Genomic DNA, 57671 nt, shown 5'->3' on the forward strand with positions numbered 1-57671 from the left:
CGCGTCTCGATAACCCGAGACGCGGCGCCACCGATACCTGACATCAAGGACATTTCCCATGACAACCGTCGACCCCGAATTCGCAGATACAGAGGCACGAGAGGCCCGCCGGGCCCGTCTCTTCACCCGGATCAACGCCGCAGACAAATGGTTTCAGGTGCTTGGCCTTAGCTGGATGACCCCGGTTCTCAAGGCTGCCGCCGGTGACAACCCAAAAGCCCAGGTCAAGGAAATCTGGCGCCTGCTGGCCGTTCCGCTGCTGGCGATCTGTGCCTTCCTGCTGCTTTGGGGCACCTTGGCGCCCAAGGTGCAAACATCGCTCGGGGCCGTGCCCGGACCAGCACAGGTTTGGGAAGAGGCCGTCAACTTGCACGAAGATGCCCAGGCCAAGGCGGAAAAACGCGCCGCGTTCCAGGCCAAGGTCGACCAGCTCAACGAACGGCTGATCGCCAGCGGCCGCGAACCCAAGGAACGCGCCTACACCGGCGCGCCCAGCTATTATCAGCAGATCTGGACCTCGATCCAGACGGTGTTCTTCGGCTTCCTCTTGGCTACGGTCGTGGCCGTCCCCCTGGGTATTCTGGCCGGTCTCTCGCCGACGGCGAATGCGGGTCTCAATCCGCTGATCCAGATTTTCAAACCGGTTTCGCCTTTGGCGTGGTTGCCCATCGTGACGATGATCGTCTCCGCGCTGGCCGCGACCGAGGGCGGGCTTTTCGCCAAAAGCTTCATCATCTCGGCCGTCACCGTGACCCTCTGTTCGCTCTGGCCCACGCTGATCAATACGGCGCTTGGCGTGGCGAGCATCGACAAGGACCTGGTGAACGTCTCCAAAGTTCTGAAAATGAACACCTGGACCAAGATCACCAAGCTGGTTCTGCCGTCGGCCCTGCCGCTGATCTTTACCGGGCTGCGCCTGTCGCTTGGCGTGGGCTGGATGGTGCTGATCGCCGCGGAAATGCTGGCCCAGAACCCCGGCCTCGGCAAGTTCGTCTGGGATGAATTCCAGAACGGATCAAGCTCCAGCCTCGCCAAGATCATGGTTGCAGTCTTCACCATCGGGATCATCGGCTTCCTGCTGGATCGGGTGATGTACGCGTTGCAATCCCTTTTCACCTTCACGAACAACCGGTGAGCGACATGAGCATTCTGAAGTTCGACAATGTCAGCAAATCCTTCGGCGAAGGCACACACAAGACGGATGTGCTCAAGGGGATCGACCTTGAGGTAGCCGAGGGCGAGTTTCTGGTGATCCTCGGTTTCTCGGGCACCGGCAAGACCACCTTGATCAACCTGATGGCGGGGCTTGAAAGCCCCACCAAAGGGACCGCGTCGTTCAAGGGCACGCCGATAACCGGTCCGGGCCCGGAGCGCGGGGTGATCTTTCAAAGCTACTCGCTGATGCCGTGGCTGACGGTGAACGGCAACGTGGGGCTTGCGGTGGACACGGTTTTCCCGGGTCTCGGCAAGGCGGAGAAGGCCGAAAAGGTCGCGCATTACGTGGGCATGGTGGGCCTCAGCCATGCCGCCGGCCGCCGCCCCGCGGAACTGTCGGGCGGTATGCGACAGCGGGTGAATGTCGCCCGTGCACTGGCAATGAGCCCCGAGGTGCTGCTCCTGGATGAGCCGCTTTCGGCGCTGGATGCCCTGACCCGGGCCAACCTTGCCGACGAGATCGAGCATATCTGGGAGGCCGACAAGAAAACCTGCGTCCTGATCACCAACGATGTGGACGAAGCCATCATACTTGCCGACCGGATTATCGCGCTCAATCCCGACGGGACGCTGGGCGAGGAATTCAAGGTCAGCATCCCGCGCCCGCGCGACCGCAGTGCCATGAACCATGACGATACCCTCAAGCGCCTGCGCGCCGAGGTGACGAAATACCTGATGGATGTAGGCATCGAGGCCAAGGTCGAGGGCACGCGCGAATTGCCGGATGTGACACCCATCCACGGTGTGCCGACGGCGGTGCAGAAAGCCCAGAAAGGGTTGATCGACTCCCGCTTCCTCGACTTCTCGCAATTGCACAAGATCTATCCGACCCCCAAGGGTCCCCTGACCGTGGTCGAGGATTTCGACCTCAAGATCGACCGGGGCGAGTTCATTTCACTGATTGGTCATTCGGGCTGCGGCAAGTCCACGGTTCTGACCATGGCGGCCGGCCTCAACGAGATTTCCAAGGGCGCGATCAAGCTGGACGGCCGCCACGTGGAAGGGGCCGACCCCGAGCGCGCCGTGGTGTTCCAATCGCCCAACCTGTTTCCCTGGCTGACGGCCAAGGAGAACGTGGCGATCGGGGTGGACAAGGTCTATCCCAGGGCGTCCCAGGCCGAGCGGCAGGATGTGGTGGAATATTACCTTGAACGCGTCGGTCTGGCCGACGCCATGGACAAGCCCGCCACCGACCTGTCGAACGGCATGAAACAGCGGGTGGGCATCGCCCGCGCCTTTGCGCTTTCTCCGAAACTCCTGCTTCTGGATGAACCCTTCGGAATGCTCGACAGCCTGACCCGGTGGGAGTTGCAGGAAGTGTTGATGGAGGTCTGGAGCCGCACCAAGGTGACCGCGGTCTGCGTCACCCATGACGTGGACGAAGCCATCTTGCTGGCCGACCGCGTGGTGATGATGACCAACGGGCCGCAGGCCACCATCGGCAAGATCACGTCGGTCGACCTGCCGCGCCCGCGCACGCGCAAGGCGCTGTTGGAGCATCCCGATTACTACACCTACCGGCAAGAGGTGCTCGACTTCCTTGAAGAATACGAACACGGCGCCAAGCCCAAAAAACCGGCCCAAAAGGCCATAGCGGCGGAGTGAACACATGACACAGAAACTGGTTATCATCGGGGCGGGCATGGCCTCGGGCCGGGTAATCGAACACCTGGTCGAGGACAGCCCCGGTGCTTTTGACATCACCCTGTTCAACGCCGAGCCGCGCGGCAACTACAACCGCATCATGCTCTCGCCCGTTCTGTCGGGGGAAAAGACCTATGACGAGATCGTTACCCATGACGCGGATTGGTACGAAGAGCATGGCGTGACCTGCCGCTTTGGCGAACACGTGGTCGCCATCGACCGGGAGATGAAAGTCGTCGAAGGACAGAATGGCCATGTGCCCTATGACAAGCTGATTATCGCCACAGGGTCGGCCCCCTTCATTATCCCAGTTCAGGGCAAGGACCTGCCGGGCGTCATTACCTACCGCGATCTGGACGATACCAACGCCATGATAAAGGCGGCTCAAAAGGGCGGTAAGGCGGTGGTGATCGGCGGCGGGCTTCTGGGCCTTGAAGCCGCCGCTGGCCTGGTCGAACGCGGCATGGAGGTGACTGTGCTGCACCTGATGGGCCACCTGATGGAGCGGCAACTGGACGAGGCCGCAGGCTATCTTCTGCGGCGCGATCTGGAAAAGCGCGGGATCACCATCAAGACCCAGGCGTCGACTGCCGCCATTCTGGGCGACGATCATGTCGAAGGGGTGCTGCTGGAGGACAACACCGGTCTGGAGGCCGATCTTGTCGTCATGGCGGTGGGAATTCGGCCCGAAACCCGGCTTGCCAATGATGCCAGGATCGAGGTGGCCCGTGGCATCGAGGTGAATGCGCAGATGCAAACCTCGGACCCGGACATTTTCGCCGTGGGTGAATGCGTGGAATTCGACGGTCACCTCTTTGGCCTCGTGGCCCCGCTTTACGATCAGGCCAAGGTGCTTGCCCAAGCCCTGAAGGATCAACCCGACGCTTTCGTCGTCAAGGACATTGCCACCAAGCTCAAGGTCACCGGTTGTGATTTGTTCAGCGCCGGTGATTTCGCCGAAGGCGAAGGGCGCGAAGACATCGTGTTTCGCGATCCCGCGCGCGGCATCTACAAACGGTTGGTTGTCGAAGGCGATCGGCTTGTCGGTGCGGTGATGTACGGCGACACCGCCGACGGCAATTGGTTCTTCGGGCTGATCAAGGACGGCACCGAGATCGACGAGATGCGCGACACGCTGATCTTCGGCCAGGCTTATCAGGGGGGGGACCAGGTGGACCCTCTCTCAGCCGTTGCAGCGTTACCGCGTGACGCGGAAATCTGTGGCTGCAACGGCATCTGCAAAGGCAAGATCGTGGATGCCATCGAAGGTGGCGCGACCGATCTGAACGCGGTCAAGGCCCAAACCAAGGCCAGCGCCTCTTGTGGCACCTGCACCGGGCTTGTCGAGCAACTGTTGCAGGTCACCCTAGGCGACGAGTTCGAGGTCCCAACGGCGCAGCCGGTTTGCGGATGCACCGACCTCAGCCACGAGGACCTGCGCCGCCTGATCAAGGCGCAGGAGCTGAAATCACAAGCCGCCGTCTGGCAGGAACTGGGCTGGAATACCCCGAACGGCTGCCATGTCTGCCGTCCCGCGGTGAATTTCTACCTGCTGGCCGACTGGCCGCTGGAGTATCAGGACGATCCGCAAAGCCGCTTCGTCAACGAGCGCAAGCATGCCAACATCCAGAAGGACGGCACGTTTTCCGTGGTACCGCGCATGTGGGGCGGGATCACCAACCCCGATGAGTTGCGCGCCATCGCGGATGCCGCCGACAGGTACAACGTGCCGACCGTCAAGGTGACGGGCGGGCAGCGGATCGACCTGCTGGGGGTGAAGGGCGAGGACCTGCCGGCCATATGGGCGGATCTGAACCGAGCCGGGCTTGTTTCGGGGCATGCCTATTCCAAGGGGCTGCGCACGGTGAAAACCTGTGTTGGCACCGATCACTGCCGCTTCGGCACGCAGGACAGCACCGGGCTTGGCATCAAGCTGGAACAGGCGCTTTGGGGATCCTGGACGCCGCACAAAGTCAAGCTGGCGGTCTCGGGATGTCCGCGCAACTGCGCCGAGGCAACCTGCAAGGATGTCGGCATCATCTGTGTCGACAGTGGTTATCAGGTGAACGTCGGCGGGGCGGCGGGCATGGACCTGAAGGAGACCGAACGCCTGGTCGATGTGCCCACCGAGGCCGAGGCGATCGAGGTGACCGTCGCCTTCGTGCAGCTGTACCGCGAGAATGCCAAATATCTCGACCGGCCTTACAAATGGTTGGCTAAGGTCGGGCTGGACTGGGTGAAAGACCGGATTTCGGACCTTGAGGAACGCAACCGCCTGATCGAGGCCTTCGAGCTTTCACAATCCATCTATCGCAAGGACCCGTGGGCCCAGCACGCGCAGACCCACGCGGCAGGTTATGCGCCCTTGGCAGATCTGACACTGGAGGCCGCAGAATGAGCTGGATCGACATTGGACATATCGACGACATCCCCCTGCGCGGGGCGCGGGTGGTGAAAACTCCGGTGGGCTGTGTTGCCCTGTTTCGCACGGCGCAGGCCGAGATCTTTGCCGCCTCCAACACCTGTCCGCACAAGGGCGGGCCGCTGTCCGAGGGCATCGTGCATGGGCAATCCGTCACCTGTCCGCTGCACAACTGGGTTTTCGACCTCAACTCGGGCGAAGCGCAGGGCGAGGATGGCCGCATTGCCACCTATCCCGTGCGTCTGGACGGCGCGCGTATCCTGCTGGATGGTGAGGCGGTCGGCAAGCGGAGTGCCGCGTGATGGATGGGTCGGGCCTGCCGGAAACACGCTCCACCTGCCCCTATTGCGGCGTGGGCTGCGGGGTGCTTTTGCGCCCTGATGGGCAGGGCGGGCTTGATGTGCGCGGCGACCCTGAGCATCCGGCAAACTTCGGGCGGCTTTGCTCCAAGGGATCGGCCCTTGCCGAAACGGTCGGGCTGGACCATCGCCTGCTGGCGCCACAAGTGAACGGGCAGCAGACCGGCTGGGACAAGGCGCTGCAACTGGTGGCGGACCGGTTTTCCGACACCATCGCGCAGCATGGCCCCGACAGCGTCGCCCTTTACGTTTCAGGCCAGTTGCTGACCGAGGATTACTATGTCGCCAACAAGCTGATGAAAGGCTTCATCGGCTCGGCCAATATCGACACCAACTCCCGGCTCTGCATGGCGTCCAGCGTGGCAGGGCACAAGCGCGCCTTTGGCACCGATACCGTGCCCGGCACCTTCGAGGATATCGACGAGGCCGACCTTGTGGTTCTGGTGGGCTCCAACCTCGCTTGGTGCCACCCAGTGCTCTATCAGCGCCTGATGGCCGCGCGGAAAAAGCGCGGCACCAAGACCGTCGTGATCGACCCGCGGCGCACGGCAAGCTGCGATGGGGCAGACATGGATCTGGCCTTGCAGCCCGGCAGCGATGTGGCGCTGTTCAACAGGCTGCTGGCCACGATTTCCCAGGGCGGTGCGTTGGACAAGGCCTATCTTGCACGCACCCAAGGGTTCGACGACACGCTGGCGGCGGCACAAAGCGATGACGCCTCGGTCACGGGGTTGAACGAGGATGAGATCACCGCCTTTTGCAAGCTTTGGATGCGAACCGAAAAGGTCGTGACGATCTATTCCCAAGGCGTGAACCAGTCGACCTCGGGGTCGGACAAGGTCAACGCCATTCTCAACTGTCACCTCGCCACCGGCCGGATCGGCAAGCCGGGCATGGGGCCGCTTTCGGTCACCGGTCAGCCCAACGCCATGGGCGGGCGCGAGGTGGGCGGCCTGGCCAATATGCTGGCCTGTCACCTCGATCTGGAAAACCCCGACCACCGCGCGGCGGTGCGGGATTTCTGGGAGGCTCCGGCAGTACCAGAGGCCCCGGGGCTCAAAGCGGTCGACATGTTTCGCGCGGTGGGCGACGGGCGGATCAAGGCGCTGTGGATCATCCACACGAACCCCGCCGTCTCCATGCCCGAGGCCGACACTGTGCGCGACGCCATCGCGGGCTGCGACTTTACCGTGGTCAGCGACATCACCGCGCAAACGGATACCGCGCGGCTGGCCAATGTTGTGCTGCCCGCCACCGCATGGGCGGAAAAGGACGGCACCGTTACCAATTCCGACCGCATGATCAGCCGACAGCGTGGCGTTCTGGCCGGCCCGGATCAGGCGCGCCCCGATTGGGCCATCCTGGCCGAGGTCGGGCAGCGCATGGGTTATGGCCCGGCGTTCGACTATGACAGCCCCGCCGAGATCTTCCGCGAATATGCGGCGCTGTCGGGCATCGCCGGACAGTTCGGACGGGATTTCGACATCTCCGGCCTCGCGGAACTGGAAGACCGTGACTATGCCGCGCTGACCCCGGTGCGCTGGCCTGTCACGCAGGCGCGCACAGGCGGTCGGTTTTTCGCCGACGGGCGCTTTTTTCATGCCGATGAAAAGGCGCGCTTCGTGCCGGTGACCTACCAGCCGCCCGCTTCGAAAACCGGGCCGCGCTATCCGTTTCGTTTCAACACCGGGCGGTTGCGCGACCAGTGGCACACGATGACCCGCACCGCGCTCTCTCCGCGATTGTCGGCCCATATGCCAGAGCCGTTCATCGACCTGCACCCCGATGACGCAAAGGCCCAGGGCATTCAGCCCGCGGACCTCGTGCAGCTGCACAACCCGCAAGGTCAGGCGATCCTGCGCGCCCGCATCTCCGACACGGTGCAGCCCGGTCAGGTGTTTGCGCCCATGCATTGGACAGGCGAAACCGCCCCCTCCGCCCGGATTGACGCCCTTGTCGCCGCCGTGACCGATCCGGTCTCGGGCCAGCCGGAAAGCAAGGCCAGTGTCGTCGCCCTGCGCCCGTTCAAGGCGGCATGGTATGGCTTTGCCGTTTCGCGGGGGGAAATGACCCCGAATGCGGAATACTGGGCCGTGGCGCGCACCGCGCAAGGCTATCGTGCCGAGCTGGCGGGCCTGACGCCCTGCCCCGATTGGGAGGCCGAGGCCAAGCGCCTTTTCGGCGCACCCGAGGCTGACGTCGCCTCGATCATCGATGCGATGCGCGGTGTGGCTCGCTTGGCCCTTTACGAGTCCGGCACCTTGATCGGCGCCTTGTTCGTTGCCCCCCGGCCCGTGGCCGTGATGCGCGACTATCTGGTGAGATTGCCCGGAAGCGACGCGGCAGGCGTGCTGCAAGGTCGCCCGGCGTCGGATGTGCCGAACCCGGGCCCGGTTCTGTGCTCCTGTCTGGGGGTGGGTGTGAACACCATCGTCGAGGCCGTCGAAGCCCAATCCCTGATGTCGGTGGAGGCGATCGGCGAGGCGCTGGGGGCTGGCACGAATTGCGGCTCATGCCGCCCGGAGATCGCCGCGCTCCTGCAAGGCTTGCGGAACCCGGAGGCGGCGCAATGAGCCTGGCCGATCATGTGCGGACCCTGGGTCGCGGTCCGGGGCGATCTCGTTCCCTGACCGAGGCCGAGGCCCATGATGCCATGCGCCTGATGCTGTCCGGCACCGCCGCCCCCGAGGCTGTGGGCGCGCTGCTGATGCTGTTGCGCATGAAGGGCGAAACCGCCGGGGAAATTGCCGGGCTTGCCCGCGCGGCGCAGGCCGGCGCGCCCAGGATTGACGCCGTCGATCTGGACTGGCCAACCTACGCGGCGGGCCGCACCCGTGGCGCACCATGGTTCCTGTTTTCCGCCACCACGGTGGCGCAGGCGGGGCACCGGGTCTTGCTGCATGGCTGGAACGGTGCGGACCGGAAGGTGCGCGATGGCCTCGAAGCCGCCGGGATCGCCACCGCGCGCACCGCCGAGGAGGCCAACCAGCTCCTGGATCGCCGTGGCATCGCCTACTTGCCGCTTGAAACCCTGCATCCCGGTCTGTTCCGGCTTTTGACCCTGCGCGAGGTTCTGGGCTTGCGCTCCTGCATCAACACGGTCTGCCGCATGTTGAACCCGGGCCGCGCGCAGGCCAGTGTGCAGGGTGTCTTTCACCCCTCCTATCGTCTGCTCCAGGCCGATGCCGCCGCCAGGCTGGGGTGGACCAGCCTGAGCGTGATCAAGGGCGGCGGTGGCGAGTTCGAACGCCACCCGTCCAAGCAAATCGAGGCATTCGGGCTGCGGCAAGGGCGACATTGGAACTCGACGCTGCCCGCATTGGTGGATGAAACCCGCAGGCTGGCCGCCGCGTCGGCCCCACCACTCAGCGCGGCGCAGGACACTCAGGCGCTTCCGGCCTTCGAAACACACACCATTGTCGGCACGGCCGCCCTCGCCCTGGACACGCTCGGGCAAGCGAACGCGGCCAAGCGTGCCGCGGCGCTCTGGCGCGCGTCGGCCCATCTTCAACCCGCCTGAAAAGGACCCCGCCATGAAATCCTTTCCCATGTTCATTCGCACCAGCGGGCGTCGCGTCGTCATCGTGGGTGGCGGCGAACAGGCCGCGCAAAAAACCCGGCTGATGCTGAAAACCGATGCCGCCATCGTTCTGGTCGCCGCGCATCTGGAACCCGAGCTTGAGGGGATCGTGGCCGAGGGCAAGGCGCAACATGTCCCCGAGATTTCGGCGGAGCTATTCAAGGACGCGGCCATGGTCTTTGTCGGCACCGGCTGTCCCGGGTTTGATGCGGCGGTGCATGGGGTGGCCAAGGCCATGGGTTGCGCGGTGAACGTGGTGGATCAGCCCGAGCTGTGCGACATGACCACGCCCGCGATCGTCGATCGTGATCCGATCGTCGTGGCGATCGGGAGTGAAGGCACCGCGCCGGTTCTGACCCGGGATATCAAGACCCGCCTCGAACGGACGCTGCCGCAAAACCTTGGCGGCCTGGCCGCTCTGGCCGGGCGCTTGCGCCGCAGCGTCGAGGCGCATGTGCCCCGCGCACAACGGCGCGCGCTTTGGGCCTGGGTGTTCAAGGGCGCGCCGCGTGATCTCTGGGTCCGCGGAGGAGAACGCGAGGCGGCCCGCAAGGTCAAGGCGGCCATCGCTTCGGGCGAACCCCCGCAAGAGGCGGCGCGAGGCTTTGTCTCGCTGGTCGGCGCGGGGCCGGGCGCGCGCGATCTGATGACCCTGCGCGCGGTCGAACGCCTGCAGGAGGCCGATGTGATCTTCTATGACCGTCTGGTCGACAAAGAGGTCCTGGAACTGGCCCGCCGCGATGCCGAACGGGTTTACGTGGGCAAACATGTCGGCGCACACAGCTGGCCTCAGGACAGGATCAACCGAATGATCGTTGCCGAGGCGCTGAAAGGCCGCCGGGTGGTGCGTCTGAAATCGGGCGATCCCGCGGTCTTCGGGCGCGCCACCGAAGAGATTGACGCGGCCAGGGCCGCCGGCGTCCCGGTTGAACTTGTCCCGGGTGTCACCGCGGCATCCGCTGCGGCCTCGGCCCTTGGGCAAAGCCTGACAGAACGCGGGGTGGCCAACACCTTGGTTCTGGCGACGGGGACAGGTCATGACAAGGACCCTTTGCCGGATTGCACACGCCTGTCCGGACCGGGCACAACCACAGCCTTCTACATGTCGGTCGGGCAAGCTGCGCGGATATCAGAGGCGATGATGGATCAGGGCCTGCCTGCGCAGGCGCGTGTTCAGATTGCCGTTGACGTGTCGAAGCCGAGTCAACGGCTTTTGGAGTCCGGGATCGCGGCGTTGCCCGAGACGCTTGCCACGCATGCAGTCACGGGCTGTGCCATATTGCTGGTGACTTGGCCTGAAAGCCAGGCGTCACTTGACGAGCATCGCGTCACCAGGTTGCCTGGAACTCCCAACCACAAACAATTGCCAGTTGGTGCCTGAGCTTCGCTACTTTCCCAAGCGTCCCAGGACCGGATCGGCAGGCTTGCCGCTGGTTTCCACCTCATCTCGGAAGGGGTGAGTGGGTCTTAAACATCCATCCCAGCTTTGCAGGCACCTCGAAAACACAACACGGGCCACCAAGGTCCGTTTTTACGAGCGGCGTCACTGTAACGACAGATTGAGGGCAACGACAGCGACTGGCGGGAAAGGCGCGACCAGAGCACGCAACTCTGCAGGGTCCGCTTTCCTGGGATAGCTGCCAACGGCGCAAATCGCAGCATTGGTCCAAATGGGCTCAAAGCGGCCCTTCGTTACAGGCGGCCCACAGCTGCCAATCAATGCTCCTATTCGTTTCTGCATTGCAGAGGACGTTTCTGACATTCTCGGTTTTCCGTTGAGCACCGTGGCTCATTAATCGGGCCAAGTGTCCGCCCGATTTGAGACATTTGTAGAAAACCAATCCACAGGCAGTCGCCATCATAAGTCCACAATACTGCCCAATGACGGTGTTGTATGACCGCTATCGTTCTGGAACTGTTTATGTATTTCTTGCCCTAACAACCTTCTTTCCCGGAACGAAATTTGAGAAAGGAAACTTGGGGCGAAGCAAGGTGGAAGACGGAGGTTAGGACTGATGCCTCGGATCATCGATACGCTGTACGGTCGCGACGCCTATGACATTTCGGGGTGGTGGCATCCGGACCACGACCTGACCAAGGCCAACCTCTCCCGTTTCAATGTGCCTTCCGATGACATGTTGCCGCTGCATATCAAGTTGGCCACGGCACCAAATATCTTGCCGGGGCTGACATCACTTGCGACGAACATGATCTATGCCGATGCACAGGCGCGGGCGATCCTTGAACGGTTCGAACCTGGAAAGCTGCGCTTTTCTCCCGTGGTCGTGCATATGCCGAAAGGCAGGCTCTACGATGGCGAAATCAGCCTGCTGACCCTGCCGCCGTCCTGTCTGGTCAAGGATGGCCTCGTAAGGGAACAGTTGGATGTCAGGCTTGTTGAAAATTACAGGATCCCGATAGGTGGCGGGAAGTTCCTCGACGGCAAGCCTTACCTTCGCCCGACGCATGAACCGCCACGCCTGATGTGGAACCGGCGCACCGTTGGCGACCGGCACATCTGGGCGGACGACATGCTGCCCAGCAAGATCATCATTTCGGACGAACTGTATGCTGCCCTGAAAGAAGCTGGCGTCACCGGGTACCAGGCACAGGAAAGCCGTTTCGCAACCGAGCAATGAGGACCTGTCCCCCAACAGTCGGAACGAAAGGAAATTACGCGATGTTCAGGTTTGGCGACACCCCCGGGACGATCATTGACGATGCCAGTGGGGCAACTCTTAGGTACCTGGGTCAGGTCGGAGATCGATTCCACTTAGCCGTTTATGAATACAAAGGTCCGGGCCAGACCTTCCGATTGGAGGTCCGGCCGGAGCATGGGCGGCGTCAGGCCGAGGCCGCCTTGCCGTATGCCAACCGCCCGAAAGGCAAAAAAATGTCTGACTGGGACGCGGCGCTCAAAGCCTGGTTGGAAGGTCGTAAGTTCCTGCACATGCAAATCGACAAGGTCGATGACGCGGCCATGCCGCTGCCCCTGCCGTTGGCCGAAACCATTTTGCGCATGCTCGTTTTCAGCAAGTCGCAATCCTCGGGCTTGTCAAAGGCCTTCAAGATTTTTACGGCGGGGTTTTCCAACGGCGACCCGAAAAGCCGTAACTGGCGCCAAAAGCCCGTGTATCTGAAGATCGATGAGTCCGGCGCCTTTGTCGCCAACGTCTCTGGGGAGTGGTGACGTGGCTCTATCTGAAATGGCGCTTGATGCATTGCTCGAACACATGATTGCGGACGATTTGCGGCTGCATCCGCTGATCGGGCGCCTGGATACGCCCGACCTGTTCCTGTCGAACAGGCTGAAGGCCGCGATCGACGAGGCGGGGCTGCGCATTCCGAAGAATTTCAAGATGAAGGTGGCTTGACATGGGCGTGATGCGAGGCAGCGGGCAACGCAAACAATCTGACCGCAATAAAGGAAACACCTGATGGCCTGGGGCTTCATGTATCCGAACGGCTTTGGTGATTACCTGCCCGAAGGTGCCGATTTCGCTGATCGCGACGCACGGCTGAGCAAAGTCTTCCAGACGCAGATGACCGACGCCGAGCGGGCGGCGTTTAACAACCGTTTTAGCAAGTACAGGCTGTCCGTGACCGAAAAGTTTCGCGCGGGCGACGTGGTTCTTGAAGATCACGAAAAGCCGACGCAGCTGGTCATTCCGAGAACCCCCCGGGCGCTTGGCTCCATCTTCTGGATTGCAAACGGTTTCATCATCGTCGAACAGGCGGTTCGCGACATCGTCGAAAGCCTCGAGCCGGGGCGGCACCAGTTCTGGAACATCGACATACAGCTGCCCAAGGACAAATCCGACGGGCGCTCGTGGAACGTGCTTGTGATTGGTCAAAGCTGCGCGGCTTTCCTGCGTGACAAGACCGATCCCTCTGCCCTTGCAACTTCGTTTGACCGGTTCGTTTCCCTGAATCCGACGAAAAAGAGTTTCGGTGCGGTTGTCCTGGATGCCGCAATGATCGGAGATTGCCACCTTTGGCGCGATCCGACAGTCATCAATCCAAAATTCTTCGTTTCCGATCGCCTGATGGCCAGGCTCGACGCCGCCGGTTTACGGCTGCCGAAGCATCTTCAAGTCAAGGAATTGTGGGGGGAGTGACCGGGATATGTGGTGCGGCGAGTATGGGGCCCGAAAAGGTTGTTGGCATGAAACTTGATGATATCGAATACCATCCGGTTTCCGGGACCTCCAAGGTGGGCGGCTTCGAAGTCCGGAACCGGCAGACCGCAAGCTGGTTCAAGCCCGTCATGTCTCATGGGGTTGATCGAAGAATGTATTTCGCCTTCTCGATCAACCTGCCCGGCGAGGGCCTGACATTGGTCGGCAGTTTCTGCGAGGAGACCCAAAGCTTGTACAACCTCCCCCCGGATTGCCCGCCCGACCTGGTCGAAAGGTTCGAACAAATGCCCGCCGGGCGACGGTTCTGCCGTTACTGCTTGATCACCGATTTCCAGGTGGACGAGGGTCCGAACCCGGCCTTGCTGGATGCTGATGACCGGGAGGCGGTGGTTTCGGAAATTCTGTTTTTCTACAACGCGACGCGGATGGCCTGGAACGACCATAACGACCGGAAACTATTGCGTCTTCACCTCGAACTGCACGCGCGAAAACATGCGCAAAGGGTTGATGCAGCCCCCGTTCCTCCGGGGCTTGTCGACTTTCATCCTTCGTGCTGCCCCGCACTTCATGCCCGCTTCGCGAACCGAAAGGATGGTCACCATGTTCGGGTCGTCTGATGCGCGTCCGCGCGTGCCTGCATGGGTCATCGACTGTTTGGTGCGACTATGGTTCGAAAGCCAGTCGTCAACGCGGCTGAACATCCTGGGCGACGAACTGCCCGGCCGAACCCATTACCCCGACACGTTGGATTTCCATCCCTCGGAACTGAACAGGGCCTTTCGGGCAGTGCGACGTGCGGAAGGAGTGCCAGCAAGTTGATCACGATTATCGAAGACAAAAAAATCCGCCGCGATGGCGACTACGAAACGCACGAGGTGATCTCAAGCGATGGGTCGCGGATGAAATACGCAACGAACACCCGGACCGGCAGTGTTTTCAAGGAAGTCTGGTACGACAGGGAGGTAATGCTTCAGCACGGCCATCTGGAGATGGTCCTGTCGTCGAGCGGGCGCCGCTGCGAGGGGGCGGTGGGAATCGATGGCCTCGCGTCAGAGACCTGGGCCAGACAGCTGGACGTGGACTACGTCGAGCCGGAGGATGCTGCGGCGAGGAACGCCTATCGGAACGATTTTAGGAACAAGTTCGGCTCGTGCTTCGTTCTGACAGTGCTGAACTTCCCCTGGTCGGATACTGGTCGAATCCAAAGAAGACCTGGGTCAGGCGATCAAGCCCATTGAAACCCGAGACAAACCGCTTTTGATCGAGCTGCGATTGGACCCGAACGACGTGCCGCGAATGCGGATCTGATCAAGTGGAATTAAAGAACACCGATGTTCCAGCCCAAAGGTCGGCTTTCAAACTTGGTGCCTGTTCATCCCGTGCCCGCAGCGAACTTCCGCTTCCCGCCCTTTCCGTCGAGAAACGACTGGACTTCCCGAGCCGCCAGAGCGGTACTGTCTCCAGCGACGCATCCCCTTGGTCGTCACCTTCCGCCCGGATCTCCGGGCTCTGCCTGGTAGCAGGAGCAGGTCGCTCCTGAAGCTCAGCAAAGGAGACAGCCATGAAGTCCGCTAAATTGAACCCGCCCAAGACCAATGCGAGGGCAAAGCCTGCGGCTCGACAGAATACGAAGAAGGTCCAGCTGATCCGGATGCTGACCGGCGAGACCGGCACAGACGTCGCAGCGGTCGGCAAGAAGCTTGGCTGGCAGAACCATACGACACGCGCCGCGCTGACCGGACTTCGCAAGGCCGGATACGTGATCGCTGCGGAGAAGCCTGCAGATGGCAAACTGACGCGATACCGGATCATGGCAGAGCCGAAGACCACTAGCCCGGCGCAGGCAGGAGCAACGTCCGGTGCCGGGTAAGCCCAATCCCGAGAGGGATCGGGTCTGCCGGCGGTGGGCGGAGGCCTTCGGGTCTCCGCCTCCGCCGTATCTGTCAGTCGGCTTCATGGAGACCTCGCTGACCTACGACGCCCAGTGTCGGGCGCATGGCGGACTGCCAGCCGCAACGAAGAAAGTGTTGCGCGGCGTCGCAGAGGGACGGCCGGTCGCGGAGGCGTCAAGGGTCAGGCTGCGCCCCGGCGCACATCTCGTGCGGGAATGGAACGGGCGGGCCTACCTGGTCGAGGTACTGTCCGAGGGTTACCTCATGGATGGGCGGACCTGGGCATCGCTCTCGGCGATTGCAAAGCACATCACAGGCACGACCTGGTCCGGACCGCGGTTCTTTGGTCTGGCCGGAAGGGCAGGGGACAGGCCATGAAGAAAATCCGCTGTGCCATCTACACTCGTAAGAGCTCGGAGGACGGGCTGGAGCAGGAGTTCAACTCGCTCGATGCCCAGCGGGAGGCTTGTGCTGCCTATGTCGCCAGCCAGAAGCATGAAGGCTGGGTGCTGCAGCCTGAGTACTATGACGATGGGGGCCTTTCGGGAGGATCATTGGAACGCCCGGCGCTGCAGCGCCTGCTGGAGCATGTGCGGCAGGGTCAGGTGGACCAGATCGTGGTCTACAAGATCGACCGGCTGACGCGGTCGCTGGCGGACTTCTCGAAGATCGTCGATATCCTCGATGCTGCCGACGCCTCCTTCGTCTCGGTCACCCAGTCGTTCAACACGGCCACCAGCATGGGGCGGCTGACGCTCAACATGCTGCTTTCCTTTGCCCAGTTCGAGCGTGAGGTGACGGCGGAACGCATCCGGGACAAGATCGCAGCCTCCAAGCGCAAGGGGCTCTGGATGGGAGGCTCCGTTCCCATGGGCTATGATCCGGATGGCCGCACGTTGAAGATCAACGACCCGGAAGCAAGGACGATCACAACGCTCTATGATCTCTACGAACACCTGGGCACGGTTCGGGCCGTCAAGGAGGAGGTGGATCGGCTCAAACTGCGCAGCCGTGCCAGAACCTCGAGCAGCGGACGGATCACAGGCGGCAGTGTCTTCGACCGGGGCCATATCCATCATATTTTGACCAACCCGATCTATGCCGGGCGTATCCGGCACAAGGGAAAGGTCTATGAGGGGCAGCATGAGGCCATTATCGACCCGAACCGTTGGGACAGGGTTCAGGAGAGCTTGCAGGCCGGTGCAGCGCGCAGCCGTGACAAATCCTCTGCACAACGTAAAAGCCTGCTCTGCGGCAAGCTCTTTGACGAGACCGGTGATCGGCTGACGCCCTCGCACTCCAAGACAAAGGCCGGTGTTCGGCTAAGGTATTATATCTCGCACCGACTGGTTGCGCAGAGTGGTCAACCGCATCCCGACGCCTGGCGGCTGCCAGCCGAAGAGCTGGAACAGAAAGCTTCAGATCTCGTCCGGTCGTTCCTGTCAGACCAGACCTTCGCGGTCCGGCTGGTCCCGGGCGCCTCCGCAGATGCGATTGGCAAACACGCGAAAGCCATCTCGTCGTTGGCTGTCAGGGCTGATCGACCCAGATTGCTCGAACTGGTCAGGCAGGTCGACATCGCCCCTGGTTCACTGACGCTTCGTCTCGACGCAACGAGGCTTGCAGAGCTGATCGACGCTGATCCGGCCGAACTCGACGACACCAGCTTTGTTCACAACAAACCATTCCAGCTTCGCAAGCGGGGCGTGGAAACCAAGATCATCCTGGCGGATGCTCCAGCGGACACAGACGAAACCCTGATCCGAAACATTGCCAAAGCGCATGCCTGGTTCGAGCGGATCAAGGCCGGAGAAACCTTCGCGGGTATTGTCGGCACCGAGAACACCTCGAAGCGACGAATCCAGCAACTGATCGGCCTGGCCTTCCTGGCGCCGGACATCGTTCGGGATGTGCTGGATGGCAAGCAGCCCATCGGCTTCACGTCCGAATGGTGCCTGCGCCACGATCTGCCGTCGGACTGGACTGCACAGCGCCAGCTTCTGGCGACTCTCTGATCCACACTTCCTCAACCTCGTATGGCGAATTCGGCCAGTGCAGACTTTTGCAGATCTGAGGGCTATTTGCAGGGGTGTTCAGCGTCTGCGCAGACGCACCTGCCGCGCAGGCCTTTGAAACTGCGCCATTAGTACAGGCACACCTTGCATGGTCTCGATTCAGGAAAGTGTGTGGCTGGGGTGGTAGGATTCGAACCTACGATACACAGTACCAAAAACTGCTGCCTTACCACTTGGCTACACCCCAACGGTGAGCGGCTAATTAAGCTGCTCTGTCCGACTGTGCAAGAGGTGAATTGCCAAAAAATGCCCGGCTATTCTTCGGGGGCGTCCTGATGTAGCAGGTCGCCTTCTTTCTGTTCGCGGCGTTCCGTCTCGACGATCTTTTCCAGTTCGGCTTCGGCGGTGGCGTGGACCTCCTGCGCGACGATTTCCGGCGCGGGTGCTTCCGGGACCGGTGCGGCGGTGGCTGCCTGCGGGATGTGTTCCGCGCCCGGCAGTCCGGTTCCGATGATCCGGAACGTGGGTTCGGGCATCTTGATCCCGGCGGCATCGAATGCGGCAAGGCACAGGCGCGATGCCTCGCTTTTGGCAAGTTGGAAGCTGGTTTTGTGCTGTTCGATCCAGCAGGCCACCCTCAGGATAACTGTGCTGTCGCCCAGTTCCTCGATCCAGACCGACGGCGCGGGCTGTTCCAGAACGAACGGCAGACCCTGCACCGTTTCCAGCGCCAGCGCCTGTGCAGCGGCCAGATCGGTGTCATAAGCAACCCCCAGATCGATGAGGAACCGGCGCTCGTCGTTGCGGGTGAAATTGACGATCCGGCTTTTGAAAACGGTCGCGTTCGGGATGCGGATATGGTTGCCGTCAAAACTCAGCAGGATGGTGGCCCGGCTGGTCAGGCGGATCACCTTGCCGGTGTCGCCCTCGATTTCGATCGTGTCATTGGGGCGGAACGGCTGGCGCATGGACAACAGGACCGACGCGATGAAATTTTCCACCGTGTCGCGCACCGCGAAACCGATGGCCAGACCAACGATCCCGGCGGCGCCAAGGATGGTCGATAAAAGGGCCGTTGCCCCAAGGATATCAAGCGCAATCACCACCCCGCCCACGACAAAAGCGATGCGCAGGATCTGGCGATAGATATCGGCGATGAACAGGTTGGGTGCGATCCGCTCCCACGGTTGCCGCAGCCGCGCAAGCAGAAAGCCGAGCGCGGTGACCAGAACAAAGGCCAGCAACGCCACGGTCAACAGCGGCAAAAAGGCAATAAACTGCATCAGGCGCACGCGGAACCGTTCGACCGCCGGGTTCAGACGCTCCACGACATCCGTTGTTTCGGTGACCTCGTTTTCGATGGCCACCACACCCTCGACCCGGCGGGCGATTTCATTCAGCCGTGCCGCCGTGGGTTTGTCGATGGTGGTGCCACGTAATGTGACAATGCCGGACGACACGGTAACGGTAACGTTTTTAAATCCTTCAAGCTCGGACAGGATATCGCGGATGCGCACCGCGATGGCGGCATCCTGCGCGGCGCTGTCCTCGACCGTGATTGTGCCTTCGGGTTGATCCGATTGCTGTGCTTGCAATGAGAACGGCAAGAACAGGAGCAGGCAAACAAGAAGAATACGCATGGCAAATCCGCATGGGTCAGAACAATGTCGTCAGCCTAGTCGCGCACAGGCCGGGGCGCAAAGCGAAACCGGTCAGGACGTGCGCACCAGAATGGCCCCGGCGCGGTTGCCGGCCTCGACCGCCATATGGGCTGCTGCGCAATCGGGGAGGTCATAGATACGCTCGACCGGGCAGGTCAGTGCGCCGTCGGTCAGCGCCTTGGCAAGCCGGTCGATCGTGGCGCGGCGCTGCTCGGGTGTAAGCAGGTAAACCAGGGCCATTTCCAGTGTCACGGCTTTGAACATCAGCGGATAAAACGGCAGGGTTGGCGACATGTTGAGCGCCGAGCCATAGGCATTGATCCGCCCGTTGGTGGCAATCACGGCGGTATCCACATCTACGTTATGGCCGAATTCGACCTCGACGATCCGCTCGACAGGCGCGCCACCATTGGCCGCCAGGATCTGATCGGCCACGTCAGGGGCAGAGTAATCCACCACCGCGTCGGCCCCGGCGGCAAGGGCGCGGTCGGCACCGGCGCCGCGGGCGGTGGCGATCACCTTGGCGCCGCCCCATTTGGCCAGTTGCACGGCCAGGTAACCAACCGTCCCTGCGCCGCCCTGAACCAGAACGGTCTGGCCGGTGATCGGCCCGCCGCTGAATACGGTGTAACAGGCTGTCAGCCCCGGAATGCCCAGAACGGCCCCGGTTTCCAGCGAAACACTGTCGGGCAGGCGAACGGCCTGTTCCGAGGGCAGGGTGATATGGGTGGCGGCAGTGCCATGGGCGCGTTGCCATTGTCCGTTCCAGATCCAGACCCGTTGCCCGATGCGGGCCTTGTCCACACCGTCACCCACCGCGCGGATCACCCCGGCGCCATCACTGTGCGGAATGATCGTTGGAAACGGCAGTTCGGTCACGCCTGCGCGCGCGCCGGCCCTGGCCTTGACGTCCGATGGGTTGACGCCGGAAAAGGCCAGTTCGACCAGAACCTCGCCCGCCTGGGGGGCGGGTGTTTCGATGTCCTCAAGGCTCAGAACGTCGGCCGCGGGTCCAAAGGCGCGATAAGTGATGGCGTGCATGGCGTATCCTTTCCAGCATGGTCGCGTCGTTACACTAGCCCGGATGCCACCGGATGCTAGGGTAATTGCAGGAGGATTTGATATGAAAGTATTGCGTACCCCGGACGACCGGTTTCAGGGTCTCAGGGATTATCCCTTTGATCCGCATTATCTTGAGGTGGACGATACCGAAGGCGGACGCCTGCGGGTGCATTATCTGGACGAAGGTCCGCGCGACGCTGCGCCGGTACTTTGCCTGCACGGGGAGCCGAGTTGGTCCTATCTCTATCGCCATATGATCCCGCTGTTTACCGGGCGGGGGCACCGCGTCATCGCGCCGGACCTCGTCGGGTTTGGACGGTCTGACAAACCGACCGAGCGCGGCGATTACACCTATCAGCGGCATGTCGATTGGATGGCGGCTGTATTGCGCCAATTGGATATGCGCGACATTACACTGGTCTGTCAGGACTGGGGCGGGTTGATCGGGTTGCGCCTGTGGGCCGACATGCCCGACCTTTTCGCGCGTGTGGTGGTGGCGAACACGGCCCTTCCAACTGGCGACCAGCCGATGGGCAAGGCGTTTGAGGCTTGGCGCGCCTACAGTCAGGAAACGCCGGAATTCAACGCCGGGCGGATTGTCCATGGCGGCACCGTCAGCAAGCTGAGCGATGACGAGATCGCGGCCTACAACGCGCCTTTCCCCGATGACAATTACCAGGCCGGTGCCCGCCAGTTCCCAATGCTGGTGCCCTGCACACCTGACGACCCGGCCAGCGCGGCCAACCGCGCGGCGTGGACGGTTTTGCGCGGGCTGGATACCCCGGTGCTGACGGCCTTTGGGGCCGATGACAAGGTGATGGCCGGGGTGGACAGGACGTTTCAGGAACTGCCCGGCGCGCAGAACCAACCGCATGTGATCCTGCCCAAAGCGGGTCATTTCCTGCAGGAGGACGTCGGCGACCAGCTGGCCGCGCTGACCAACGCGTTCATCGAACGCACGCGCACCGTCTAACTGGTGCTGGAGTGCGCCGCGACGCTGTCAGCCGGGGCCTCGTCCCGGTCGAACATGCCGTAATCGCGGATCACATGCGCCACTTTCAGCCGGTAATCGGCGAATATCCCGCCGCGCCCCTTGGACTGGGCCGCGCGATGTTTCTCCAACTGCCGCCATTCGTTCACCGCCTCTTCATCGCGAAAGAACGAGATCGACAGCAACTTTTCGGGATTGGTCAGGCTTTGAAACCGCTCGACCGAGATGAACCCGTCAACCTTTTCAACCAAGTCGCGCATCGACGTGGCGAGGGACAGATATTGGTCCTTGCGCCCCTCGGCGGGCACGACTTCGAAGATGATGGCGATCATTTTGCGTCTCCATGTGGGGCCGAGGCCAGCGTCAGCCAGGTGCGATCCTCGCGCAACAGAAACTTTTCCTTTTGTGCGAATTCGTAATTCTCGCGCCCCAGCGGGTCGGCAGCAAGGCGCGCGCGGTAGTCCTCATAGGCCGCAAGGCTGGGGATATTGTAAATTCCATAGGCCAATGTGCTCGATCCCTCATGCGGGGCGAAATACCCGATCAGGTCGGCGCCACAGCGCGGAATTGCCTGGCCCCAGTTTCGCGCATAGCGTTCGAACTGGGCCTTTTTGGTGGGGTCGATGTGATAGCGGATCACGCAGGTCAGCATGAGGAGGGTCCTTTCATTTGTGTCTCTGTCTTTTTAGCCGGTTGAGTAGCATTCATGCTTCGACTATGGTCGAACCATGAAGGACGGCCCCAACATTGCATCCGTCGCGGCGCTGATCGGCGACCCGGCCCGCGCCAACATTCTGACGGCGCTGATGTCCGGCAAGGCGCTGACCGCCAGCGAACTAGCGGGCGAGGCAGGTGTCACCGCCCAGACCGCTAGTTCCCATTTGCGCAAGCTGGAGGAGGGGGGCCTGATCGCCCGCCGTAACGAAGGGCGGCACAAGTATTTCACCCTTTCGGGCGACGAAGTGGCCCGCGCGCTGGAAGGGTTGATGGGGTTGGCCGCCGGGCACGGCCATTTGCGCACACGCACCGGCCCGCGCGATCACGCGCTGCGCACCGCGCGCGTCTGTTACAACCATCTGGCCGGCGAAATGGGTGTGCAGATGTTCCGCTCCATGCAGGAGCGGGGTCATTTCACCACCGCGCCGACGGGGTTGAACCTGACCCGTTCGGGAGCGGATTTCGTGCGCGAACTGGGGATCGACCCGGAGGATTTGCCACGCAGCAAGGCGCCGCTGTGCCGCGAATGCCTGGATTGGAGCATGCGCCAGTCACATTTGGCCGGACGGCTGGGCCGCGCCATGCTGAGCCGGTTCGAAGAGACGAAATGGGTGCGCCGCCTGCCTGATTCCCGGGTTCTGGAGTTTTCACGGACCGGCCAGCATGCGTTTGACCGCCTGTTTGGCGAACACACGGGATAAGCGCGTTCCTCACTCCGGATTCGTGGTTGGATTGTGGTCGAAAATGCCTTCTCATCGTTCGGTCGCGGCTGATTTCGGAAAGTGATTTCGCCTTTCCGTTAGGTCACTTAAAGAGACTCGGTCGCTGGTATTGAAGCCAAAAACGGGCGCAAAACCTCTGAAAACGGCCTCAAACCTGTTTCCATGCCATCAACGATCCAAACAAAACCGCGATATTATCCCAGGTTCGCCCCGATCTTGCCCAGATTCGCCCGGATAACGCTCAGCAAGTAATCAAATCGCATTCGAGGTATCGTGAATGGACCGTCTGACCGAAATGGAAGCCTTCGCCAATGTGGTGGACCAAGGTGGGTTTACCGATGCGGCCAAGAAGATGGGCATCTCCAAATCGGCTGTTTCCAAGCATGTTTCCAGTCTCGAGGCCCGTTTGGGCGCGCGTCTTCTGAACCGGACCACACGCCGGGTCAGCCCGACGGAAATCGGTCTGGCCTACTATGACCGTGCGCGCCGAGTCCTGAATGACGCAGGCGAGGCGGATGCGCTGGTGACGTCCATGCAATCGGCGCCGTCGGGCCTCTTGCGGATTTCCGTGGCGACCGATTTCGGCGTGAATCATCTCTCGCCGGTTCTGAGCGAATTTCTGGCCGATTTCCCCGACATCACCGTAAACATGGTGCTGAACAATCGTTATGTCGAACTGATCTCGGAAGGGTTCGATATGGCCGTGCGCATTGGTGAGCTGGAAGACAGCACCCTGCGCGCACGCAAGCTGACCGAGACAACAAAGGCGATGATCGCGAGCCCCGAGTATTTCGAAAAATACGGTCGCCCGCAAAAGATCGACGATCTGAACGAACACAAATTGCTGCACTACTCGAACCAGTCCAGCGGTAACGTCTGGAAACTCACCGCTCCCTCGGGTGAGAAGCGCCAGGTGCGTACCGCTGGCTGGCTGAGTGTGAATGACGGGCAATCCCTGCTGAACGCGGCGATTTCGGGGCTTGGCATTGCATATCTTCCCAGCTTTCTGTTCGCGGATGCCCTGGAAAAAGGGTTGGTTGAATACGCGATGCCCTCGCTGCCGGTCGAAACGCAGGGCATTTATGCGGTGTATCCCCCGGGCCGGTTTACCCAGCCCAAGGTGCGCGCCTTTGTCGATTTCCTGGTGCATGCCTTTGCTGAAAAAGGCCCGGCAGACTGGTGATTTCAATTCTTGTTGCTTCCCTTGGCAACTCAAACTCCCCGCGCCTCGGCGCGGGGGGTTTTTTGTGGGCAAGGTTGAATAGAGAGCGGCGTTGAACCTCTGGTCAGAGGCCGGGGCCATCATGCGGATCGCAGGTTTTTGTCTGTGGTCAGAGTATCACCCAAGCCAGACGTCGAGAAACAGCATCAGGACAAGCCCGATTGCAAGGCCAAGCGTCGCCTTGTTCTGATGACCGCTGCGATGCGTCTCGGGGATGATCTCGTGACTGATCACGTAGAGCATCGCCCCGGCGGCAAAGGCCAGACCCCAAGGCAGGAAAGGTTCCGACACCGAAATGACAGCGGCGCCGATTACCCCGCCGACCGGTTCGACAAGGCCCGTCAGTGCCGCGATGGAAAACGCCCGCATCCGCCCATAGCCTTCGCCCAGTAGGGCGACCGCGACCGCAAGACCTTCGGGCAGGTTCTGCAAGCCGATGCCGATGGCAAGCGGCAATCCCCCCGACAGGCCATGGGCGCCAAATCCGACGCCAACGGCGAGACCTTCGGGGACGTTGTGGATGGTGATTGCAATGATAAACAGCCAAATCCGGCGCAGGGCCGCCGCCTCGGGGCCTTCGCGGCCCTGGCTGAAATGTTCATGCGGCAGGGTTTCGTTGAGCAGGGCAACCACAGCCATGCCCGCCAGAATGCCGATAACGGCGATGGCGGCGGGTACAGCGCCCTCTCCAAAACGTTCCCCAGCCGCATCAAGCGCCGGAATAATCAGCGAAAAGAACGAGGCCGACAGCATGACCCCGGCGGCAAATCCCAGCGACATATCGCGGGCGGCCTGACCGGGGGCCTTGCCAAACAGGATCGGGATCGCGCCGACCGCGGTCATGAGACCGGCGACGAGACTTCCCAGAAATCCGATTATGACAGGCGAAAGCGGTTCCATGGTTTTTCTATAATCCGACAGTTGCGGCGTGTCTTGTCTCAGATGCAATCCGGGGCAAAAAAGCAATACCGGTCATATCAGACCCTGACGCCAAGCCATCAGGCGGCCGTTTCGGTCCGCGCCGATCGCTCAGTCCCGCAATTCATCCGAGGCCACGCCCCACAGCGCTTTTTTGCGCACCCAGCCGCGATAGCCACCGGCCGAAACCTTGCACCAATCAAGGGTGCAGGCCCCCAGCCGGGCCACCACGCCCAGTTCAAATGCCGCATTCACCGGTGATTGCGGGTCAGGGCGGGCATAGGCCTGAACCATGTCTTTTTCGATCAGAACCGTGCGCACACCGGACAGCAGCGCGTAATGCACCCATCCGCCCGCGCCGTCGCGGTCCTGGACCCGGCGCCAGTGGCCGTGCTCGGCCGTAATCTCCAGCGGCATGTCGCGGCGTTTGAAAACCCAGTCGATGCGATGGGTCAGGGATGGGCCGCGGCGCACATTGCCTTCGCTGGCCTTCATCGAGACATAGCGCGGCAGGGGCAGATTTGTCACCGGCCCGCGCATGTCCTCGGCTTGGGCCGCGCCCATCGCCAGAAGAGAAATGAAACCAACCGCCACGGCGTGGCGTATTGCCTTGTTTATGACTGTCACCGACTGCCTGCCCGTTTGCCTGTCAAACCTGATTGAACGGGTTGCGGTATTTTCCGCCTTGGGGTTCTTGTGCCCCGCCTGTTCCTGCGTCACGATGCCATAGCGCGCGATGATTTGAAAAGCTTGGGGAGAGCCGCAGTGCCAAGAGAACGGTTGAGTGTTGTCGTTACGCGACGGTTACCGGACGAAGTCGAAACCAGACTGAGCGAATTATTCGACGTTCAGCTGCGCGAGGATGACACCCCGATGACCCGGACCGAACTGGTCGCGGCGGTGCGCGGCGCCGATGTTCTGGTGCCCACGCTGACCGACAAGATCGACGCAGGTCTGATCGCCCAGGCCGGTGACAAGCTGAAACTGATTGCCAATTACGGCGCCGGGGTCGACCATATCGACGTCGCCACCGCCCGCCAGCGCGGCGTTCTGGTCAGCAACACGCCCGGCGTTCTGACCGATGACACCGCCGATATAACGATGGCGCTGCTCCTGGCGGTAACGCGCCGCATCCCCGAGGGCCTGGCCCTGATGGAAAAAGGCGAATGGGAAGGCTGGGCGCCCACCGCATTGCTGGGCGGACGTGTCGGCGGAAGGCGCCTGGGCATTCTGGGCATGGGCCGGATCGGACAGGCCGTGGCCAAACGGGCGACGGCCTTTGGCATGCAAATTCATTACCATAACCGCAAACGTCTGCGCCCCGAGGTCGAGGAACAGTACGACGCGACCTATTGGGAAAGCCTGGACCAGATGGTTGCGCGCATGGACGTGATTTCCATCAACTGCCCGTCGACGCCGAGCACCTTTCACCTGATGAACGCCCGGCGGCTGAAGTTGATGAAACCCAGTGCCGTGATCGTCAACACCTCGCGGGGCGAGGTGATCGACGAAAACGCCCTGACACGGATGCTGCGTGCCAATGAAATCGCGGGGGCGGGTCTGGACGTGTATGAACACGGGACCGATATCAACCCGCGTCTGCGCGAATTGCCCAACGTGGTATTGCTGCCGCACATGGGCTCGGCAACGCTCGAAGGGCGGATCGAGATGGGCGAAAAGGTCATCATCAACATCAAGACCTTCGAAGATGGCCATCGCCCACCCGATCAGGTGGTGCCGTCGATGCTGTGATGACGCGGCCCCGTCAGCTTTGGCTGGCCATGTTCGCGTCTGTCGCCCTGGCCGTTGGCCTTTTGCAGATCAATCCGGCGGTGACAGTCGCCGAACGCTCGGCCCGCGATGTCGCTGCGACCGCCGGTGTGGTCTATGTGTCCCTGCGGGTCATCAATGCGGCGCTGTCGACGGCGCAAGAGATCGAAGTCGGCGCCAGTTTCGGGGCCCAGGCGACGGCCCAGCCGCTCAAGGTTCTGGAACCGGTGGACGATACGGTCGAACGCGTGGCCAGCGTCGTATTTGCGGTCGCGGCGGGCGCGGCATTGGCCACCGTCGGCCTTGGTCCGGTGGCTGCGCTGGGCGCATTGCTTGCGGCGTTGGGCTTTGCAGGGTTGATTCTCTGCGCCAGGGTCGATCCGGCCCGACCCCTGGCCGAGGGCGCGCGCCGTGCCGTGGTCCTGGGGCTGGGCCTGTCCGTTCTGCTTCCAACGGTGTTCGCCGTGGGCATCACAATCGGTGAATGGCTGACGGCCCCTGCCTGGAACGAGGCGATCGCACAGGTCGAAGACGTCGCCGCACAGGCCGAGGTTCTGCTGGGTCAGAGCGAAGCTGCGACCGACCCGAACGGAACGCCGGCAGCGGATGGCGCCGGATGGTTCGGCTGGATGGGGGCCGCAACGGATTCAATGGGCGACGCCGTCGAAAGCGCGCAGAGGTATCTGGGCGCCGGGCAGCATTTCATCGCCCAGGCGGATGCGCTGTTTGCATCGACTATGACCCTGATCGGTGTCTTCATCCTGCGGATGATTGTTCTGCCTGTTGTTTTGCTGTGGATCGGTGTGACCGTGTTTCGCCGCAGCCTTGGCTGACATCGGCAGACGCCAACGGGAAACGAAAACAGCGGAGACATGCACATGCGGGCCTTTGTGGCGATCAACCTGCCTGACCGGGTGCGCGATGCGCTGGCGCGCGTTCAGATCATGGTGCCGGTGGGCCGCGCGGTCGCCCGTGAGAACCTGCATCTCACGCTGGCGTTTCTGGACGATCAGCCTGACGAAAAGTTGGAAGAACTGCATTATGCGCTGGAAACGATGCGCCATCCGCCACTGGACCTGATGTTTCAGGGGCTGGGGTGTTTCGGCGGCGACAAACCGCGCCTGCTGTTCGCGGATGTGGCGGCCGCGCCCGACCTATCGGAGTTGGCCCGCACTGTCGTGACTGCCGCACGGCGGGTTGGCATGACCCTGCCGAAGGGGCGGTTTCACCCGCATGTCACGCTGACGCGGCTGGGGCAGGGTGGCGAAGGCGCGGACCGACTGTCGGAATTTCTCAGGGCGCAGGGCGATATCGATTTGCCGGGGTTCACCGCGCGTTCGTTTGGCCTGTTCCGCTCGGATCTGCACCCCGGCGGGGTGCGCTACACCGAATTGGCCCAATATCCGCTGATCTGAACACGCAAGATTGCCAAGTTCGCCCGCAGCGTTAGGGTGAAAGGGAACAACCTCAGGGGGAGGCGATATGCGCAAGACGTTCATTACACTGATCATGGGCGCGGTTCTGGCCGTGCCGGCCCTGGCCCAGCAGGCCGCCGATGCCGTGGCACCCGAAGCGGCAACGACAGGCGCCTTTGAAACCCTGTCGCCTGCCGCGGCCGATGCGCGTGCCAGCAAAGAGGCGGGCCGCCCGGTCGTTTCCGACAACTGGATGATCGCCGCCGCCAATCCGCTCGCGGTCGAGGCCGGGGCCGACGTGCTGCGTGCCGGGGGCAGCGCGGCGGATGCCATGGTGGCCGTTCAGGTGGTTCTGGGACTGGTCGAGCCGCAATCCTCGGGGCTTGGCGGGGGTGCCTTTCTGGTCTGGTACGACGCGGCCAGCGGGCAATTGACAACGCTGGACGGGCGCGAAACCGCGCCCTTGGCGGCGACGCCGCGCCTGTTTCAGGATGAAAACGGCGAACCGCTGAAATTCTTCGACGCGGTGGTTGGGGGGCGTTCGGTTGGCACGCCCGGCACACCGGCCCTGTTGGAAGAGGCCCATCGCCGGTGGGGGCGTGCGCCCTGGCCCGCGCTGTTTCAGGCGGGGATCGCTTTGGCCGAAGACGGATTCACCGTCTCGCCACGTTTGGCCGGGTTGATAACCCGAGATGCCGAACGGCTTGGTCGCTTTCCGACAACAGCCGAGTATTTTCTGCCTGATGGCGTTCCGCTTGAGGCTGGAAAGACGCTCAGGAACCGCGCCTATGCCCGAACGCTGCGCACCCTGGCGCGGGACGGGGCGGATGGGTTTTACACGGGTCCCATCGCGGCGGATATCGTGCGCAAGGTGACCCGCGCACCGGGAACCCCCGGCGTCTTGTCGGCGACCGACCTGGCGATCTACCGGGTGCGCGAACGGGCGCCGGTGTGCGTGATCTATCGTGCACATGACGTTTGCGGCATGGGGCCGCCGTCCTCGGGCGCACTGACGGTAGGCCAGATCCTGGGCATGCTGGGCGGTTATGACCTTGCTGCGCTGGGCCCCTCGAACCCTGAGTCCTGGCGCCTGATCGGCGATGCCTCGCGGCTCGCCTTTGCGGACCGGGGCCGGTTCATGGCCGATGCCGACTATGTGCCGATGCCGACCAAGGGGCTGGTCGATCCGGCCTATCTGGCAGAGCGTGGACAACTGCTGGCAGGCGACGATGCCCTGCCCGAGGTGGCGCCGGGCAATCCCGAATTCGACCATGCAAGCAACTGGGCCGATGACGAGGCAATCGAATTGCCGTCGACCTCGCATATTTCGATCGTCGATCAATATGGCAACGTGCTGTCGATGACGACGACCATCGAAAACGCCTTTGGTTCGCGCCTGATGGTGCGCGGCTTTCTGTTGAACAACGAGCTGACCGATTTCTCCTTCCGCAGCCACCGCGATGGTGTGCCCGTCGCCAACCGACTTGAGCCGGGCAAACGGCCCCGATCCTCGATGGCGCCGACCATCGTGCTGAAGGATGGCTCCCCGGTTCTGGCCATTGGATCGCCGGGCGGAAGCCGGATCATCGGCTATGTGGCACAGGCGATCATCAGCTGGGTCGACTGGGGAATGGATGTGCAGCAGGCGGCTGCGATGCCCCATGCGGTCAACCGGTTTGGCACCTATGATCTGGAAGAGGGCAGCCCAGCCGCCGCGATGCAGGGCGATCTGGAGACGTTTGGATACGAGGTCAGTGTCCGAATGCTCAATTCGGGCTTGCATGCCATTGCCATTGGCGAAAGGTTGCAGGGCGGCGCCGATCCGCGCCGCGAAGGAATTGCGCTGGGCGAATGACCCGGCTCCGGGGGGAGACAAAAATGGTTCAGGCAGTCGCATTGCCACGCAACGAAGGCGGGATCGAAACCGCGCTGGGCATTCTCAAACAACGCTTCGGTGAACGGTTCCAGACCGGTCAGGCAATCCGCGAACAGCACGGCCACACCACCACCTGGATCGAAACACAGGCCCCGGACGGGGTGGTGTTTCCACACTCGACCGATGAGGTCGCCGAAATCGTCAAGGTCTGCGCCGCGCACAAGGTGCCGGTCATTCCCTTTGGTGTCGGCTCCTCGCTCGAAGGGCACGTGAACGCCCCGGCGGGCGGTATTTCGGTCGATATGTCCGAAATGAACAAGATCCTCGCCGTGCATGCCGAAGACCTCGATTGTGTCGTCCAGCCGGGCGTGACCCGCGAACAGCTCAATACCTATCTGCGCGATCAGGGGCTGTTCTTTCCCATCGACCCCGGCGCCAATGCCAGTTTGGGCGGCATGACGGCGACCCGCGCCTCGGGCACCAACGCGGTGCGCTATGGCACGATGAAGGACAACGTCATCGCGCTTGAGGTCGTGATGCCCGATGGCGAGGTGATCCGCACCGCACAACGGGCCAAGAAATCCTCGGCCGGGTATGACCTGACCCGGCTGCTGGTCGGCTCCGAAGGCACCCTCGGCCTGATCACCGAAATCACCCTGCGTCTGCAGGGCATCCCCGAGGCGATCAGCTCGGCACGGTGTTCTTTCCCGTCGGTCGATGCGGCCTGCCGCGCTGTGATGATGACGATCCAATACGGCATTCCCGTTGCGCGGATCGAACTGCTGGATGCCCAAAGCGTCGGTGCGGCCAACGCCTATTCCAAACTGACCCTGCCCGAAACGCCGCTGCTGCTGCTTGAATTCCACGGCTCGGACAATGGCGTGCTGGAACAGGCCGAAACATTCGGTGGCATCGCCGAGGAGTTCGGCGGCACCGATTTCGCCTCGACCACCAGCACCGAGGAACGCAACAAGCTGTGGCAGGCGCGGCACGATATGTACTGGGCCTCGCTGCAATTGCGCCCAGGCGCCAAGGGGATATCGACCGATGTCTGCGTGCCGATTTCGCGACTGGCCGAATGTGTCGCCGCGTCACAGGAAAAGGCCGCCGAAATGGGGTTCATCGCGCCCATCGTCGGCCACGTGGGCGACGGGAATTTCCACACCCTGCTGCTGATCGACATGGACAACCCGCAAGAGGTGGCGAACGCGGACGTGTTCGTTGGCTGGCTGAACGATCTGGCGATTTCGATGGACGGCACCTGTACCGGCGAACACGGGATCGGGCAGGGCAAACGCCCCTATCTGGAACGCGAACTGGGTCCCGCGACCCGCTTTATGGCCGCGATCAAGGCGGCGCTCGATCCGGACAACATCATGAACCCGGGCAAGATTCTGGCAGACTGACCCTGGCTCAGGCCGGCCAGTGCATTGGCAGAACGTCACTGATGTGAGCTAGCCGCAGCAGTTCGGCATAGTTGTGGATCTTGTGGTCTTCGTCCGGGTCGGGCGCGTCCGGTTTCAGCCAATACCGGCTGCCGATGGTGCGAAAGCCCAGAAATTTGGGCGGCATGTGACAGACATGATCGTCAATCCGGCAGAAATTCACCACCCATCCTTCGTTGGGCAGGCGTTCGCGCGACCGGCAGGTCTGGGGTGAGGCAAAGCCAATCGTCGGAATCGCCAGCGACATGCCGACAATCTGGGCCGAGGCCGCCCCCAGCGAGTGGCCCACGATGAACCTGGGCTGTACGGCCTTGGCGAACATGTAAACCATCTGCGCATGTTTCAGAAATCCGCCATGCCACAGGGTGCCGCTGTCACCGGGAACGACCTCGAACCCGTGGGCATCAAGCGGGGAAACCGGGGCAAAGTTGAGATTGAAATCGAACCAGTCGGACAGTTCATTGGTGCCCGGAATGACCAGAACGCCGTTTTTGAGATAGGTCGCCTGAACGCCTGAGACGTCGATCGTCGTCTCGATGTCGTCGGCGTTGGTTCCGGCATAGTTCTCTTCGACCATACGGGCCGCTTCCAGCAAATTCAGCCGTGCCATACGGGTACTCCAAAACACTGGTTCAGAATGTTTTTCGCTTCAATCCGGGATCATTACCATTTCTGTCCCGTCAATGTCGAACGTTCCGGTCCGGCGCTGGCGGCAATGTCGCTTTCCCGCCAGAACTGGTCGGGCGAGTTTTGCGCGACCCCGCGCCAACGGCTAATGCTTTGTCCCAGACACATTGCCCGGAGAGTCGCGCGTCATGAAAACCCAAGTCAAAGCTCTGGTTGTCGGCGGTGGCGCCGTTGGAACCTCGATTGCCTATCATCTGGCCCGCGCGGGCTGGGACGATGTCATGCTGTTGGAACGGGACGAGCTGACCAGCGGTTCGACCTGGCACGCGGCGGGTCTTTTGCCGCTGTTCAACATGTCCTTTGCGACCACCCACATTCACCAGTATTCGGTCGAGTTCTACAAAACGCTTGAGGAAGAAACCGGCCTGAACGCCGGGTTCGCCGTGGTGGGCAACCTGCGCATGGCGCAAACGCAGGAACGCATGGACGAATACATGCTTTATGCGTCGACGGCGGAAACATGTGGCGTGCCATATCAGTGGATGACGCCCGACCAGATCAAGGAAAAATGGCCGCTGATCCGCACCGAAGATCTGAAGGGCGCGCTGTATCATCACACAGATGGTTACATTAACCCGGCCGACGTGACACAGGCGATGGCCAAGGGCGCGCGCCAGCGGGGCGTCATGATCGAACGCAAATGGCAGGCCGATGCCTTCCACTGGAATGGTGAGGCATGGGAAGTCACATGTTCGAAGATGGTGGAAAAGGGCGGCAACCTTGTCGCGTCTGACGAACAGGTGGTAATCACCGCCGAACATGTGGTCACGGCCAGCGGCAACCATGCCCAACGCACCGCCAAGATGCTGGGCATCAAGATGCCGGCCATCCCCGTTGAACATCAGTTCATCGTGATGGACCAGGACCCCGATCTGGTGAAATTCCGCGCCGAAGGCAATGCCGAACACCCCGTCGTGCGCGACGCTGATGCGCAATCCTATGTGCGTGAGGAACGCGGCGGCTGGATTCTGGGTGTCTATGAAAAGGGCGCCCCGGCCGTTTTTGAATACGGTGTGCCCGACAGTTTCCGCGCCGACCTGTTCCCGCTCGATCTGGAGAGGATCGAAAGCCAGTACATGGCGATGATCCACCGGGTTCCGTCCTGTGAGGACAGTGGCCTCAAGGATGATTTCAACGGCCCCATCTGTTACACCCCCGATGGCAACCCGCTGGTTGGTCCGGCCCCGGGCCTGCGCAACATGTGGCTGGCCGAAGGGTTCTCATTCGGGATCACCGCCGCCGGCGGCACCGGCTATTACCTGGCCCAGATGATGGTCGATGGTGAGGCCGAGATTGACATGGCCTCGCTTGACCCCAAACGCTATGGGCCGTGGATGACGACCGAATATGCCGCGCGCAAGAACGAGGAATGCTACGAACACGTCTACATCCTGCATCACCCCGACGAAGAGCGCCCGGCTTGCCGCCCGCTGCGCACCGCACCGGCCTATGACCGGCAAAAGGCGCTGGGCGCGCAGTTCGGTCACGTGAACGGATGGGAACGGCCCAACTATTACGCGCCTCAGGGGTTCAGCGACCATGACGCGCGCAGCTTCCGCCGGGGCGGATGGTGGCAATATGCTGTGGACGAAGCCAAGGCCATCCGTGAAGGCGTGGGCCTGATCGACGCCACCGCATTCACCAAACATGTGGTCAAAGGGCCCGGCGCGACCGAGTTTCTTGATTGGTTCACCTGCAACAAACTCCCCAAGGTCGGGCGCATCAACCTGACCTATGCGCTCACCGATCACGGCACCACGCGCACCGAATATACAATCGTACGGCTGGCCGAGGATGAATATTACCTTGTCTCTGCCGGGGCATGGTCAGCCTATGACGCCGATTATCTGCGCAAGGCGGCAAAGGATAAGGCCGGTGAATTCGGCTATATCGAAATTCAGGATGTCACCACCCAATGGGGCGTCTTTGCCATTGCCGGCCCCAAGTCGCGCGATGTGCTGAACGAAATCGTCAAGGATGCCGACCCGGCAACGGTTCTGTCGAACAAACGCTTCCCCTGGCTCAGCATGCGCGACATCGAACTGGGCATGTGCCCGGTCCGTGCGATCCGCGTCGCCTATACGGGCGAGTTGGGTTGGGAACTGCACCACCCGATCGAGATGCAGAATTACCTGTGGGATCAGTTGATGTCCGCAGGTGAAAAGCACGGTCTGAAACTGGTCGGTGCGCGGGCGCAGAACTGGCTGCGTCAGGAAAAATCCTATCGCGCCTTTGGCACCGAACTGGGCCGCGACGCCACCCCGCTTGAGGCCGATCTGCCCCGGTTCGTGGATCTCTCCAAGGATTTCCACGGCAAGGCCCGGATGGAAGAAACCGGCATTCGCAGCACCTGCGTGACCCTGTTGGTTGACGGGCCGGACGATGCCGATCCCTGGGGGCGTGAGGTTTTGTACACCCCCGATGGCACCCGTGTCGGACGCCTGACCTCGGGCGGGTATTCCGTACATTTCGGAAAATCCATCGGCATGGGCTATGTCAAACCGGACCATGCGGCCGTTGGAACCAAGCTGAAGGTCAAGATGTTCGATCAGCTTTGGGATGCCGAGATCGTACAGGACAGCCCCTATGACCCCAAGAACGAAACCATCCGCAAGGATGGCTGAGGTATCGTGAACCGGGACAAAGCAGCGGAACTAATCCGCTGATTTTGTCCCGTTCGCGGCACCAATCTTCCGCATTTCCGCCTTACTGTTCCCTGACCCTACGTAAAATTGGTGCGGAAGGGGAATCGGATCGTGACCTTTCAGGGAAAGATCAGCTTAGAGGAATTGACCTTCGGTCAGTTCAAGGGTGGCCTTGTCGAAGGGGCCAATGTGCGCACGCCTTGCGGGCTGCGCCGGATCGAACTGGTCCGCCCCGGTGACCTGATTGTCACGCGCAACAACGGGCTCCAGGCGGTGCGGATGGTCTGGAAACGGACCGTGACGCAGGATGCGATGCAATTGAACGGCGCGCTTGCGCCGATCCGCCTGAAACCGCGTGCGATCGGTCCCATGATGCCGCAGCGCGATTTGCTGGTGGCGCAGGATCATCGCCTGTTGATTCCCGGTTTCCGTCTTGCGGGCGTGCCGGACAACGAATGCATCCTGACCGAGGCGCGTGAAATCGCGGGCACCAGCGATGCGGTCTATGTCGATTTCTCGTTGGACAGCGTGACCTATTACCAACTGGTGTTCGATTGCCATCAGGTGCTGGCAGCAAATAGTCTGCCGGTGGAAAGTTTCCTGCCCGATGCAAAGGCGATCGAGGCGCTGGGCGGGGACATGCGGGATGCGCTGGAACAGCGGTATCCGCAATTGCGAAAAGAGCCGGGGGCCTATCCCCCGGCTGAATTCCAGATTGCGTCCGACGTGGAATTTCTGCCCGATTTCGCCTGACCTAGCCGCACATGGATGGACGACGAGATCAGGCCGAAACAATGCGCCTTAGCCGCGCGGCCCGAAATCTTCGGTGCTGATCCTGCCGTCCTTGTTGCGGTCGAGCATGCCGAAAAAATCCGCCGATTTGCTGGCGAATTCGTCCTGCGTGACTGATCCGTCGTCATCAAGATCATTAAACGCGCGGTCCATCGCCGTATCCACGGTCTTCATTGGCCCCTTCAGGCCGCCGCCGTTGTTGGCCATGTCCGCGCGACGGGTTTCGTCGAAAAGATCGTATTCCGACGATGTCAGGGTGCCGTTTTCGTCCTGATCGAACATATAGAAGATATCGGACCGCTTTTCCGCGACCTCATCGGCGGAAACCTCACCATTCCCGTCGAGATCCCAGTTTTCGATGAAATGCGCGCCGGGCACGCCTTGGCCCTGGGCCAGCGCCGGGCTCGCGGCGATCATCAGGGCAGATACAAGGATAGAAAAGCGCATTGGAAAACTCCGTGTTACATATGGTTATTGGAATGTAACGCCGGAGCGATCCCTTTCCGTCACGCCATAATGACGCAGGCGCGACTGCCCGGGGGATCAGGGTTTGCGCGCGACCAGTGACAGGTTGTTGGCGGGCATTTCCACCACCAGGGCCATTTCAAGCCCTGCCTCCTGCATCATGTCCATCGTGTCGAAATCGTCCTTGTACCCGATCTCGGGGTCCTGCGCCCGGAGGCTGGTATCAAAAGATTTGTCGCTGTCACTGGTCAATTCACCGGCCCGCTGAAACGGGCCGTAAATCAGCAGCGTCCCGCCGGGCACCAGCGCATGGGCGGCCTCGGAGATCAGGGTTTGGGCCTCGGGGGTGCTGATCAGATGCAAGAGATTGACGATAACGATCAGGTCGGTGCGGGCATGATCCGCACCCCAGCCCGCTATACCGGCGTCCAGCGTTTCGGCCCGGGCGATGTTGCTCAGGCCCGACTCGGCCACGTAGGCATCGATGCTGTCATGGCGGGTCGGGTCGATATCGGTAGGGAGCCAATGCAGCCCCGGCAGGCATCTGGCAAAGGCGATGATGTGCTGGCCCGTGCCGCTTGCGATCTCGATGGCGCGCCCGGTTTTCGGCGCGACTTCTCTCAGAAGGTCGCACAGGGGGCCGGTATTGCGCTCGGCGGAGGGGGCGACCAGCTTGGCGCCATCTCCCGGATTGGCGATGCTTGCGGTTGGCGGAACGGGGCGTTTGGGCATCAGCGCAGTCTTTCGGGTTTCAGGGCCGCGACAGTCGCGGCATCCAGCGTACTGGGTACACCGTTAATCAGATCGGCCAGAAATTGCGAGGCCGCCGGCGCCGTTTGAAATCCGTATCCGCCCTGACCGGCGCACCAGATGAAATCGGGTTGGTCCGGATCGCGCCCCAGAACCAGCGCCCGGTCGGGGGCAAAGCTGCGCAGCCCGGCCCAGTTGGCCAGCAGACGGGTCACGGGTTCGGTCACCATCGCCTCATACCGGGCAAGACCCTCGGCCAGAACCATGTCATCGGCATAGGCGTCATGCGGGGTGGTCGGTTCCTGCTCGGCGGGGGACACCAGCAAGGCCCCCGCATCGGGTTTCGAATACCATGTTTCGCCCACGCCGATCATCATCGGCCAGCCGCTGACATCATGCCCGCCCGGCGCGGGCAGCCGCGCCATCGACCGGCGGTGCGGGATAATGCCCATTGGCGCAACACCGGCAAGGTTGGCGATCCCGTCGGCCCAAGCCCCTGCGGCGTTGACGATATTTTTCGCGGTGTAGGTTTCCCCGGCTTCGACACGCCACCCCGTATCACCCCGCTGAATGGATGTGGCCTTTGCGCCGGTCACGATCGTTCCGCCATTGGAGCGAATGGTGCGGGCGAAATCCTGCAACATTCGGTCTGTGTCGATGTCCCAGGCGGCGTGGTGCCAGGATGTCTGAGCAACCGCATCGGGGTTCAGGATCGGCACCATCGCGCGCGCCTCATCCACTGAAATCGGGTCCAGTTGCAGATCGGCTGTGTCATGGGCAAAGGCCTCGCCGTCATCCGGTCCCGCGATCAGCATCAAGCCCCGCGGCGCCAGGTAGCCGCCATTCGCAGTGTGAAAATAATCCGAACTTTCCTTGCTCAGCGAAACGGTCGAGGCCAGCCCATAGTTGGATTCATAGAGCGCCGCAGACCGACCCGAGGCGTGATAGCCAAGCGCAGTTTCCCCTTCCAGCAATGTGACAGAGCCCAGTTGCGACAGGCGCGCGCCTGCGCTCAGCCCGGCGATGCCGCCGCCAATGATCAGGAAATCGGTCATGTCTGTTCCTCGGTCCGGTCCGTGGCGGGGGGCGGTGCGGGGCTGAGCGCGGAAACCCTGTCATAAAGGTCGGGTGCCATGTCAAAGCCAAGAGCGGCAAGCGACGGCGCCAGTTGTCGGGCATTGCGCGCCGAGATGATCGGCATCGGGGCAGTGGGGTGCGCGGCAACCCAGGCAACGGCCAGCGTGGCCGGATCGGTGCCCAGATCGGCGGCCAGCCTGGCAAGGTCCGACGCGGCGGCGTGCATCCAGCCCTGTCCGTACCGCGCGCCATAGCGGTCATCATCCGTCAGGCGCCCGCCATCGCCTGCACCGTATTTGCCCGTCAGCAGACCGCCGCCCAGCGGCGAATACGGGGCCACTGCGATGCCCTGATCGGCGCACATCGGCAAAATCTCGACTTCGGCCTGACGTTTCACGAGGTTGTACATCGGTTGCAGGATGTCGATGCTCAGATCGAACCGGGCGGCGACCTGCACGGCTTTCATTACCTGCCACGCGGCAAAGTTCGACAGGCCGACATAGCGGATTTTCCCGGCCTGTTTCAGGGTCGCGAACCCCTCCATCGTGTCCGACAGGTCGGTGTCCGGATCAAACCGGTGCAGGTACAGGACATCGACCATGTCCATGTTCAACCGCTGACGTGAAATGTCGAACTGCGCCGCCATGTTCGCGGCACTTGCCCCGCCCACATAGCCCGCTTTTGTGGCAATCAGCAGCTTGTCACGCTCGCCCCCGACCATCCCACCCAGCAGGGTTTCCGAGGCGCCGTCGGTATAGACATACGCCGTGTCAAAATGCGTGATCCCTGCCGCGCGACAGGCATCATACATGGCCCGGCTGGCGGCGGCGTCAGCCTTGCCGCCAAATTGCATTGTGCCAAAGGCAAAGCGGCCAGCCGGCGTTCCATCGGGTGAGGTCAAATGATTCATGGGGCGGAGCATAGGAAAGGAAGTCGCGCCCGTCACGACGCGGAATCGCATTTGAGGTGACAAAGTTTTGCGACAAACTCCGTTCACGCAAAAAGGCCCCGCCGTGGCGGGGCCTTTCAGTCATTCAACTGGCAATGTCTTACTGCGGAATGTCGCCTTCGATGCCTTCGACATAGAAGTTCATGCCCGCCAGCGTGCCGTCATCGGCGGTTTCGCCTTCGGCCAGCCAATCGCTTCCGTCCTGCTTTTTCAGCGGACCGGTAAAGGGGTGGTATTCATCCGCTGCGATCTTGTCCTTCAGCGCCAGCGCCTCGGCCTTGACGTCGGCCGGAACCGCGTCCGAGATTTCGCCGATCCCGACCATGCCCGGCCCGATGCCGTCCCAGGTGTTGGTCGATGTCCATGTCCCGTCCATCACCGCCTTGGTGCGGGCGATGTAATAAGGGGCCCAGTTGTCGATGATCGAACTGACACGCGGCATCGGCGCGTATTCGGACATGTCCGAGGCCTGCCCGAACGTGATGACATTGCCCGCGGCCTGTGCGGCGGCCTGCGGCGCGGTCGAATCCGTGTGTTGCAGGATCACGTCGGCGCCCTGTTCGATCAGCGCCTTGGCGGCGTCCGCCTCTTTCGCCGGATCAAACCAGGTATAGGCCCAGATGATCTTGAACTGGACATCCGGGTTCACCTTCTTGGCGTGGATATAGGCCGAGTTGATGCCGCGGATCACTTCGGGGATCGGGTAGGAGCCGATATAGCCGATCACGTTCGATTTGGTCATGCGCCCGGCAATGGTGCCCTGCACGGCGCGCCCTTCGTAAAACCGGGCGGAATAGACCGACACGTTGTCAGCTTGCTTGTATCCGGTCGCATGTTCGAATTTCACATCCGGAAATTTCTTGGCCACGTTGATCGTGGGGTCCATGTATCCGAACGACGTGGTGAAAATCAGCTTGGCCCCCTGAAGCGCCATCTGCGTCATCACGCGTTCCGCATCGGGGCCTTCGGGCACGCTTTCGACAAAGACGGTTTCAACCTTGTCGCCGAATTCGGCTTCGACGGCCTGACGGCCCTTGTCGTGTTCATAGGTCCAGCCGCCATCGCCGACCGGTCCGACATAGACAAAGCCGACCTTGGTCTTGTCTTGGGCCAGTGCGCCACCGGCCGCCAGACCCAGCGCCAGCGCAGCACTGGCAAACAGAGTGGTAAATTTCATTCAGGTTCCCCCTGGTTGGTTGATTGGCCTCTTATTGAGAGGCGTGGAAAATGCGGCCCAGCGACGCCGGGGCGCTGCTTTTGTCCGCAGAAAGGATGACAAGCACGATGATCGTGATGATGTAGGGCGACATTGCCAGATACTCGACCGGGATGGCAACGCCTGCCGCCTGCAGATTTAGCTGCAAAACAGTGATGCCGCCGAAAAGATAGGCACCCAGCAGGACCCGCCAGGGTTTCCAGCTGGCAAAGACCACAAGCGCCAGCGCGATCCATCCCACACCTGCGGTCATGCCCTCGGTCCACTGAGGCACGCGCACCAGGCTGATATAGGCCCCGCCAAGCCCCGCACAGGCGCCGCCGAACATGATCGCGGCAATGCGGATGCGCACCACCTTGTAGCCCAGGGCATGCGCGGCATCGTGGTTTTCGCCCACCGCCCGCAGGATCAGCCCGGCGCGGGTATATTTCAACAGGGCCCATGTTCCAGCTACGATGCCTATGCCCAGGTAAAGGATCAGGTCATGGCCGAACAGGATGGGCCCCAGCACCGGAAGATCGCTCAGAACCGGCAGGTCCAGCCTTGGGGTCGGGGGCGGTTTCACCCCCACATACCCTTGCCCCATGCGCGCGCTCAGCCCCAGGCCGAACAGCGTCAGCGCCAGCCCAGATGCCACCTGATTGGCCAGCGCCACCTGCGTCAGCAGAATGAACAATACTGACAACAGGGCCCCGCCCGCCGCCGCGGCAGCAAACCCCAGCCAGGGAGAGCCGGTTTCGACAGTGACCGCAAAACCGCTGATCGCGCCGACGATCATCATGCCTTCAACACCCAAGTTCAGAACGCCGGCCTTTTCCGCCACCAATTCACCAATCGCGGCCAGCAGGATCGGCGTCGCCGCAACCATCAGCGAGGCGACCAGAAGGACGGGATTGATCGAACTCAGATCCATGTCACGCCACCTCGCGGGTTGTCAGGCGGATGCGATAGTTGGTCAGCAAATCCAGCGCCAGAAGAAAGAACAAAAGCATTCCCTGAAAAACCTGGATCGCCGCCGCGGGCAGCCCCAGATTTGATTGCGCGATGTCCCCGCCGATATAGGTCAGTGCCATCAGCCCCCCGGCCAGAAGGATGCCAATCGGGTTCAGGCGGCCCAGAAAGGCCACGATGATGGCCGTGAACCCATAGCCGACGTTGAAATCGATGCTCACTTGGCCCGCGGGTCCGGCCACCTCGAACAATCCGGCCAGCCCGGCCAGCATCCCCGAAGCACCAAGGCAGAACAGAACCAGCCGCGCCGGATTGACCCCGGCGAACCGTGCCGCGCGCGGTGCCTCGCCGGTGAGGCGAATGTGGAACCCCAGCATATGCCGGTTCAACAGAACATAGGCCGTGATCACCGCGATCAGCGCCGCCGCCACCCCCCAGTGCAACCCGGCATCCTGGTTGATCCAACTGGACGCGCTGGAATAGTCATTCAGGTTCCGGCTGCCCGGAAACCCATAGCCTTGCGGGTTCTTCATCAGGCCCAGCGACATCGAGGCGAGGAATTGCTCGGCCACATAAACGAGCATCAGCGACACCAGGATTTCATTGGTGCCGAACCTGACCTTCAATATCCCCGGGATCATCGCCCAGGCCCAGCCGCCAAAAGCGCCGCCCAGCACCATCAGCGGAAAGATATACCATGCCTCATGCGGATAAAACGCCAGCCCGATCCCGGCGCCGGTCAGGGCCCCGATAATGTATTGCCCCTCGGCTCCGATGTTCCAGATGCCAGCCTTGAACCCCAGCGACAGACCGATCGCGATCAACACCAGCGGCGCCCCCTTCACCAGAAGCTGCGGACGGTAATAGAACGCAAACTCGCCAAACAGCGGGTCATAGAAAATCGTCCGGATCGCCTCGACCGGGTTCTCGCCCTGCGCCGCAAAGAGCAATCCGCCGAAAAAAATCGTGGCCAGCACGGCAATCACCGGTGTGGCCAGCGACCAGGCACGCGATGGCTGGGGCCGTTTCTCCAATCGGATCATGCCTGTCCCCCTTCGATCTTCATCTTGCGGGATAAACTCCCGCCGGAGGCAAAAAATCCTGCGATGCGCAAACGTTCAGACATGCGCCACCTCCATGCCATGTGCCCCGCCCATCATCAGGCCAATTTCCTCGACGCTCAGATCGCTGGTGTCGCGCGGGGTTGATAAGCGGCCTTCGTTCAGCGCGGCAAAGCGATCCGAGATTTCCATCAACTCGTCCAGATCCTGGCTGATGCAGATCACCGCGGCCCCACCCGCCGCCAGGTCCAGCAATGCCTGCCGGATTGCCGCCGCTGCCGACGCGTCGACCCCCCAGGTGGGCTGGTTCACCACCAGAACCTCGGGGCGTTGCAGCACCTCGCGGCCGATGACGAATTTCTGCAGGTTGCCCCCCGACAGGGAGCGCGCCGCATTTTCGGTCCCCGGAGTGCGCACATCGAAGGCGGAAATGATCCGCTCGGCAAAGGATTGCGCCGCGCCCCACTTCAGAAACCCGCGGCTCTCCAGGTTCTCACGCACCGATCCGCTCAGAAGGGCGTTTTCCGTCAGGGTCATATCCGGCGCGGCGGCATGGCCCAGACGCTCTTCGGGCGCCGTCAAAAGGCCCCGTTTTCGCCGCTCCGTGGGGGGGAGCCGTCCCACGGGTTCGCCCATCAGGCGGATCGCATCTGCCGCCGTGGGGATTTCCCCCGACAAAACGGCCAGCAATTCGTCCTGCCCGTTGCCCGCGACCCCGCCGATCCCCAGGATCTCGCCTCGCCGCACCGTCAGGTGCAGGTTCCGGAGCGCCGTGCCAAAGGCCGTCGGCGACGGCACCGAAAGCCCGGTGATATCCAGCGCCACGTCACCTGGGGCATGCCCGTCCCGCTTGGGCGGGGTCAGGGCGCTGCCCACCATCAGTTCTGCCATTTCGGCGGCCGTGGTCTCGGACGGAACGCATTCCCCGACAACCTTGCCCAACCGCAGCACCGTCGCGTGATCGCACAGGGCGCGGATTTCTTCCAGCTTGTGGCTGATATACAGGATCGATGTGCCCTCGGCGCTCAGCTTGCGCAGGGTGGTGAACAGGATCTCTACCTCCTGAGGGGTCAGAACGCTGGTCGGTTCATCCATGATCAGCAGCTTGGGGTCCTGCAGCAAGCAACGAATGATCTCGACGCGCTGCCGTTCGCCGGCGGACAGGTCTCCCACCGTGCGCGCAGGGTCCAGCGGCAGGCCGTAGGTTTCGCTGACCTCGCGGATACGCCGCGCCAGGTCGCGCATCGGCGGCGGGCTTTCCATGCCCAGCGCGATGTTTTCCGAGACGTTCAGTGCATCGAACAGCGAAAAATGCTGAAATACCATCGCGATCCCATCGGCCCGCGCCGCGCGCGGTTCGGGCGGGGCAAATGGGCGGCCTTTCAGGGTCATGGCGCCGCTATCCGGTTTCACCAGCCCATAGATCATCTTGACCAGGGTCGATTTTCCGGCGCCGTTTTCCCCCAAAAGCGCGTGCACCTGCCCGACATGGATATCAAAGGACACATCGTCATTCGCAACCACACCAGGATAGGCCTTGGTCAGACCCTTCAGGCTCAACAGAATGTCGCTCATGCGCGTTTGTCCTTCCGGCTTTGCCCGCTCGCCATGCCGCGCAGCATATGCGCAGCGACGCCAACCGCAATGGCATGGGGATGTTTTCCAAGGGACGGATCGCCGATTGGGCAGGTGATGCGCGCGATCTGATCGCGGCAATGCCCCAACTGACCCAGCCGGCTACGGAACCGCGCCCATTTGGTCGCGGATCCGATCAGCCCGGCAAACCCGAACCCATGCCCCAGCAACTGGTGGCACAGTTCCAGGTCCAGCGCATGCGAATAGGTCAGGATCAGGTGGTCGCCCTGCACCGGGGCATGACGGACTAGCTCTGCCGGCGCCGCCGCGGGAAGTCGCGTGACGCCGTCGGGAACCGCGTCGGGAAACCGGTCCGGCGCGGTATCGACCCAGGTTATGTCAAACTCTGGCAACGGGGAGAGAACCTGCACGATTGCGCGCCCCACATGGCCTGCCCCCCAGACCCAGAGCGGGCGATCGCGCTGCTGCACCGGTTCGACCATCCACCCGTGGCAAAGCTGTGGCTGAGGGGCGATCCCCTGACCGCGCGCCGTGCCCAGCAGGCGCTTGACTTCCATCGGCATAGCACAGTGCGCCGCCGCGGGACGTGCGATGACCTCGCCCGCCAGCCCATTCACGCGGGCGGCGTAGTACACTTCGCTCAAAAGCGTGACCGCCCCGCCACAGCATTGGCCCAGCTCCGGGCCCAGCGCATGATGGCTCAACCGGTCGGCCTCCAGCCGCCGCGCCCGTTCTGCGGCTTCATACTCCAGCGTACCGCCCCCGATGGTGCCCGACTGGCCGGTTTCCCAGACCAGCATCGCGGCCCCAACCTCGCGCGGCGAGGACCCGCGCAGATCCGCGATCACCACGCGCACCACGCGGTCGTGTTGCGCCACTGCGGCGCGTAACTCTTCGACATCAAACCCCATCGCGCACCCGCCTGATCGCACGCCACAACTCCTCCGGCGTGGCTGGCGCGTTCAGCGCCGGATAGGCGTCGCCACAGGCCGCAACCGCATGGCTCAGCGCAAGAAAGGCGGAGATGCCCAGCATCAGGGGCGGCTCGCCCACCGCCTTGGACCGATAGATCGTTTCCTCGCGGTTCTGCGCCGCCCAAAGGGCGACGTTGAACACATCCGGGCGATCCGAACAGGCCGGGATCTTGTAGGTCGATGGCGCATGCGTGCGCAGAGCGCCGGTGTCATCCCAGACCAGTTCCTCGGTGGTCAGCCATCCGGCCCCCTGAACGAATCCGCCCTCGACCTGCCCGATATCGAGCGCCGGATTCAGTGAAGCCCCCGCATCATGCAGGATATCGGTGCGCAGAATGCGGTTTTCCCCGGTCAGCACATCCAGCGCCACCTCGGTCACCGCGGCCCCATAGGCGAAATAGAAAAACGGCCGGCCCTGGCCCTTGATCCGGTCCCAGGCCAGCTTTGGTGTCTTGTAGAACCCGGTCGCCGAAAGGCTCACCCGCTCGACATAGGCAATCTGCGCGGCTTCGGCGAACTCATACGCGGCATCCGCCACATGAACCCGGCCATCTGCAAACCGAACCGTGCCCGGATCACACAGATGGCGCCCGGCAAGGCACTCCGCCATCCGCGTACGGATGGTATCACACGCCGCCTTGACGGCCATCCCATTCAGATCGCTGCCGGATGAGGCCGCAGTGGCCGATGTGTTGGGGACCTTGCTGGTGTCCGTGGCGGTGATCCGAATGCGCTCGACCGGAAGCCCGAAACGCTCGGCGGCCACCTGCGCCACTTTCTGGAACAGCCCTTGCCCCATCTCCGTGCCGCCGTGATTCAGATGAACCGAACCATCCTGATAGACATGCACCAACGCGCCGGCCTGGTTGAGGTGGGTCAAGGTGAACGAGATCCCGAATTTCACCGGGGAAAAGGCGATCCCCTTTTTCACATGCGCATTGTTGGCGTTCCACTCCGCCACCGCCGCGCGCCGCGCTGCATAATCGCTGCTCTGCAACAGCTGCGCGGTCATCCCGTGCAGTTCGAAATCCGTCACCGCCTGCCCATAGGGCGTCGTATTGCCCTTCATCTTGCCCGACAAACTCTCGGGGGGGGCCGCAGGCCGGGGGGCAGACGGCCCCCCTCCATCCGGTGCCGCATAGTAATTGCATTGCCGCACCGCGACCGGGTCCAGCCCCAGATGATGCGCGACATGGTCCATCACGCGCTCGATCCCGACCATGCCCTGCGGACCGCCAAACCCGCGAAAGGCGGTGGCGCTCTGGGTGTTGGTCTTCAACCGATGGCTTTCGATCCGCGCGGCCGGAAGACAATAGGCATTATCCGCGTGCAGCATCGCCCGGTCCGCCACCGGCAGCGACAGGTCCTGTGCCCAGCCGCAGCGCGCGTACTGCACGAATTCCACGCCCGCGATGCGGCCCGTGCCGTCAAACCCGGCACGATAGGTGATGCGGAAATCATGGCGTTTGCCGGTGATGATCATGTCATCGTCCCGGTCATAGCGCATCTTGCAGGGCCGTCCGGTGGCCCGCGCCGCCACCGCACAGGCCACCGCGAGCGCATTCCCCTGGCTTTCCTTTCCGCCGAACCCACCCCCCATGCGGCGCGTTTCCACGCGCACGCCGTGCATGGCGGTGCCCAGCGCCTCGGCCACCTTGTGCTGGACCTCGGTCGGATGCTGGGTGCTCGAATGTACAACGACATCGCCATTGTCCTGCGGCAGGGCCAGCGTGGCTTGACCTTCGAGATAGAAATGTTCCTGCCCGCCGATGTTGATCTGCCCTTCGACCACATGCGGCGCCTTGGCAATGGCTGCACCGGCGTCGCCCTTGGCATAGACGCGCGGTCCCTCCTCGAACCGGCTATCTGCGGCCAGCGCGTCCTCAATGCTCAGGATCGGCGTTTCATCGGCCACCTCGATCTGGCCCAGCCGTGCGGCGCACCGCGCGGCAATGTGACTTGTGGCGACGACCAGAAACAGCGGCTGGCCGATGTAATGCACTTGCCCGTCCGCCAGCAACGGTTCGTCATGGGCCGAGGGCGAGACATCGTTGGCAAACGGCAGGTCATCGGCCGTCAGCACGGCAATGACGCCGGGCGCGGCGCGGACCAAGCCAAGATCCATGTCGGTCACGGCGCCGCGCGCCACGGTGCTCAGCCCAAAGGCAAGGTGCAGGCAGTTGGCCGGCGTCGGGATATCGTCCACGTAACGCGCCGCGCCCGTCACATGCAGGTGGGCGGCATCATGGGGCAGGGGGGCGGCGACACTCATGGCGCGGCCTCCAGAACCGAAACCGCCTGACCTGTGTCCTCGGCGAAATAGCGGGCCAACATGCTGCGCGCCGTCTCTAGGCGATAGGCGGACGAGGCGCGCATGTCGCTGAGCGGTTGGAAGTCCCGCTCAAACATTGCTTGCGCGGTGGCAATGGTCTGCGCGTTCCAGTCCTGTCCGATAAGCGCGTTTTCTACCGCGCTGGCGCGCTTGGGGATGCCGGCCATGCCGCCAAAGGCGATCCGGGCTGCGCTGATCCGGTCGTCGCTGACCGTGATGCTGAAACATCCGCACAGGGCCGAGATATCCTGATCGAACCGCTTGGATAGCTTGTAACACCGCAACCTGTCGGTCTGTCGGGCGAAACTGACCGCCTCGACAAATTCCCCCGGTGCGCGGTCCTGTTTTCCGTACTCCAGAAAGAAATCTTCCAAGGGCAGGCTGCGCCGCGTCTGTCCCTTGCGCAGGTGCAGCGTGGCCCCCAGCGCGATCAACGCTGGCGGGTTGTCTCCAATGGGAGATCCGTTGGCAATGTTGCCGCCGATGGTGGCCGCGCCGCGCACTTGGGCCGACCCATACCGCCGGATCAGCTCCCCATAAGACGGGTGCAGCGTTTGAACCGTCCCGCGCACCTGGTTCATATCCGCCATCGCACCGATGCGCACGGTTTCCGTATCAATCTCGATGGTCCTGAGATCGTCGCACCGGTTGAGAAAGATCACGTCACCGGGGGCGCGCAGCGATTTGGTGACCCACAGGCCGACGTCCGTTGCCCCGGCCACCAGCGTTGCATCGGGATGTCGCGCATAAAGGTCGGCAAGCTCATCTGCATTTTCAGGTGAATATGGCGCGCCAGTCTGCGCCGAAGGCGCGGACCCGCGCACCGTGGTGCTTGGTGCCTTGTCCTGAACCCAAAGGGGGACGGGTGCATCCACCGCCGCTTGTGCCGCACGGATGATGGGGGCGTATCCGGTACAGCGGCACAGGTTCCCGGCCAGCTGGTCGTCGAAATCCCGCGCGCCGTTGCGATGGGCGGTGACCATGGAAACGACGAATCCCGGTGTGCAGAACCCGCATTGCGATCCGTGATGATCGATCATCGCCTGCTGAACGGGGTGCAGGGTGCCATCCGGGGCGGACATGCCTTCGACCGTGCGCACGGCCTTGCCCTGCAGTTGCGGCAGGAAGAGGATGCAGGCATTCAGCGCCTTTGCGCCGCTCTCATCGGTGACCATGACGGTGCAGGCCCCGCAATCGCCTTCGTTGCAGCCTTCCTTGGTCCCGGTCAGCCCGCGGTCAAGGCGCAGCCAGTCCAGCAGGGTCGTCGTGGGCGACACCCCGTGCAGGTCCACAGTCTCTCCGTTCAGAAGAAACGTGATGTTCATGTATGAAACCCGTCGCCTTACCGGATGTTGCGGCTATACGCGCGCCCCCTCGATGCGACGTAGAAGGGGCAGCAGCCGGTGATCTGTGAAACAGGTTAGGTAAACGGGGCACGATCTGGCAAGCAAAAGGATCGCACTGCAGCGACATTTTTGACCGAAAAGTCAGGAAACGGGGCGAAGTGCAGGGAAAACAGGCAGTCCGCAGGCGGCCTTGGCAGCCTGGCGCCGCCCCGAGTGGTCAGGAACATGTAGTATGCAGCGTGCCGCTCTTGCCGCCATGTGGTGGTGTGGATAGGGTCGGCGCATGAGCAGTTCCCCCCGATTCATTCACCTTCGCCTGCACACCGAATATTCCCTTCTCGAAGGCGCCGTTCGGCTGAAAAAACTGCCCGGTCTGTGTCAAGCGGCGGGCATGCCCGCCGTTGCGGTGACCGATACAAACAACATGTTTTCGGCACTGGAATTTTCCGTAGGTGCCAGCGATGCGGGGATTCAGCCCATTGTCGGCTGTCAGGTTGATCTGGCGTATGTCACCACCCAACCGGGCGAAAAGGAAAAGCCGCCCGCACCGCTGGTCCTGCTGGCGCAGAACGAAACCGGCTATGAAAACCTGATGCAGCTGAACTCCTGCCTTTACATCGGCAAGGGGGGGCAATTGCCGCAGGTCACGCTGAAGGAGCTGGAAACCCATGCGGACGGGGTGATTTGCCTCTCCGGCGGACCGGATGGTCCGGTGGGGCGCCTGCTGCAGGCGGGTCAGCGCCCGGCGGCCGAGGCGCTGGTCGCACGGATGAAAGCCGCCTTTGGCGACCGTCTTTATATCGAACTGCAACGCCACCCCAGCGAAGATGGCACCCAGCCCGAGCCCGAGCGGCTGAGCGAGCAGGGCCATGTCGAAATCGCCTATGCGATGGAAATCCCGCTGGTGGCGACCAACGATGTCTATTTCCCAGACTCCAAGATGTACGAGGCGCATGATGCTCTGATTTGCATCGCGGACGGCGCCTATGTCGATCAGCAGGACCCGCGCCGCCGCCTGACGCCCCAGCATTACTTCAAAACCCCGCAGGAAATGGCCGTTCTGTTTGCCGACCTGCCCGAGGCGATTGAAAACACCGTCGAAATCGCCCGGCGCTGTGCCTTCATGGCCTATCGTCGCGACCCGATCCTGCCCAAATTCGCCGATGACGAGGTCGAGGAACTGCGCCGTCAGGCTGTTGACGGGCTCAAGGCGCGGCTTGCGGTGATCCCTCACGCCGCCCCGGTCGAGGACTATGAAAAACGCCTGGAATTCGAACTCGGTATTATCGAGGGCATGGGCTTTCCCGGCTACTTCCTGATCGTTGCCGACTTCATCAAATGGGCCAAGGATCACAACATCCCCGTGGGTCCGGGGCGCGGGTCGGGTGCGGGCAGCCTTGTGGCCTATGCGCTGACGATCACCGACCTTGATCCGCTGCGTTACAGCCTTCTGTTCGAACGGTTCCTCAACCCCGAACGTGTGTCGATGCCCGACTTTGACATCGACTTTTGTATGGACCGGCGCGAGGAAGTGATCCGCTACGTTCAGGAAAAATATGGTCGCGACAAGGTGGGCCAGATCATCACCTTTGGTGCGCTCTTGTCCAAGGCTGCGGTGCGCGACATCGGGCGCGTGTTGCAGATGCCCTATGGTCAGGTGGACCGGCTGTCGAAAATGATCCCGGTCGAGGGGGTCAAACCCGTCAGCATCGAAAAGGCGCTGGCGGATGAGCCGCGCCTGCGCGAAGAGGCCAAGAACGAAGAGGTCGTTGACCGCCTGCTGACCTATGGCCAACAGGTCGAAGGCCTGCTCAGAAACGCATCGACCCACGCCGCTGGTGTGGTGATCGGTGACCGCCCGCTTGATGCGCTAGTGCCGCTCTATCAGGATCCGCGCTCGGACATGCCCGCGACCCAGTTCAACATGAAATGGGTGGAACAGGCCGGTCTGGTGAAATTCGACTTTCTGGGCCTGAAAACCCTGACCGTCATTCAGAACGCGGTGGATCTGATCCTGAAATCGGGCCGTCCCCTGCATATCGCGGCGGATGGGACCGAACTCTACCAACCCGCCGAGGGCACAGAAAACGATATCAACGCCATCCCGCTGGATGATGAGGCGTCCTATAAACTCTATGCCGCCGCCAAGACGGTTGCGGTGTTCCAGGTGGAAAGTTCGGGCATGATGGACGCCCTGAAACGCATGCGCCCCACCTGTATCGAAGACATCGTTGCCCTTGTGGCGCTGTACCGTCCGGGCCCGATGGAAAACATCCCGACCTATTGCGAGGTGAAGAACGGGCAAAAGGAACGCGCCTCGGTCCATCCGCTGATCGACCATATCCTTGAAGAAACCCAAGGCATCATCGTCTATCAGGAACAGGTGATGCAAATCGCTCAGGTGATGGCCGGATATTCCCTGGGCGGCGCCGACCTGTTGCGCCGCGCAATGGGTAAAAAGATCAAAGAGGCGATGGACGCCGAACGCCCAAAATTTGAAAAGGGGGCGGCCGAAAACGGCGTCGAAAAGAAAAAGGCCAGCGAGGTTTTCGACCTGCTGGAGAAATTCGCCAACTACGGGTTCAACAAATCCCACGCGGCGGCCTATGCGGTGGTCAGCTATCAGACCGCCTGGCTCAAGGCGAACCACCCGGTCGAATTTATGGCCGGGGTGATGAACTGCGATATTCACCTCACGGACAAGCTGGCCATCTATTTCGAAGAGGTCAAAAAAGGTCTTGATCTGCCATGGGTGCCGCCCTGCGTGAACCGGTCGCAAGCGACCTTCGATGTGGTCGATGGCGCGTTGGTCTATGGGCTTGGCGCGCTGAAGAACGTTGGGGTCGAGGCGATGCGCCTGATCACCGAGGCGCGCATGGTCGATGGTGTCGAAAAACCCTTTGCCACCCTGTTCGACCTGGCCCGCCGGGCCGATCTGAAACGCGTCGGCAAACGGCCGATGGAAATGCTGGCCCGCGCCGGGGCGTTCGATCAGCTGGATCCGAACCGCCGCCGCGTGTTCGACAGCCTGGATGCGCTGGTCAACTATTCCGCCGCGATCCACGATCAGAAGAATTCAAACCAGGTGTCCCTGTTCGGCGAGGCGGGCGATGACCTGCCCGAACCGCGCCTGTCACAGGCCCCCGACTGGCTGCCCGCCGAACGGCTGAGCGAAGAGTTCAAGGCCATCGGATTCTATCTGTCAGGCCATCCTCTGGATGACTATATGGCCCCGCTCAAACGCAAGGGCGTGGTCACGCTGGACGAATTGCGCGCCAAGGCAGAACGCGGCGCACTGGTGGCCCAGCTGGCCGGCGTGGTCGCAGGCCGTCAGGAGCGTAAATCGGCCCGCGGCAACCGGTTCGCCTTTGTCCAGATGAGCGACACGACCGGCGCCTTTGAAGTGACGTTGTTTTCCGAGGCGCTGGAAAAATCGCGCGAACATCTGGATGCCGGATCAAAGGTCGTCGTGTCGGTCGAGGCGACGATGGAAAGCGATCAACTGAAACTGCTGGGCCGCTCGGTCGCCCCGATCGATGCCGCCATCGCATCAGCCGGAACCAGCGGATTGCGCGTGTTCATCGAGGATGCCGCAGCGATCTCGACGGTCGCCACCGTTCTGGAAGAGGCGCAGGCCGCTGCCCGCGCCGCGGCCCGTGGACCTGTTCAGCTGTGTCTTATGGACCCGAACCTCCCAGGCGAGGTCGAGATGGAACTAGGGCAGGAGTTTGCGGTCAATCCGCAGATCAAGGGCGCGATCAAAAGCCTCGAAGGCGTCGTTCTGGTGGAAGAGCTTTAGCCCCTGATCCGCATTGTTATTGGATCGGGGCGTGCTGGCCGTGTAGGCTGCCCCCGTATTTGGGGGGATGGCGATGCGCTGGGCAATTCTGATCTTGACGATGGTCCTTGGTGGCCCGGTTTGGGCGCAGGCCCCCTTTGCCACCTTCGACAAGGCCAGCGAGGCGATGCTGAGCGATCCGCATGATCTGGCCTTTGGTCCAGACGGACAGCTTTATATCGCCGACAAATTCGGCAGCCGGATCGTGATCATGGACCCCGACACGCTAGAGGTGACGGGGGTGATCGCCGATGGTCGTTTGCCCGGCGTACATGACATCTCCTTCGGTCCGGATGGCAAGGCTTATGTCGCCGTGACCGGCGCCAGCGCCGTTGCGATATTGGCGCCCGACCCCCAAGGGTACGTTCTGGAAGGGGCGCTGCAACCCTTTCCAAGGACCGAGGGCGTTCTGGCCCATTCCAACGGGCGCACCTACATCATGTCCTCGGGCACGGGCGAATTGGTGATGATGCAGGGCAGCGATCTGTTGGGGGTGACGTCTGGCATGCCGGGTGCCCATGACGTGGCCGAGGCGCCGGACGGGTCGATTTGGGTGGCCGACAACATGCAATTGCGGCTGGTCCGTTTTTCCCCCGAGCTGGAACAGCTTCAGGTCATACAGGGCGTCGGGTTCGGGTTTGCCGGACCACGATATATGGATGTCGATGACGCTGGCCGCCTGATCGTGGCCGATCAGGACGCGCACCGCATCCTGCTGATCGACCCGCTTGAGAACCGACTGGTCGGGGCGCTGGGCGATGGGATGCCGGGCAAGGGGCCCTACAAATTCGATGATCCCGAAGGTGTGGCCGTGCGCGGAAATGCCTATTACATTTCCGACAGTGATAATAACCGGATCGTCAAATACGTGGTGATCCTGAATTGAGTGCAATCAGACGGGGCAGGGACGGATGAGCAAACCAATCGTCATTCTCGGTGTGTTCGTGGCCGACACCAGCTTTCGTGCCGACCGCCCGCCACGCATGGGCGAAACCATTCTCGGCAACAGCTTTGCACTGGGGCCCGGCGGGAAAGGGTCAAACCAGGCGGTCGCTGCCGCCCGTGCAGGGGCCCGGACCCATTTCATCACCCGTTTGGGGCGCGATGCCTTTGCCGATATGGCCTTGTCGATCTGGTCCGACGCCGGCGTCGTGCCCGAAATCACCCAGCAGGACGACGGCTACACCGGAGCCGCCTATATCTTCATCGAAGAGGCGACCGGCAACAATGCGATCATCATCTGCCCCGGCGTGGCCAGCGCGATTTCGACAAATGATATCGATGCCCACCGTGACCTGATAGGGGGGGCGGGCGTGTTCATGACCCAGTTGGAACAACCCATTCCGGCCGCGCATCATGGGCTGAGCGTGGCGCGCGCGGGCGGCGCGGTCACGATCCTGAACCCGGCCCCTGCCGCCGATCTGCCCGAGGGCATGCTCGCACTGTGTGACTATGTCACCCCGAACGAGAGCGAGGCCGAAGCGCTGACCGGCATCGCCGTGCAAACGGTTGCCGACGCCACCCGCGCGGCGCAGGCCCTGCTGGACAAGGGCGTTGGCGCCGCGATCATCACGCTGGGTGAAAACGGCGCGCTGTTTCATGACGGGCGCGATCCGGTGCATGTCCCGGCGTTCGACGCCGGGCCGGTGGTGGAAACGACCGGCGCGGGGGATGCGTTCAACGGCGGCTTTGCAGCGGCGCTGGCGCGCGGGGACACGCCGATCGACGCGGTGCGCTTTGGCAGCGCGACGGCGGCAATTTCCGTGACCCGGCCGGGCACCGCGCCAGCGATGCCGTCAGAGCAGGAAATCCGCGCGCTGCTTGCATCTCAGGGATGACGGGGGCGACAATCCACTGTTCGCCTGCTTTGTTAACTACTAGGGTCCGGGAAACCGAAACGCATATCCAATTGGGGGGACACCGAAATGACCAAAATCCTGATCCTTGGCGGTGGGGGCATGATCGGCCAGAAACTGGCCCGAAACCTGCTGAACGACGGCTGGGAAGGTCAGCCTGTCGATATCACGTCGCACGACATCGCCTTTCCGCCCGACGCGGCCCCCGTGCAGCGGCAGGTCGTGGGCAATATCACCGATGCAGCAGAGATCAATGCGCTTGTGGCCGAACGCCCCGATGTGGTGTTTCACCTTGCCTCGATCGTATCGGGTGAGGCCGAAAAGGATTTCGACAAGGGCTGGCAGGTGAACATGTTCCCTTGCTGGGAGCTTCTGGAATCCCTGCGTGCCCAGAATGTGGAAAGCGCAGGCAGCTATCTGCCCCGGCTGGTATTCTCCTCGTCCATCGCGGTGTTCGGGGCGCCATTCCCCGACATGATCGACGATGAATTCCTGACTGCGCCGCTGACGTCCTATGGCGCGCAAAAGGCAATCTGCGAGCTGATGATCTCCGATTTCAGCCGCAAGGGGTTCATCGATGGCGTTTCGATCCGTTTGCCCACCATCTGCGTGCGTCCCGGCAAACCGAACGCGGCGGCCTCGGGGTTCTTTTCCGGCATCATCCGCGAACCTCTGAACGGGCAAGAGGCGATTCTGCCGGTTGATGACACGGTGACGCACAGCCATGCCTCGCCCCGCTCGGCCGTCGGGTTCCTGCGCCGCGCGGGCACGATCGATACCGATCTGCTGGAAAACCGGCGCGCGCTTAACATGCCGGGGGTATCCTGCACCGTGGCCGAACAGATCGAGGCGCTGCGCGATGTGGCGGGCAACAATGTCGTGTCCCTGATCCGCAGCGAACCCGATCCGGATATCATCCGCATCGTCGATGGCTGGCCCCAGCGGTTCGATTCAAAACGCGCGCGCGGATTGGGTTTTCAGGCGGAAAACACATTTCATGACATCATCCGCACTTACATGGAGGATGACCTGAACCGCTGATGCGGCGTGGGCCGCGGCCCGCGAAGGGTCAGTAATGGGGCGGGCGTTCATCGCCGATGAATACGCCGCCGGTACTCTGTGCATCGCGATCCGCCTCGCGCTGCATCAGCATCTGCACGCGGCGCGTCAGCACGTCGATTTCGCGCTGCTGGCGGGTCACGACCTCGTTCAGCTCATCAACGGTGCGGGTGAGGTGGGCGATCTGCTCTTCCAGATGTTGCATTTGGGCCGGGCTCCTGCGGGATGGGGGCGTCATACATCGGGGCACCGGTGCCGCCAAGCGCCTTGCGCGGAAAACACGCCCCCGCCAGAATGTGACCGGGGGGAAGGTTCATGACAATCCAAATCAAAACCGGTCAGGGTGTGACGACCATCACCATCGTCCGGCCAGAGGCGCGCAATGCGGTGAATCCGGACACGGCGCGGGCCCTGTTCGACGCTTTCCTGGCGTTCCAGACGGATGAAACGGCCAAGGTGGCCATCCTGACCGGGGCCGACGGCGCGTTCTGCGCGGGTTTTGATCTGAAAGCGGCCGGAGCAGGCGACGCCGATGCGTGGTTCAATGGCCTGAACATTCCTGCCGACTGGGACGATCCGGTCGGTGCGCCGTTGCCCGGACCGATGGGGCCGTCGCGCCTGATGCTGGGAAAACCGGTGATCGCGGCAATCGAAGGTCCCGCCGTCGCCGGCGGCATGGAACTGGCCGCGTGGTGCGATCTGCGCGTAATGGCGCAAGGTGCGGTGACCGGGGTCTATTGCCGCCGCTGGGGCGTGCCGCTGATCGACGGGGGCACCGTGCGCCTGCCGCGCCTTTTGGGGCAGGGACGGGCCAGTGACCTGATCTTGACAGGCCGCCCGGTCGATGCGGATGAGGCTTTGGCGATGGGCTTTGCCAACCGGATTTGCGACACCGGCACGGCACTGGAGACCGCGCAGTCCCTTGCGCGGGATCTGTGCCGCTTTCCGCAGGCCTGCATGCGGGCCGATCATCTGTCGGCCCGGATGCCGCCACCCGATCTGGCCGCCGCGCTGCGCCGCGAATGGCGCTCGGCCGCCGCATTTCGCGCCGAAGGACGGGCCGGGGCGGCCCGGTTCGCCGCCGGAAAGGGACGCGCCGGGGATTTCGCCGATATCTGACAGGTGCGAAAAGGCGAGGGACAGATCGGTGCATCACCTTGCTCCTCACCACCCCTTCGGCTAGACCCCGCCGCAACCGGTTTGCCCAAGGACGCCCGTCATGGCCAAAGTCAAGAAACAACCCCGCCCCAAGGCCGAAACGCCCAAAGGGTTCCGCGATTATTTCGGCGACGAGGTAACGCAGCGCGGCGATATGCTGCGCGCGATTGCCGACGTCTATCATCGCTATGGGTTTGATGCCTTGGAAACCAGTGCGGTTGAAACCATCGAGGCGCTGGGCAAGTTCCTGCCCGACGTGGACCGGCCCAACGATGGCGTCTTTGCCTGGCAAGAGGCCGACGACGCGGACAAGGGCGATTGGCTTGCCCTGCGCTATGACCTGACGGCGCCCCTGGCGCGGGTCTATGCCCAGCACCGCAACGACCTGCCCACGCCCTATCGCCGCTATGCGATGGGGCCGGTCTGGCGCAACGAAAAGCCGGGTCCGGGGCGGTATCGCCAGTTCTATCAGTGTGACGCCGACACGGTCGGCGCCCCCAGCGTGGCCGCCGATGCCGAGATTTGTTCGATGCTGTCCGACACGCTCGAGGGCGCCGGCATCCCGCGCGGCGATTACGTGATCCGGGTGAACAATCGCAAGGTTCTGAACGGGGTGCTGGAAACCATGGGGCTGACGGATGAGGCGGGTGCCGACCGCGACGCGGTTCTGCGCACCATCGATAAGTTCGACAAGGTCGGCGAAAGCGGCGTGCGCGAATTGCTGACCAAAGGCCGCCTTGATGCATCCGGCGCCTATATCGACGGTGTCGGGCTAAGCGAGGATCAGGCCGAACCGGTGATTGCGTTCCTGACCTCCAAGGCCGGCGATGCCGCCAGAACGCTGGCCAACCTGCGCGATGCTGTGGGGGGATCGGAGATGGGCCTCAAAGGGATCGAAGAACTGGAAACGATAGGTGATCTGGTGCAGGCGCAGGGCTATGGCGCGGACCGGATCGACATTGATCCTTCGGTCGTTCGTGGGCTTGGCTATTACACCGGGCCGGTGTTCGAGGCAGAACTGACCTTTGAAATCTTTGATGAAAAAGGGCGCAAACGGCAGTTCGGCTCGGTGGCGGGCGGTGGGCGCTATGACGATCTGGTCAAACGCTTTACCGGGCAAGAGGTGCCGGCAACCGGCATTTCCATCGGGGTGGACCGCCTGTTGGCGGCCCTGCGTGAAAAAGGGCGGATTTCGTCGCAACCTGTTGGTCCCGTCGTCGTGACGGTGATGGATCGCGACCGCATGGCCGATTATCAGGCGATGGTGACCGAACTGCGCAACGCGGGGATCCGGGCCGAGGTCTATCTGGGCAACCCCAAGAATTTCGGCAACCAGATGAAATACGCCGATCGACGCAATTCCCCCATCGCTGTGATCGAGGGTGGCGACGAAAAAGAGCGCGGCGTCATCCAGATCAAGGATCTGGTCCTGGGCGCCAAGATCGCCGAAAACGCGACGCTCGAGGAATGGAAGGAACGTCCCAGCCAGTTCGAAGTGCCCCGCGATCAATTGGTCGCCAAGGTGCGCGAAATTCTGGACGGACAAGACTGATGCCAAGCCGCGCCGAAACTTTGGCACGCGCCGCGGGCCTGCGCGACCGGTTTGAACAGGCCGGAGCACAGGCAGTGGAAACCCCGATCCTGCAACCGGCGGAAACCTTGCTGGACCTTTATGGCGAAGACATTCGCGCGCGCGCCTATGTCACCTCGGACGCACTGCGCGGGGAACAGATGCTGCGCCCGGATTTCACCGTGCCCGTGGTGCAGATGCACATGGAGCAGGGGGCCGAACCCGCCCGCTATACCTATGCGGGCGAGGTGTTTCGCCGTCAGGAACATGATGCCGATCGGGCG

General features: G+C 62.4%; 52 protein-coding genes and 1 tRNA gene (1 of these 53 running past the window's edge). 33 read left to right on the forward strand and 20 right to left on the reverse strand.

Going from position 1 to position 57671, the window contains the following annotated elements; translation table 11 throughout:
- The first annotated feature begins 58 nt into the window (after positions 1–58).
- The 16 genes from ACXYMO_RS16595 to ACXYMO_RS16670 all read left to right on the forward strand — a co-directional run bounded on the left by ACXYMO_RS16595 (position 59) and on the right by ACXYMO_RS16670 (position 17266).
- The gene (locus ACXYMO_RS16595; protein WP_458879851.1) at positions 59–1135 is read left to right on the forward strand and encodes an ABC transporter permease; all 1077 of its coding nucleotides are present in this window, start codon (positions 59–61) and stop codon (positions 1133–1135) included.
- A 5-nt stretch (positions 1136–1140) separates the two neighbouring features.
- Positions 1141–2820, forward strand: coding sequence for an ABC transporter ATP-binding protein (locus ACXYMO_RS16600; RefSeq protein ID WP_458879852.1), 1680 nt, complete (start codon positions 1141–1143; stop codon positions 2818–2820).
- Between the two features lie 4 nt (positions 2821–2824).
- Entirely contained in the window at positions 2825–5257 is a 2433-nt protein-coding gene (gene nirB, locus ACXYMO_RS16605) for a nitrite reductase large subunit NirB (protein ID WP_458879853.1), read from the forward strand.
- On the forward strand, positions 5254–5583 hold the full coding sequence (nirD, locus tag ACXYMO_RS16610; protein ID WP_458879854.1) for a nitrite reductase small subunit NirD: 330 nt from the start codon (positions 5254–5256) through the stop codon (positions 5581–5583). The genes nirB and nirD overlap by 4 nt, the downstream gene beginning before the upstream one ends.
- On the forward strand, positions 5583–8213 hold the full coding sequence (locus ACXYMO_RS16615) for a molybdopterin-dependent oxidoreductase (RefSeq protein ID WP_458880149.1): 2631 nt from the start codon (positions 5583–5585) through the stop codon (positions 8211–8213). The genes nirD and ACXYMO_RS16615 overlap by 1 nt, the downstream gene beginning before the upstream one ends.
- Positions 8210–9160: a glycosyl transferase family protein gene (locus ACXYMO_RS16620; protein WP_458879855.1), complete on the forward strand. Its 951-nt coding sequence runs from the start codon at positions 8210–8212 to the stop codon at positions 9158–9160. Before ACXYMO_RS16615 ends, ACXYMO_RS16620 begins: the two co-directional genes overlap by 4 nt.
- 13 nt (positions 9161–9173) lie before the next feature.
- On the forward strand, positions 9174–10601 hold the full coding sequence (gene cysG / locus ACXYMO_RS16625; RefSeq protein WP_458879856.1) for a siroheme synthase CysG: 1428 nt from the start codon (positions 9174–9176) through the stop codon (positions 10599–10601).
- 634 nt (positions 10602–11235) lie between these two features.
- Positions 11236–11859 (forward strand): hypothetical protein, encoded by a 624-nt coding sequence (locus ACXYMO_RS16630; protein WP_458879857.1) that lies wholly within the window; start codon positions 11236–11238, stop codon positions 11857–11859.
- Positions 11860–11900: 41 nt separating this feature from the next.
- Positions 11901–12410: a hypothetical protein gene (locus tag ACXYMO_RS16635; RefSeq protein ID WP_458879858.1), complete on the forward strand. Its 510-nt coding sequence runs from the start codon at positions 11901–11903 to the stop codon at positions 12408–12410.
- A gap of 1 nt (position 12411) precedes the next feature.
- On the forward strand, positions 12412–12594 hold the full coding sequence (locus ACXYMO_RS16640) for a hypothetical protein (RefSeq protein ID WP_458879859.1): 183 nt from the start codon (positions 12412–12414) through the stop codon (positions 12592–12594).
- A gap of 63 nt (positions 12595–12657) precedes the next feature.
- Complete coding sequence (locus ACXYMO_RS16645; protein WP_458879860.1) at positions 12658–13338, forward strand: imm11 family protein; 681 nt, start codon at positions 12658–12660, stop codon at positions 13336–13338.
- A gap of 47 nt (positions 13339–13385) precedes the next feature.
- Complete coding sequence (locus ACXYMO_RS16650; RefSeq protein WP_458879861.1) at positions 13386–13976, forward strand: hypothetical protein; 591 nt, start codon at positions 13386–13388, stop codon at positions 13974–13976.
- A gap of 198 nt (positions 13977–14174) precedes the next feature.
- Positions 14175–14597, forward strand: a complete 423-nt coding sequence (locus tag ACXYMO_RS16655) for a hypothetical protein (RefSeq protein WP_458879862.1) — start codon at positions 14175–14177, stop codon at positions 14595–14597.
- A 323-nt stretch (positions 14598–14920) separates the two neighbouring features.
- Positions 14921–15229, forward strand: coding sequence for a DUF3489 domain-containing protein (locus ACXYMO_RS16660; protein WP_458879863.1), 309 nt, complete (start codon positions 14921–14923; stop codon positions 15227–15229).
- On the forward strand, positions 15219–15629 hold the full coding sequence (locus ACXYMO_RS16665) for a DUF2924 domain-containing protein (protein WP_458879864.1): 411 nt from the start codon (positions 15219–15221) through the stop codon (positions 15627–15629). The genes ACXYMO_RS16660 and ACXYMO_RS16665 overlap by 11 nt, the downstream gene beginning before the upstream one ends.
- Positions 15626–17266 carry a recombinase family protein gene (locus ACXYMO_RS16670; RefSeq protein ID WP_458879865.1) on the forward strand — a complete coding sequence of 547 codons (1641 nt, stop codon included), beginning with the start codon at positions 15626–15628 and terminating at the stop codon, positions 17264–17266. Before ACXYMO_RS16665 ends, ACXYMO_RS16670 begins: the two co-directional genes overlap by 4 nt.
- A gap of 172 nt (positions 17267–17438) precedes the next feature.
- Here ACXYMO_RS16670 and ACXYMO_RS16675 read toward each other — a convergent pair.
- From ACXYMO_RS16675 to ACXYMO_RS16685, 3 genes are all read right to left on the reverse strand, one after another.
- Positions 17439–17513, reverse strand: a tRNA-Gln gene (locus ACXYMO_RS16675).
- A gap of 67 nt (positions 17514–17580) precedes the next feature.
- Complete coding sequence (locus ACXYMO_RS16680; protein ID WP_458879866.1) at positions 17581–18906, reverse strand: mechanosensitive ion channel domain-containing protein; 1326 nt, start codon at positions 18904–18906, stop codon at positions 17581–17583.
- 72 nt (positions 18907–18978) lie between these two features.
- Positions 18979–19968 carry an NADPH:quinone reductase gene (locus ACXYMO_RS16685; RefSeq protein WP_458879867.1) on the reverse strand — a complete coding sequence of 330 codons (990 nt, stop codon included), beginning with the start codon at positions 19966–19968 and terminating at the stop codon, positions 18979–18981.
- Positions 19969–20050: 82 nt separating this feature from the next.
- On the opposite strand from ACXYMO_RS16685, the gene ACXYMO_RS16690 reads away from it, so the two are divergent.
- Entirely contained in the window at positions 20051–20962 is a 912-nt protein-coding gene (locus ACXYMO_RS16690) for a haloalkane dehalogenase (RefSeq protein ID WP_458879868.1), read from the forward strand.
- Here the strand turns inward: ACXYMO_RS16690 and ACXYMO_RS16695 are convergent.
- Together ACXYMO_RS16695 and ACXYMO_RS16700 are read right to left on the reverse strand one after the other, a co-directional pair.
- Positions 20959–21312 (reverse strand): antibiotic biosynthesis monooxygenase family protein, encoded by a 354-nt coding sequence (locus ACXYMO_RS16695; RefSeq protein WP_458879869.1) that lies wholly within the window; start codon positions 21310–21312, stop codon positions 20959–20961. The genes ACXYMO_RS16690 and ACXYMO_RS16695 overlap by 4 nt on opposite strands.
- Positions 21309–21632 carry an NIPSNAP family protein gene (locus ACXYMO_RS16700; RefSeq protein ID WP_458879870.1) on the reverse strand — a complete coding sequence of 108 codons (324 nt, stop codon included), beginning with the start codon at positions 21630–21632 and terminating at the stop codon, positions 21309–21311. The genes ACXYMO_RS16695 and ACXYMO_RS16700 overlap by 4 nt, the downstream gene beginning before the upstream one ends.
- A gap of 76 nt (positions 21633–21708) precedes the next feature.
- Between ACXYMO_RS16700 and ACXYMO_RS16705 the strand changes: the two genes are divergently transcribed.
- Positions 21709–22398, forward strand: coding sequence for an ArsR/SmtB family transcription factor (locus ACXYMO_RS16705; RefSeq protein ID WP_458879871.1), 690 nt, complete (start codon positions 21709–21711; stop codon positions 22396–22398).
- Positions 22399–22696: 298 nt separating this feature from the next.
- Positions 22697–23602 carry a LysR family transcriptional regulator gene (locus tag ACXYMO_RS16710; RefSeq protein WP_458879872.1) on the forward strand — a complete coding sequence of 302 codons (906 nt, stop codon included), beginning with the start codon at positions 22697–22699 and terminating at the stop codon, positions 23600–23602.
- A gap of 156 nt (positions 23603–23758) precedes the next feature.
- Here ACXYMO_RS16710 and ACXYMO_RS16715 read toward each other — a convergent pair whose 3' ends face one another.
- Positions 23759–24541 carry a ZIP family metal transporter gene (locus ACXYMO_RS16715; RefSeq protein ID WP_458879873.1) on the reverse strand — a complete coding sequence of 261 codons (783 nt, stop codon included), beginning with the start codon at positions 24539–24541 and terminating at the stop codon, positions 23759–23761.
- A gap of 129 nt (positions 24542–24670) precedes the next feature.
- Positions 24671–25123: an SH3 domain-containing protein gene (locus ACXYMO_RS16720; RefSeq protein WP_458880150.1), complete on the reverse strand. Its 453-nt coding sequence runs from the start codon at positions 25121–25123 to the stop codon at positions 24671–24673.
- Between the two features lie 201 nt (positions 25124–25324).
- Between ACXYMO_RS16720 and ACXYMO_RS16725 the strand changes: the two genes are divergently transcribed.
- The 5 genes from ACXYMO_RS16725 (at position 25325) to ACXYMO_RS16745 (ending at position 31026) form a co-directional block, all read left to right on the forward strand.
- Complete coding sequence (locus ACXYMO_RS16725; protein WP_458879874.1) at positions 25325–26311, forward strand: 2-hydroxyacid dehydrogenase; 987 nt, start codon at positions 25325–25327, stop codon at positions 26309–26311.
- Positions 26311–27162, forward strand: a complete 852-nt coding sequence (locus ACXYMO_RS16730; protein ID WP_458879875.1) for a hypothetical protein — start codon at positions 26311–26313, stop codon at positions 27160–27162. Before ACXYMO_RS16725 ends, ACXYMO_RS16730 begins: the two co-directional genes overlap by 1 nt.
- Before the next feature lie 45 nt (positions 27163–27207).
- The gene (thpR, locus tag ACXYMO_RS16735; protein WP_458879876.1) at positions 27208–27744 is read left to right on the forward strand and encodes an RNA 2',3'-cyclic phosphodiesterase; all 537 of its coding nucleotides are present in this window, start codon (positions 27208–27210) and stop codon (positions 27742–27744) included.
- Between the two features lie 67 nt (positions 27745–27811).
- On the forward strand, positions 27812–29599 hold the full coding sequence (gene ggt, locus ACXYMO_RS16740) for a gamma-glutamyltransferase (RefSeq protein ID WP_458879877.1): 1788 nt from the start codon (positions 27812–27814) through the stop codon (positions 29597–29599).
- A 23-nt stretch (positions 29600–29622) separates the two neighbouring features.
- Entirely contained in the window at positions 29623–31026 is a 1404-nt protein-coding gene (locus ACXYMO_RS16745) for an FAD-binding oxidoreductase (RefSeq protein WP_458879878.1), read from the forward strand.
- Positions 31027–31033: 7 nt separating this feature from the next.
- On the opposite strand, the gene ACXYMO_RS16750 is transcribed toward ACXYMO_RS16745, so the two are convergent.
- Positions 31034–31675, reverse strand: coding sequence for an alpha/beta hydrolase family protein (locus ACXYMO_RS16750; protein WP_458879879.1), 642 nt, complete (start codon positions 31673–31675; stop codon positions 31034–31036).
- Between the two features lie 205 nt (positions 31676–31880).
- Between ACXYMO_RS16750 and ACXYMO_RS16755 the strand changes: the two genes are divergently transcribed.
- On the forward strand, positions 31881–34376 hold the full coding sequence (locus ACXYMO_RS16755; RefSeq protein ID WP_458879880.1) for a GcvT family protein: 2496 nt from the start codon (positions 31881–31883) through the stop codon (positions 34374–34376).
- A gap of 132 nt (positions 34377–34508) precedes the next feature.
- Complete coding sequence (locus ACXYMO_RS16760) at positions 34509–35150, forward strand: Hint domain-containing protein (RefSeq protein WP_458879881.1); 642 nt, start codon at positions 34509–34511, stop codon at positions 35148–35150.
- A gap of 48 nt (positions 35151–35198) precedes the next feature.
- Here ACXYMO_RS16760 and ACXYMO_RS16765 read toward each other — a convergent pair whose 3' ends face one another.
- The 11 genes from ACXYMO_RS16765 to xdhA form a co-directional block, all read right to left on the reverse strand.
- Positions 35199–35636, reverse strand: a complete 438-nt coding sequence (locus ACXYMO_RS16765) for an EF-hand domain-containing protein (RefSeq protein ID WP_458879882.1) — start codon at positions 35634–35636, stop codon at positions 35199–35201.
- Between the two features lie 96 nt (positions 35637–35732).
- Entirely contained in the window at positions 35733–36386 is a 654-nt protein-coding gene (locus ACXYMO_RS16770; protein ID WP_458879883.1) for a DUF938 domain-containing protein, read from the reverse strand.
- Positions 36386–37459, reverse strand: coding sequence for an NAD(P)/FAD-dependent oxidoreductase (locus ACXYMO_RS16775; protein WP_458879884.1), 1074 nt, complete (start codon positions 37457–37459; stop codon positions 36386–36388). The genes ACXYMO_RS16770 and ACXYMO_RS16775 overlap by 1 nt, the downstream gene beginning before the upstream one ends.
- Positions 37456–38391 carry an aldo/keto reductase gene (locus ACXYMO_RS16780; protein ID WP_458879885.1) on the reverse strand — a complete coding sequence of 312 codons (936 nt, stop codon included), beginning with the start codon at positions 38389–38391 and terminating at the stop codon, positions 37456–37458. The genes ACXYMO_RS16775 and ACXYMO_RS16780 overlap by 4 nt, the downstream gene beginning before the upstream one ends.
- A 139-nt stretch (positions 38392–38530) precedes the next feature.
- Positions 38531–39607, reverse strand: coding sequence for a BMP family ABC transporter substrate-binding protein (locus tag ACXYMO_RS16785; RefSeq protein ID WP_458879886.1), 1077 nt, complete (start codon positions 39605–39607; stop codon positions 38531–38533).
- Positions 39608–39638: 31 nt separating this feature from the next.
- Complete coding sequence (locus ACXYMO_RS16790; RefSeq protein ID WP_458879887.1) at positions 39639–40559, reverse strand: ABC transporter permease; 921 nt, start codon at positions 40557–40559, stop codon at positions 39639–39641.
- Between the two features lies 1 nt (position 40560).
- A complete protein-coding gene (locus tag ACXYMO_RS16795; RefSeq protein ID WP_458879888.1) occupies positions 40561–41640 on the reverse strand; it encodes an ABC transporter permease in 1080 nt (359 codons plus the stop codon).
- Between the two features lie 75 nt (positions 41641–41715).
- On the reverse strand, positions 41716–43233 hold the full coding sequence (locus ACXYMO_RS16800; protein WP_458879889.1) for an ABC transporter ATP-binding protein: 1518 nt from the start codon (positions 43231–43233) through the stop codon (positions 41716–41718).
- The gene (gene xdhC, locus ACXYMO_RS16805; protein ID WP_458879890.1) at positions 43230–44165 is read right to left on the reverse strand and encodes a xanthine dehydrogenase accessory protein XdhC; all 936 of its coding nucleotides are present in this window, start codon (positions 44163–44165) and stop codon (positions 43230–43232) included. The genes ACXYMO_RS16800 and xdhC overlap by 4 nt, the downstream gene beginning before the upstream one ends.
- Positions 44155–46500, reverse strand: coding sequence for a xanthine dehydrogenase molybdopterin binding subunit (xdhB, locus tag ACXYMO_RS16810; protein ID WP_458879891.1), 2346 nt, complete (start codon positions 46498–46500; stop codon positions 44155–44157). The genes xdhC and xdhB overlap by 11 nt, the downstream gene beginning before the upstream one ends.
- Positions 46497–47885: a xanthine dehydrogenase small subunit gene (xdhA, locus tag ACXYMO_RS16815; RefSeq protein WP_458879892.1), complete on the reverse strand. Its 1389-nt coding sequence runs from the start codon at positions 47883–47885 to the stop codon at positions 46497–46499. The genes xdhB and xdhA overlap by 4 nt, the downstream gene beginning before the upstream one ends.
- A 304-nt stretch (positions 47886–48189) precedes the next feature.
- Here xdhA and dnaE point away from each other — a divergent pair, with 304 nt between their 5' ends.
- The 4 genes from dnaE to denD all read left to right on the forward strand — a co-directional run bounded on the left by dnaE (position 48190) and on the right by denD (position 54641).
- Positions 48190–51705, forward strand: coding sequence for a DNA polymerase III subunit alpha (gene dnaE / locus ACXYMO_RS16820; RefSeq protein WP_458879893.1), 3516 nt, complete (start codon positions 48190–48192; stop codon positions 51703–51705).
- Between the two features lie 73 nt (positions 51706–51778).
- Positions 51779–52630 carry an NHL repeat-containing protein gene (locus ACXYMO_RS16825; protein ID WP_458879894.1) on the forward strand — a complete coding sequence of 284 codons (852 nt, stop codon included), beginning with the start codon at positions 51779–51781 and terminating at the stop codon, positions 52628–52630.
- A 25-nt stretch (positions 52631–52655) separates the two neighbouring features.
- Complete coding sequence (locus ACXYMO_RS16830; protein ID WP_458879895.1) at positions 52656–53582, forward strand: ribokinase; 927 nt, start codon at positions 52656–52658, stop codon at positions 53580–53582.
- A gap of 87 nt (positions 53583–53669) precedes the next feature.
- Positions 53670–54641, forward strand: a complete 972-nt coding sequence (gene denD / locus ACXYMO_RS16835; RefSeq protein WP_458879896.1) for a D-erythronate dehydrogenase — start codon at positions 53670–53672, stop codon at positions 54639–54641.
- A gap of 28 nt (positions 54642–54669) precedes the next feature.
- Here denD and ACXYMO_RS16840 read toward each other — a convergent pair whose 3' ends face one another.
- A complete protein-coding gene (locus ACXYMO_RS16840) occupies positions 54670–54864 on the reverse strand; it encodes a SlyX family protein (RefSeq protein ID WP_458879897.1) in 195 nt (64 codons plus the stop codon).
- A gap of 110 nt (positions 54865–54974) precedes the next feature.
- Between ACXYMO_RS16840 and ACXYMO_RS16845 the strand changes: the two genes are divergently transcribed.
- From ACXYMO_RS16845 to ACXYMO_RS16855, 3 genes are all read left to right on the forward strand, one after another.
- Positions 54975–55778, forward strand: coding sequence for a crotonase/enoyl-CoA hydratase family protein (locus tag ACXYMO_RS16845; protein ID WP_458879898.1), 804 nt, complete (start codon positions 54975–54977; stop codon positions 55776–55778).
- A gap of 100 nt (positions 55779–55878) precedes the next feature.
- The gene (hisS, locus tag ACXYMO_RS16850; protein WP_458879899.1) at positions 55879–57369 is read left to right on the forward strand and encodes a histidine--tRNA ligase; all 1491 of its coding nucleotides are present in this window, start codon (positions 55879–55881) and stop codon (positions 57367–57369) included.
- Positions 57369–57671, forward strand: the start of a protein-coding gene (locus ACXYMO_RS16855) for an ATP phosphoribosyltransferase regulatory subunit (protein WP_458879900.1). Its footprint extends 780 nt past the window's final position; the window shows 303 of its 1083 coding nt (coding positions 1–303); its start codon is at positions 57369–57371; its stop codon lies off the right edge, out of view. The genes hisS and ACXYMO_RS16855 overlap by 1 nt, the downstream gene beginning before the upstream one ends.

This window comes from Arenibacterium sp. CAU 1754, from assembly GCF_054482635.1.

Bases quoted from the DNA above. Each gene is read 5' to 3' on its own strand.
- ACXYMO_RS16705 (WP_458879871.1), top strand. From the start codon at position 21,709: ATGAAGGACGGCCCCAACATTGCATCCGTCGCGGCGCTGATCGGCGAC.
- ACXYMO_RS16700 (WP_458879870.1), bottom strand. From the start codon at position 21,632: ATGCTGACCTGCGTGATCCGCTATCACATCGACCCCACCAAAAAGGCC.
- xdhC (WP_458879890.1), bottom strand. From the start codon at position 44,165: ATGGGGTTTGATGTCGAAGAGTTACGCGCCGCAGTGGCGCAACACGAC.
- ACXYMO_RS16720 (WP_458880150.1), bottom strand. From the start codon at position 25,123: ATGGGCGCGGCCCAAGCCGAGGACATGCGCGGGCCGGTGACAAATCTG.
- nirB (WP_458879853.1), top strand. From the start codon at position 2,825: ATGACACAGAAACTGGTTATCATCGGGGCGGGCATGGCCTCGGGCCGG.
- ACXYMO_RS16830 (WP_458879895.1), top strand. From the start codon at position 52,656: ATGAGCAAACCAATCGTCATTCTCGGTGTGTTCGTGGCCGACACCAGC.
- ACXYMO_RS16845 (WP_458879898.1), top strand. From the start codon at position 54,975: ATGACAATCCAAATCAAAACCGGTCAGGGTGTGACGACCATCACCATC.
- dnaE (WP_458879893.1), top strand. From the start codon at position 48,190: ATGAGCAGTTCCCCCCGATTCATTCACCTTCGCCTGCACACCGAATAT.
- denD (WP_458879896.1), top strand. From the start codon at position 53,670: ATGACCAAAATCCTGATCCTTGGCGGTGGGGGCATGATCGGCCAGAAA.
- hisS (WP_458879899.1), top strand. From the start codon at position 55,879: ATGGCCAAAGTCAAGAAACAACCCCGCCCCAAGGCCGAAACGCCCAAA.
- ACXYMO_RS16795 (WP_458879888.1), bottom strand. From the start codon at position 41,640: ATGATCCGATTGGAGAAACGGCCCCAGCCATCGCGTGCCTGGTCGCTG.
- ACXYMO_RS16755 (WP_458879880.1), top strand. From the start codon at position 31,881: ATGAAAACCCAAGTCAAAGCTCTGGTTGTCGGCGGTGGCGCCGTTGGA.
- ACXYMO_RS16715 (WP_458879873.1), bottom strand. From the start codon at position 24,541: ATGGAACCGCTTTCGCCTGTCATAATCGGATTTCTGGGAAGTCTCGTC.
- ACXYMO_RS16650 (WP_458879861.1), top strand. From the start codon at position 13,386: ATGAAACTTGATGATATCGAATACCATCCGGTTTCCGGGACCTCCAAG.
- ACXYMO_RS16685 (WP_458879867.1), bottom strand. From the start codon at position 19,968: ATGCACGCCATCACTTATCGCGCCTTTGGACCCGCGGCCGACGTTCTG.
- ACXYMO_RS16745 (WP_458879878.1), top strand. From the start codon at position 29,623: ATGGTTCAGGCAGTCGCATTGCCACGCAACGAAGGCGGGATCGAAACC.
- ACXYMO_RS16750 (WP_458879879.1), bottom strand. From the start codon at position 31,675: ATGGCACGGCTGAATTTGCTGGAAGCGGCCCGTATGGTCGAAGAGAAC.
- ACXYMO_RS16825 (WP_458879894.1), top strand. From the start codon at position 51,779: ATGCGCTGGGCAATTCTGATCTTGACGATGGTCCTTGGTGGCCCGGTT.
- ACXYMO_RS16670 (WP_458879865.1), top strand. From the start codon at position 15,626: ATGAAGAAAATCCGCTGTGCCATCTACACTCGTAAGAGCTCGGAGGAC.
- xdhB (WP_458879891.1), bottom strand. From the start codon at position 46,500: ATGAGTGTCGCCGCCCCCCTGCCCCATGATGCCGCCCACCTGCATGTG.
- ACXYMO_RS16785 (WP_458879886.1), bottom strand. From the start codon at position 39,607: ATGAAATTTACCACTCTGTTTGCCAGTGCTGCGCTGGCGCTGGGTCTG.
- ACXYMO_RS16695 (WP_458879869.1), bottom strand. From the start codon at position 21,312: ATGATCGCCATCATCTTCGAAGTCGTGCCCGCCGAGGGGCGCAAGGAC.
- ACXYMO_RS16780 (WP_458879885.1), bottom strand. From the start codon at position 38,391: ATGAATCATTTGACCTCACCCGATGGAACGCCGGCTGGCCGCTTTGCC.
- ACXYMO_RS16615 (WP_458880149.1), top strand. From the start codon at position 5,583: ATGGATGGGTCGGGCCTGCCGGAAACACGCTCCACCTGCCCCTATTGC.
- ggt (WP_458879877.1), top strand. From the start codon at position 27,812: ATGCGCAAGACGTTCATTACACTGATCATGGGCGCGGTTCTGGCCGTG.
- ACXYMO_RS16730 (WP_458879875.1), top strand. From the start codon at position 26,311: ATGACGCGGCCCCGTCAGCTTTGGCTGGCCATGTTCGCGTCTGTCGCC.
- ACXYMO_RS16630 (WP_458879857.1), top strand. From the start codon at position 11,236: ATGCCTCGGATCATCGATACGCTGTACGGTCGCGACGCCTATGACATT.
- ACXYMO_RS16660 (WP_458879863.1), top strand. From the start codon at position 14,921: ATGAAGTCCGCTAAATTGAACCCGCCCAAGACCAATGCGAGGGCAAAG.
- ACXYMO_RS16595 (WP_458879851.1), top strand. From the start codon at position 59: ATGACAACCGTCGACCCCGAATTCGCAGATACAGAGGCACGAGAGGCC.
- ACXYMO_RS16680 (WP_458879866.1), bottom strand. From the start codon at position 18,906: ATGCGTATTCTTCTTGTTTGCCTGCTCCTGTTCTTGCCGTTCTCATTG.
- cysG (WP_458879856.1), top strand. From the start codon at position 9,174: ATGAAATCCTTTCCCATGTTCATTCGCACCAGCGGGCGTCGCGTCGTC.
- ACXYMO_RS16765 (WP_458879882.1), bottom strand. From the start codon at position 35,636: ATGCGCTTTTCTATCCTTGTATCTGCCCTGATGATCGCCGCGAGCCCG.
- ACXYMO_RS16645 (WP_458879860.1), top strand. From the start codon at position 12,658: ATGGCCTGGGGCTTCATGTATCCGAACGGCTTTGGTGATTACCTGCCC.
- ACXYMO_RS16775 (WP_458879884.1), bottom strand. From the start codon at position 37,459: ATGACCGATTTCCTGATCATTGGCGGCGGCATCGCCGGGCTGAGCGCA.
- ACXYMO_RS16635 (WP_458879858.1), top strand. From the start codon at position 11,901: ATGTTCAGGTTTGGCGACACCCCCGGGACGATCATTGACGATGCCAGT.
- ACXYMO_RS16840 (WP_458879897.1), bottom strand. From the start codon at position 54,864: ATGCAACATCTGGAAGAGCAGATCGCCCACCTCACCCGCACCGTTGAT.
- ACXYMO_RS16800 (WP_458879889.1), bottom strand. From the start codon at position 43,233: ATGAGCGACATTCTGTTGAGCCTGAAGGGTCTGACCAAGGCCTATCCT.
- ACXYMO_RS16620 (WP_458879855.1), top strand. From the start codon at position 8,210: ATGAGCCTGGCCGATCATGTGCGGACCCTGGGTCGCGGTCCGGGGCGA.
- ACXYMO_RS16790 (WP_458879887.1), bottom strand. From the start codon at position 40,559: ATGGATCTGAGTTCGATCAATCCCGTCCTTCTGGTCGCCTCGCTGATG.
- ACXYMO_RS16770 (WP_458879883.1), bottom strand. From the start codon at position 36,386: ATGCCCAAACGCCCCGTTCCGCCAACCGCAAGCATCGCCAATCCGGGA.
- thpR (WP_458879876.1), top strand. From the start codon at position 27,208: ATGCGGGCCTTTGTGGCGATCAACCTGCCTGACCGGGTGCGCGATGCG.
- nirD (WP_458879854.1), top strand. From the start codon at position 5,254: ATGAGCTGGATCGACATTGGACATATCGACGACATCCCCCTGCGCGGG.
- ACXYMO_RS16710 (WP_458879872.1), top strand. From the start codon at position 22,697: ATGGACCGTCTGACCGAAATGGAAGCCTTCGCCAATGTGGTGGACCAA.
- xdhA (WP_458879892.1), bottom strand. From the start codon at position 47,885: ATGAACATCACGTTTCTTCTGAACGGAGAGACTGTGGACCTGCACGGG.
- ACXYMO_RS16690 (WP_458879868.1), top strand. From the start codon at position 20,051: ATGAAAGTATTGCGTACCCCGGACGACCGGTTTCAGGGTCTCAGGGAT.
- ACXYMO_RS16600 (WP_458879852.1), top strand. From the start codon at position 1,141: ATGAGCATTCTGAAGTTCGACAATGTCAGCAAATCCTTCGGCGAAGGC.